This is a genomic window from Pandoraea iniqua (genome assembly GCF_902459685.1).
GTDB classification, from domain to species: Bacteria; Pseudomonadota; Gammaproteobacteria; order Burkholderiales; family Burkholderiaceae; genus Pandoraea; species Pandoraea iniqua.
Genome location: NZ_CABPSF010000010.1, coordinates 56,329 through 111,800, shown reverse-complemented (window position 1 = coordinate 111,800; position 55,472 = coordinate 56,329). Strand labels below are relative to the sequence as shown.

Sequence of the window (55,472 nt, the reverse complement as noted above, 5' to 3'; positions counted from 1 at the left end):
AATGCGATGCAGGACGCTTGCGGATTTACGAATCCGCGTCGTGCCGAGCAAGCGGAGATCGAGGAGATTTTCCGTCAGGCTTTCTGAAGATTGGATGTAGCGCGGCGATGCCGCGCCATGAGATAGCGACGCCGTTCAGTGATCTCACTGGACGGCATCACCCGCAGCCCCCACCGCTGCGAAGATCGAACTCAACGCGTATCGAACTCAACGCGTCGTGGCTTCTCCACGACCGCCCGCCCTCTCTGTCATTCCCCGCAAATCTCGCTGGTGCTGCTGATGCGCGCACGTCCCCAGGCACATCCCGAAGCACGTCCCCGCGCACTACGCACGCTAAGTACTAACGCTAATACACCTAGCCATAACACGCATATAGTATGGTCGTTATGGTGGCTGGCAAACCTGATACGACAGGCGAGCAAGCATACCCGATTCCCCTGAGCAGGATTGGCTCCGCAGTGCAGTGCCGGCGTGATGCATATTCGACCGGCCGCACGCCCCCAGGAGCGCGCAGTCGGCCGGCTCTGAGGGTAACGCTTCACGAGAAGACAAGAACCCGGCGTTACGACGGCGCAAGACCGTCGGGCTCGCCCCGGAATTCGCGCTTAAGGAGACATCATGCGGTCCTCTGGCCACTCGCCCTGAGCCTTCTCACTATCCCCCGTATTCGTTCGCCGAGGCGCTGCATGCGCTTGCCGGTTGCGCTCGTCCGCAAGGCCGTAGCGCGCCCTCGCACATCAGGCGCACGGCGTTGGCATTCGCGACAGGTTGCATCATCCAAGAGTGAGGAGAGTCATGTCAGACGCGCAACAAACCACGGGTAAGTCGTTCGGTTCGATGGATTCGATCGCAGGAGCAGGCGCACAGGGAGGCGGGAGCGGATTGCGGCGCCGGGATTTCCTGATGCGTACGCTGGCCATCGGCGGCAGTGGCCTCATGCTGGCCACGATGAAAGCATGGGGTGTCGATCTCGCCTCGGTGCGCACGTCGCCCCCGCGGCTGTCGGGCAGCGGGCGCGGCAAGCGCGTGGTCATTCTCGGCGCCGGCCTTGCCGGCATGACGGCCGCGTACGAGCTCTCGAAGCTCGGCTACCAGTGCGAGATCATCGAAGCACGTGGCTTTGCCGGCGGCCGTTGTCAGAGCGCACGCAGAGGGTTTGAGTTGACCGAACTGGGCGGCGAGCGTCAGGTCTGCAATTTCGACGAAGGCCAGTACATCAACCACGGCCCGTGGCGCATTCCGTTCTGCCAGCAGTCCACACTGCACTACACGCGCGAATTCGGCGTGGCGCTCGAGCTCTTCAACAATGACAACGACGCCGCCTACGTCTACAAGGAAAACATCGACGGCCCGCTCGCGGGCAAGCGCCTGCGCCAGTTCGAGATCAAGGCGGACATGCGCGGCTATACCGATGAACTCTTCGCCAAGACGCTGCGTGCGGGCAAGCTCAACGACCAGATCAGCGAAGGCGACAAGGCGCTGCTGCTCGACTACCTCGTGCACGAGGGCTATCTGAACAAGAAGGACCTCGACTACAAGGGCACGTCGGCGCGTGGCTACAAGACGTACCCCGGCGTGCAGGCCGGCGTGCTGACCGATCCGCTCCAGTTCGGCGATCTGCTCAAGTCGAAGCTCGGCAACATCTACCGCTCGGCCAACGACATCGAACAGCAAAAGACGATGCTGCAAGCGGTGGGCGGCATGGACCACGTGGCCAAGGCGTTCGAAGCCCGCACGAAGAAGATGATTCGCTACAACACCGAAGTCGTGAACCTGCGCAACACGGACGGCGGGGTGGTCTTGCAGTGCAAGGACACACGCACCGGCGCCGCACGCATGGTCAAGGGCGACTTCTGTCTGTGCACGATCCCGTTGTCGGTGCTCAAGCAGATCGACACCGACTTCTCCGACGACTTCAAAGACGCCATGCAAGTCGCCTACGAGCCGGTCGGCAAACTGGGCGTGCAGATGAAGCGCCGCTTCTGGGAAGAGGATCACTTCATCTACGGCGGCCACATTCAGACGGACATCAAGGGCGCCACGCTGATTTCGCTGCCATCGACCAACTGGCAGGGCAAGAAGGGCACGCTGCTGTCGTATTACAACTTCGGGGCAACCGCCGCGCAGATCAGCGCGATGTCGCTGAAGGAGCGTACGGACTTCGGTCTGGCAGCGGGCGAGAAAGTGTTCCCGGGGCAGTATCGCGACTCGGCCGAATCGTCGTTCTCGGTGGCGTGGCACCGCGTGAAGTACAACCTCGGCGGCTGGGCCGACTGGAGCGAAGCCGGACGCCGCACCGCGTATCCGCGTCTGCTCAAGGGCGAAGGCCGCACGTTACTTGCCGGTGAACACCTGAGCCATCTGAATGGCTGGCAGGCCGGCGCCATCGAATCGGCTTGGTATCAGATCGAGCAGTTGCATGCACGTCTGAGTGCATGAGCTCGATGCAGCAGCACTAAGGTTTCAGTAGCAACGTCAGTGGCAGTCAGAAGAAAAGGACAGGAGTGAGGCAATGAAAAAGTTGTGGTCGATCGCGTTGTTCGGTCTGGTGGCGGGTCAGGTAGCCGGTGTTTCCCACGCGCAGACACCGTCGGGCAAGACCCTCTTCGGTAACAACTGCGCAGCTTGTCATCAGGCAGGCGGGCAAGGCATTCCCGGCGCGTTTCCCGCCCTCAAGGGCGACAAGTTCGTGCTGGGCGATCCTTCCAAGGTCGTCGAGACCGTGATCGGCGGACGCGGCGGCATGCCGACGTTCAATTCGTCGCTCAACGATGTGCAGATCGCTGCGGTGGTGAGCTTCATTCGCGGTGAATGGGGCAACAACGCGGCCCCGGTCTCGGTCGAGCAGGTCGCGGCCGTGCGCAAGACCGTAGCGGCGAAAGAAGCGGAAGGCGGCACCAAGGGCAACTGATGTTCACGACGTGCTGCGCGATGGCGCAGCACGTCGTGCACAGAACGCAGACGCAGAACGCAGAAGCAGAACGCAGAAGCGACAGTCACGCGTCGGAAATTCCGGCGCGCGTGGGCACGCGCGCGCCATCGATTCAACAATCTTCAGGAACCAATATGACGATGTCAGCGAAAGGATGGTGGAAAGTCGCGGCGCTTGGCGCTGCCATGTGGTGGGCCCACGCGGCCGGTGCGCAGGAAGTCGTGCGCCACCTGCCGAAGACCCCCGGGCCGCTCGCGCTTGCGGTCGAGGTACCGGCCAGCGCCACCACCGTGTATCTGAGCGGTCAGGTGCCCGAAAAGCTCGAGGGTGGCGGTTACGGCAACACCGAGCAGCAGACGGTGAGCGTGCTCAAGCGGATTCAGGCACTGCTCGCTACCATGAATCTCGGCATGAAGGACGTGGTCAAGATGCAGGTGTTTCTCGTAGGCGATCCCGCGAAGAACAACGTCATGGACTTCGGTGGCTTCATGAACGGCTACTACCAGTTCTTCGACAAGAACGGCCCGAACCTGCCGGCGCGCTCCGTGCTGCAGGCGGCACGTCTGGTCGATCCGGGCTGGATGGTGGAAATCGAAGTGATTGCTGTGAAGCCGGTCGGCGCAAAGTGACCGGGCGCTAGCGGTATAGACGTTCGGAAAAATGCGACGCTCCGTGCAGGGAGCGTCGCGCCTCCGGACCACTTAAACGGCGTGTGCAACGCTTGCCATTCGGGAGGGTGATACAACGAAAAGCATACATTAAAATAATTAGGTATACAAATTTATTGTCGCGGCATGGGAGACCGCCGGCGCCGTATGCGCCGGGTGGTTCTGGAATCATCACTGTCCGGAAATGACGTCGCCATCGCTTTGGAGGCAGGCGACGAACAGGCGCATATTCAGGTACATGACAATTAGTTAGTTATACGAAATATATTGCCATTATCTGTGCGATCCGGCGACAGTGGCGACGCCGCGGCGGTGCTATCATGGCCGGCCGCTGCAGGGCGGTTGGCGCATTGGGGAAGGCATTAAATGAAAACATGGGCGTTTCCTCTGGCCGCCGGGGCGCTGATCGCCTCGCCGGCATTCGCGCAATCGAGCGTCACGATGTTCGGCGTGGCAGATGCGAGTCTTCGCTATCTGTCGGGCGCTACCAGTGACAACAAGAGCAGCTTCGCGCTCACCGACGGCGCCATTTCGCAAAGCCGTTGGGGCATCTACGGAAAAGAAGATCTCGGTCAGGGCATGAAGGCACTCTTCATGCTCGAGGGCGGCTATCACCTGAACAACGGCACGTCGCAGCGCAGCGGCAAGATCTTCAACCGCAAGGCCTACGTCGGCCTCGAAGGCGACTACGGCAAGGTCACCATCGGCACACAGGACAACCCGCTCTGGGAGCTCCTGATCGAAGGCTGGGACCCGCTCACCGTCGGCAACTACGACCAGAACGAGTGGATGCCGGTCGTATTCGGCACGAACGGCCCGAACGGTGGCAATAACGCGGTCAAATACACCAAGCGATATCAGGACATCCAAGTCGGTCTGGAGTACATCGTCGGCGGTGTGCCGGGCAGCACGGCGCGCAATTCCGGCTATGTCCTCTCGGTGGCGTACGTGGGCAAGCCGTTCGGCATTGCCGCGAACGTGTTGCAGAACCGGGACATCCAAGCCAACACGCAGATGATCTACAACTTGGATCTCAAGTACGAATGGGGTCCGGCGACGCTCACGCTCGGCTACTACAACAGCAACGACAAGACCGGCTTCGTCGACGGCTTCCTCTCGGGCCGTGGCGTGACGGGCGGCCCGAACCCGCGCAAGGACAACGCGTTCTTCGCGGGCGTGGCGTATCAGGTATCGAAGCCGCTGACGCTTTCCGCCGCCGTCTACTACGACCGTGCCACCAACGTGAACGGTGTGACGGGAGACGCAGGCGACGGATCGCGGGAAACCTACGTGTTGCTGGCGGAGTACGGCTTCTCGCGCCGCACCACGCTCTACGGCACGGTGGACTACAGCGTCGGTCACGGCGCGCAGCGCGCCGAGTTTCCGAATGGCCACGACCAGACCGGCGTAGGCGTCGGCCTGCGGCACCGGTTCTGATCGGCACTCCCGGAAGGCTTCATACGTCGTACCTTCACCGCTGATTCATTGACCGTTGATCGTTGACCCCTGACTTCTGGCCCTTCACCACCGCGATGGTTGCGGTGGTTTTTTTATGCCCGAGAGGTCTGTGCAATGCGGGCGCAAAAAAACGCGCCGTCGCCCGAAGGCTGACGGCGCGTTTTCTTTTTGAGGCCGCGGTCCGCGGCGGGCGCTTTACTCGAAGTTGCGGCGGCGGACTTGCGCGGCAACCAGCGCGTACATGACGGCGGCGATCGCCGTACAAACGCAGAAGGTCGTGATAATGGCGTACCCCATGGCCATCGGCCCGCTGAAGAACAGATGCGAGATCGCGGCAGCGACCGTCGGCCCTAAGGCAAGGCCGAGCAGGTTTTGCACGAGGAAGAACAGCGACGATAGCTTGCCCATCATTCGCCCCGGTGTGATCTGCGCCATCGTCGCGCCGGCCGACGACGGAATCGGGCTGGCAAAAAACGTGTGACACACGTACAGCACGACCGCGAGCGCGTGGTTGTCCGTGAAGGCGAGCAACAGCGTCGCGAGACAGGAGAGGAACGTCGAGACCATCGCCACTTCGAGGGGTGCAGCGCGGCGCCCGCGGCGCGATAACCTGTCCATGACCGCACCGAGCAGCACCAGCCCTGCCGGCACCGAGATCATCATCAGCGGCCCGAGCATGCGGCCGATGCTCGGCAGCGGCAATTGCCAGACACGCGAGATAACGGTGGGCAGCCAAGCGTTGAAGCCCGAGATCGCCATCGCGTAGAGCGTGGCGGCCGTCCACAACGGCACGTAAAGACGCCACTCGCTGCGAACGAAGCGCAGCGCGTCGCGATAGCCCGGTGCATCGCTGGGCTGCTGCTTCGCGGCGCGCTTGGGTTCACGCAGCGTCAGCATCAGCAACGCGAGCGGAATGCCGACCAGCCCCGGCACGACGATCACGAATTGCCACGGCCGCAGCGACCCGAGAATCGGCCAGTGCGCAACGTCGCCGCTCTGCGACAGGCTGAGCAGCGTGCCGCCGACGAACAGCGAGAAGCCAACGCCCAGCATCGGCCCCATGTGATAGATGCCAAACGCGCGGCCGCGCCGGTCCGGCGGAAACGTGTCCCGAATCATCGAATAAGCGGCAGGCTGCAACGCGCCCTCGCCGATGCCGATACCGGTGCGTCCGAGAAAGAGCTGGACGTAGTTCGACGCAAAGCCGCACAGCACCGTCATCGACGACCAGACGAACACCGCCCAACCGACGATACCGCGACGGCTGAACCGGTCGGCCAGATACCCGGCGGGAATACTGAACGTGCTGTAGAGCACCACGAACGAGAGCCCGAGCAGCAGGCTCATCTGGAAGTCGCTCACGCCCAGTTCCTGTTTGAGCGGGCCAACCACGAGCGAAAGCGACGAGCGGTCGACAAACGACAGCACAAAGATGGCCGTGAGCACGATCAGCATGTACCAGTCGCGCCAACCAACACGGCGAGTGTCGCTGCCGGATGGCTGCACCGCGGGTGCGGAAGAGGGTGTGGCAGGCGCAGGATCGTGCGGGGGCGCGTTCGCCGGGCTGGCGTCCATCGCGGATTGGGTCATGTCTGCCTCCAGTATCGTTATCGTAGTGAGTGCTGTGCGCGACTCGCGGCTTGCGGCTCGTGAAACGGTACCTGCCCGCAATTCGGCGCAGCCTAACACGCATACTATATGCCTGTTATGAGCAGTGTCAAACATGACGAAAAAAACGCTGCGGGCCGTTGACAACCGAAATACAACCCGCCTATTCTTTGCCAAAACACGCATACAGTAATACACATTCAGCGTGATTGGCATCGCGCTTTTCCTGTGCGTGCCGCCATCGAGGAGACACACATGAGACAAGCAAGCGTCGTTCGCCGGTGCGAGGCACCGGTGCCGTATCGGGAGGCGCACTGATGGCACGCATCGTTTTCGCGATGGGGTGTTCGCACGGGCCGATGCTCGCGACCCCGCCTGATATGTGGCACTTGCGCGCCGGGGCAGATCGCAAGAATGCACAACACTGGTTCCGGGGCGAGGCAATGCCCTACGACGCGCTGCTGATCGCCCGCGCCGCTGAGTCCCCGCAGTTTGCCGACGCCATCACGCCCGACGCAAAGCAGATGCGCTTCGACGCCTGTCAGCGTGCGCTCGATACGCTCGCCGACCGATTTGCCGTGGCGCGGCCCGACGTGGTGATTCTGCTGGGCAACGATCAGCGCGAAGTCTTCAAAGACGATCTGACGCCATCGATCACGGTCTATGCGGGCGAGCGCATCGAGAACATTCCCCTCACTGAAGCACAAGTCGCGCGCCTGCCACCGGGCGTCGCCGTGGCCGAAGCGGGGCACTGCCCGCCGCAAGGCGCCACGTATCCCGGATCGCCCGGGGTGGCCGATGCACTGATCCGGTCGCTGTGCGACGCGCACTTCGATGTCGCGCGATCGGTGCGCCTGCCCGGCGGAGAGGATCGCCAGCACGGCATTCCCCATGCCTTCGGATTTCTCTACCGGCGCATCATGCGCGACCTGCCACCGCCGAGCGTGCCGATTTTCCTGAACGTGGGCGTGGCGCCCAACCAGCCGCGCGCGGCGCGGTGTCTGGCGCTCGGTCATGCGCTACGCGCCGCCATCGAGCGTTTGCCCAGCGACATGCGCGTGGCGGTGCTCGCCTCCGGTGGCATGACGCATTTCGTCATCGACGAAGCCCTCGACAAACGCGTGCTGAATGCTTTCGCCGCGCGCGACGAGACCGCGCTGGCCGACATTCCCGAGTCGTACTTCAACGGCAACACCGCAGAGATCAAGAGCTGGTACCCGCTGGCTGCCGCGATGCACGACATCGACTGGCACATGACGCTCGTCGACTACGTGCCGTGCTATCGCACCGAGGCGGGGACGGGCAACGCGATGGCATTCGCTTACTGGGCACCGGCATGACACACGCTGCACGCCACATGCAGCAGGCCGCCCGACTTTCGACCCTCACACAATCTGGCAAGGACACGCCATGAACGCCACTTCAGACACCGTCTCACGACTGCGCAAACTCGATGCCTGCGCTGTCTCGGATGCCCTCGACAAGCTCGGGCTGCCCAGCACCGTCAGTCACCTGCCGCAACGATCGGGCGCGCGACGCATCGCCGGGCGTGCCGTCACCGTGAAACTCGTTGCCGCTGCCGATGCCCCCGCCACGACCGGCGCGCCGCGTCATCTCGGCACCACGGCCGTCATGCTGGCGGGCCCCGACGACGTGATCGTCGTCGAGCAACGCACGGGGATCGACGCAGGCAGTTGGGGCGGCATCCTCTCGCTCGCTGCCGTACAGCGCGGCATCGCGGGTGTCGTTGCCGATGGTCCCGTGCGCGATATCGACGAAGCCCGCGACTACGACCTGCCAGTGTTCTGCCGCGCGCTGACCGCACGCACTGCCCGCTCGCGCGTGGCGGAAGCCGGCACCAACATTCCGATCAATGTGGACGGTTTCGACGTCGCCGCCGGCGACTATGTGATCGCCGACAACAGCGCCGTGGTCTTCGTGAGCGCGGCCGAGATCGATCGCGTGCTCGACGTCGCAGAACAGATTGCGCTGCGCGAGGCGGCCATGGCCAAGGCACTGCTGGCCGGCCACCCCGTCACCGAAGTGATGGGGGCGAACTACGAACACATGCTGCGGGACACCGCGGCGTAAGTCGTCGCATTAGTCGTCGCATTAGTCAGCGCAAACGTTGTCGCATAAGTCACCGCATAAGCCGCCGGCCGCTCGCCGCACCCGATACCCCTTCAGGAGACACCACATGACGCAACCGCAAGACACCAACGTCGCACGCGCGGCGGCACTCGACACAGCAACACTGAGCGACGCGCTCGACCGGCTCGGCATCGCCGGTCAATGCCATCAGGTCAAAGCACGTGACAGCCGTTATCGCATGGCCGGCCGCGCGTACACATTGCAGTACGGTCCGGCCAGCACGCCCCCGGGCACCGTCGGCGACTACATCGACGACATCCCGGCGGGCACGGTGCTCGTGCTCGACAACGGCGGCCGCGAGGACTGCACCGTGTGGGGCGACATCCTCACGGAAATCGCCCATCGGCGCGGCATCGCGGGCACGGTCATCGACGGCATCTGCCGCGATGTCTCGCTCGCGTTCGAACTCGGTTATCCGATCTTCAGCCGGGGCAACTGGATGCGCACCGGCAAGGACCGCGTGCAGGTCGAAGCGGTGGGCGTCGCGGTCAATATCGGCAACGCGCGCGTGCATCCCGGCGACATCCTGCGCGGCGATGCCGACGGCGTGATTGTGATCCCGCAGGCGCATGAAGCGGCCGTACTCGATGCAGCAGAAGCGATCGACGCCGCGGAACGCCACATTCGCGAGGCGGTGCGTGGCGGCAAGCGTCTGGACGATGCCCGCAAGGAACTGGGCTATCACCAGTTGCAAACGCGCCAACGTTAAGGAGACGACGCATGGACACCACTTCGCGCGGGACGTCGCTAACTTCACTAACGTCACTAACGTCAACTACGCCACTCACGTCGCAATTTCCGTTCGCCCGTCTGTCGACGGTCAATCTCGATTTCGCGCGGCCGGATCCGGCGCTGGTGGCGAGTGTGGCCGCGTTGCCGGTCGCCACGCTTCACGAGGCGGCGGGCAAGATTGGCGCCCTGCCCGCCGCGATCAAACCGATGGCCCCATCGTTTCGGGTATGCGGCCCGGCACTGACCGTGGATGCCCCGCCCGCCGACAACCTCTGGCTGCATCGTGCGCTGGCCTTGGCCAGCCCCGGCGATGTGCTGGTGGTGCGTGTCGCCGGACATTACGACGCCGGCTATTGGGGGGAAGTGATGTCGACCATGGGCCGAGCACGCAAGCTCGGCGGCCTTGTGATCGACGGATGCGTGCGCGATGGCGCGATTCTGGAGCGCTTCGGCTTCCCCGTCTTTGCGCGCGGCTTATGCATACGCGGGACGGGCAAAGACTTCGATGCGCGGGGGTGGATCGGCTACCCGGTGCGCATCGAGGACATCGTCATTGCGCCGGGCGACGTCGTCGTGGGCGATGCCGACGGTGTCGTGGCGTTGCCGCAGGGCTCGCTCGAGGCGGTGGTGAGCCACGCCCATGAGCGCGAGGCGAAGGAGGCAGACATCATTCGCCGGCTAGAGGCCGGTGAAGCGTCGCTGGACATCTACGGCTGGAATCGTTGATACCGCTGATGCGGCTGATGCCGTAATGAAGGCAGCGGGCAGCGGTCTGTACTCGATGACTGCTGCGCCCGCTAACAGGCAGTGCTGGTCCGCTTGGGGGTGGGCCGGCTTTTTGCAAACCGCGTCGGGGGACGCGGTTTCTTTTTTGCCGGCGCCGCAAAATGTCAGCGCTTGGCAGCAGCCTTGGTGGCCGCATCGCGCGCGGCGAGATACTTCTCGCGCAGCACCGTGAGGTTCTGCGAGACGACCTGACGTGCGGCCTCATCGTTGCGCGCGCGAATCGCATTGAGCAGTTCGCGGTGGCGCTTGATCACGCCTTTGGCCACCGTCTCGGTGGTGTACGGCGTGAGCGAGCGATATAGCACGTGCACGATCGCCTGCATCATCGCTTCGAGAAAGTGGTTGTGCGACGCATGCGCCACCGCGTTACGAAACGCCATCGATGCCTGCGTGAACTCGTGTTGCGTGCCCACCAGCGCCTGCGCATTCTCCAGTGCCAGCTCCAGCGCTTCGATGTCTTCTGCCGTCGCTGCCTGAGCGGCCAGTGCGGCGACCGCGACCTCTATCGTGAACTGCGCATCGAAGATCTCTTCGGCCGACATGCCCACGAGCTTGAGCTGAATCGCCAGCGCTTCGGAGAAGAGCGACGGATTGCCTTGGGCGATACGTGCGCCGCCACCGGCCCCCGTGCGGATATCGACGACACCCAGCGCCTGCAAGCGGCCCAGCGCTTCGCGAATCGGCAGACGGCTCACGCCGAACTGCGTGGCGAGGTCGTTTTCGGAGCCGAGGAAATCACCCGGAGCGAAGTGCCCGTCGAGCAATGCCTCCTTGATCTGACGTTCGACGCGCATGGCGGTCGATTCGGCGCGGCCGAGTTTCCAGACGGGTGTTTCTGCTTTTTCGCGTGGCATGGGATTCCTGGTCGTTTTGTCGGCAACAAGATACTACATTGCGCATAGCCTAGGTCGGTACGCGCTGCGCTTCGGTCAGGTGCGCCAGCAGGGCCTCGCGCGGCACGTTGCGCATGATGAAGACGAAGCGTGAGCATCGTTCGGTATTAGCGGCTGCATAGGCAGCATGGGCAGCACGGCCACCATCGGCACCATCGGCACGCCCGGGCCACGCCGGCAGAGTCTCGGGAGGATGCAGGCAGTGCTGCACACCGTGTACGACCACGGGGCCGGCTTCACCCGCCACATCGACCAATCCCTTCAAACGCAGCAATTCATTGCCGTGATGAAAGACGACAGCGCCAAGCCAACTGCTCAACACGTCCCAATCGAGGGGCGTCTCCAGCGTGATGCAATGCGCGGTGACGTCGGCGCGATGCGGGGCGCCGACGCCCTCGCCGGGCAGCAACGTTAGCGGAACGCAGTCGGTGCACGCGGCGGTGCCGTGGGAATTACACACGGATCGATAGCGCGGCGACCGCGTGTGCGCAGGCGCGTCGTGCCAGCGCAGCGTCACGTCCGCGACGTTGTCTGCCGCATGCATGCCGAGGCCAAGCACGTCCGACGGTGCGATGCGGCCGTGCTCGCACAAATGCTGGGATGCCGCCGGATTTTGCCGGGCCAGCGCCGCACGAAGCGCGTCGAGTGCGTCGTCGTCGACAAGGTCGGCCTTGGTGATGAGCAACCGGTCGGCGAGCAGCACCTGACGCAGCGCTTCCGGTTGTTGTGCAAGCTGCGACATCGAATGCACAGCGTCCACCGTGACGATGACCGCATCGAGCACGAAGCGTCGTGACAGCGCGGGGTCACGCAGCAGTGTCGCCACCACGGCGCTCGGATCGGCCAGACCGCTGGTCTCGATCACGACGCGCGAAAACGGTGTGATCTCGCCACCGAGCAACTGCGTATGCAGCGACAGCAGCGTCTCGCTCAGATCGTCGCGAACGGCGCAGCACACGCAGCCACTATCCAACAGCACCGTGTGCGCATCGAGTGTCTCGACGAGCAGATGGTCCAGCCCCACTTCCCCGAACTCGTTGACGATCACGGCCGTGTCGCCCATGCCGGGGTGCGCGAGTAACGACCGCAACAGGGTGGTCTTGCCGCTGCCGAGAAAACCCGTGAGGAGCGTGACCGGCAAGCGGGCGTCGGTGGCTGACATGGTCGATTCGATGGGCAGTGGAGAGGACGGATCGGGCAGAAAATCGGCGGTTCGGAACATGGTCGTCGCAGCGTAGAGTACGTCCCGCCGAGAGACCTTGACGCTGATCAAGCGGTGTACGCATCGAAGTATAATGCGCATACAGTATGTTTGTAATCGTATCCCGTCAATAGGCGAAACCGCCTAAATTCGCGGGTTTCCACGACATTAGCGGGAAACCGCAGGGAAACTGCGGGGCGATTACACGGACATCGAAGGCCGCCAAGGGATGGCAAGTCGCACGACAAAGGGCGTTGACACGCCAAATAAACACGCATACAGTATGCGCAAATGCACTGTTGAAAGCGGTGCGCATCCCACAAAAAACGGACGGAGACATCCATGCTCAGCGAGGCAAAAAACCAGTTGTTGACGCAGGTCGGGCCCGGCACGCCGATGGGCGATTTGCTGCGGCGTTACTGGCATCCGATTGGGGCCGAGAGCGAGTTCGACGAGATTTCAGTGCGGCCGGCGCGTCTGTTCGGTGAAGACCTCGTGCTCTATAAGGATCTGTCGGGCAACTACGGGCTGGTGGATCGTCAATGTCCTCACCGTCGCGCCGATCTGGCCTATGGATTCGTGGAAAAGTGCGGTCTGCGCTGCAACTATCACGGCTGGCTGTACGACGAGAAAGGCCAGTGCACCGAGCAGCCGTATGAAGACATTGCCAATCCGCAGGTGCGCCTGAAAGACCGCATCAAGATCAAGTCGTATCCGGTGCAGGTCAAGGCCGGCATGATCTGGGCCTACATGGGGCCGCTGCCGGCGCCGCTCGTGCCGACGTGGGAGCCGTTCACGTGGGCGAATGGTTTCCGTCAGGTCGTCATTTCGGAAGTGCCCTGCAACTGGTTCCAGTGTCAGGAAAACTCCATCGACCCGGTGCACTTCGAGTGGATGCATTCAAACTGGAGCGTCCGGCTGCGCGGCGATACCGGCCCCTACTCCCCGACGCACACGAAGCTCGGCTTCGAGGAATTCGAGTACGGCCTGATCTACAAGCGCGTTCGCGAAGACACCGACGAGAAGCACCCGTTGTGGGCGGTGGGCCGTCTGGCGCTGTGGCCGAACGTGTTCTGTCTGGGCGATCACTTCGAATGGCGCGTGCCCATCGACGACGAGAACACACTGTCGATCACTTGGGCTTTCAACCGCGTGCCACGCGAGCGCGAGCCGTACGTGCAGGAGAAAATCCCCGCGTGGTACGGCCCGGTCAAAGACGAGGCTACCGGGCAGTGGATCTCCAGTCACGTGATGAATCAGGACTTCGTCGCGTGGGTCGGACAGGGACGCATCGCCGACCGCACGCAGGAGAATCTCGGGGCGAGCGACCGGGGTATCGCGATGTTGCGCCGACACTTTTTCGATGAACTCGACGCCGTTGCGCAGGGCCGCGATCCGAAAGGGCTGGTGCGCGACGACGCCAAGAACGCGTGCATCGAACTGCCGGTCGCCGCGCGCCGTCTGTTTGTCGATGGGCTGACGCGTGACGAGCTCAAGGCGCATCCGATCATCGGCAAACACCTCAAGGAATACGCCTTTCAGGCCGGGCAGCCCGAAGCCATCAAGCACGCGTTCCACGACGCGATGGGCGTACGCGTAGACGCGCAGGGCAACGTGGTCGATGCCGACCTGACAGACGCACCCAGCGAACCCAGCCAACGCAGCCAGACCGGCCAGACCCACATTTCACGCGAGTCAGTCCGGCAGTCGTACCCGATCCATCCGATTCGGGACGAGCGCCATGACTAAGATCGTGCTGGCCATGGGGACGTCTCACGGGCCAATGCTCTCCACGCCGCCCGCCGACTGGGATCTGCGCGTCCGCGCCGACCGCGCCGAGCCAGCCCATCCGTTTCGCGGGCAAACCCACAGCTTCGACGCACTGATGACGCTGCGGGCCAGCGAGGGCCTCGAAGCCCAAGTCACGCTCCCGGCGCGCGAGGCGCACGCGGCACGCTGTGCCGCGGCACTCGAAGTCCTCTCGCAGGCATTGGCAGACGCGGCCCCCGACATCGTCGTGATCGTCGGTAACGATCAGCGCGAAGTCTTCGGACCGGCAATCACGCCTGCATTGTGGCTCTACGGCGGCGAGTCGGTTTTCGACGAACCGGTGAGCGAGGCGCGTCTGGCGAAGATGCCGCCCGGCATCTCGATCTCCTCGGCGGCCATCAAGCCGGGGGCACGCACCGAATACCCAGCGCATGCCCCGCTCGCGCGGCATCTCGCGACGGCATTTACCGACCGGGGGCACGACATCACGCTCTCGACCGAAGTCCCGCAGCGCGGCAACGACGGTCCGACCGGCATGCCGCACGCCTTTGGCTTCGTCTATCAACGGGTGATGCAGGGCCGCGTGCCGCCGCACGTGCCGATCATGCTCAACACCTTCTATCCGCCCAACCAGCCGCGCGCCACCCGTTGCGTTGACCTCGGACTGGCCCTGCGCGATGCGCTGAACGCATGGCCGCACGACGTTCGCGTTGCATTGATCGCCTCCGGCGGGTTGAGTCACTTCGTCATCGACGAAGCATTCGACCGCGCCTTGCTCGACGCGATGGCGCGGGGCGATAACGCGTATCTGCGCGGGATCGACGAGGCGCTGCTTCAGTCGGGCACCTCGGAAGTGAAGAACTGGTTGCCGGTCATTGCAGCGGCCAATGCCGAAGCGATGACGATGCAACTGGTCGACTACGTACCGTGTTACCGCTCGGCGGCCGGCACGGGCAACGCCATGGGCTTCGTGCTCTGGCATCCGGCCGACTGAGGCCAGCCGCCGCGCACACCCCGCAGAGGGTGACGCGCCGGCCCCACCTGCAAGGAGGCAGGCATGCTTTCCACGCAAGACAACGAAACTCTCACCCGGGTGGGACCCGGTACGCCCATGGGCGAACTGTTCCGCCGCTTCTGGCTGCCCGCGCTGCTCTCTGCGGAGATCGGCGAGCGTGACGGCGCCCCCGTGCGTTTGCGCTTGTTGTGCGAAGACCTCGTCGCGTTTCGCGATACAGAAGGCCGCGTGGGCATTGTGGATGCCTACTGCGCGCACCGCCGCGCCGGACTCTTCTTCGGCCGTAACGAAGATTGCGGCTTGCGTTGCGTCTATCACGGCTGGAAGTTCGATGTGAACGGACAGTGTGTGGAGATGCCGTCCGAGCCGCATGAAAATCCGCAAACGCACAACGTTCGCATCAAGGCGTATCTCACGGCCGAGCGCAACGGGGTGGTGTGGGTGTACATGGGACCGCGCGAATCGGTGCCCGCGCTGCCGGACTTCGAATGGTCGCGGCTGCCCGAGCGTCAACACACGGCGACCAAGCGGTTGCAGTCGTGCAACTGGGCGCAGGCCGTCGAAGGCGGTATCGATTCGAGCCACATTTCGTTTCTGCACAGCCGCACCGAATCAGCCGCTGGCACGCCGGGCAATCGCTATCACGCGTCCGACCGGCACCCGGTCTTCGAAGTGAGCGACGCCGGGCACGGGCTCGTGATCGCTGCTCGCCGTCATGCGGAACCCGGCACGTACTACTGGCGTGTCACGCAATTCCTGCTGCCTTGCTACACGATGATTCCGCCCGTGGGCAACTTCGCTGAGTCGAGCCAAGAGCCGTACGACGGCCACGCGTGGGTGCCCATCGACGACGAAACCACGTGGACGTGGTCTTTCAGCGCAAGCCCCGCGCGTGCTTATCGCGACGAGGAGATTGCGTTTCGCGGCGGTCGCGAGGGCTTCTGGGGACCGGTCGACGAGGGCTATCAACCACTGCTGCATCGGAGCAACGACTACCGCATCGACCGGGCACGCCAGCGCACGTCCAACTTCACCGGCATCGAAGGCATTCCGAATCAGGATGCCGCCGTGCAGGAAAGCATGGGGCCCATCGTGGACCGGTCGCAGGAGCGTCTTGGGGCGTCCGATCGCGGCATCGTGCGCTTTCGCCGGTTGATGCTGGGTCTCGCACGCGATCTCTCACAAGGGCAGGTGCCTGCCTGTGCGAACGACGGGGCGCGCTACAACGTTCGGCCTGCGTCGATGCTGCTGCCGCAAGACATTCCCGTACTCGACGGCGCGGCAGCACTGCTGCGCGGCGCACCGGCGCAGGCGTCGTGACGGCGCACTGCGCAACACCTTCCCCTTTTTATCTCTGTTCCATCGCAACCCAGTCTCAAACCTGACACCGGAGTTCAGCATGATCATCGATTGCCACGCACACGTAAGCGCACCGACCGAATTGTGGGCCTACAAGGCCAGTCTGCTGGCGAGCCGCGGCTCGCATGGACGCGGACGCATCAACGTCTCCGACGACGAGATCCGCGCCGCCGCCAATCGTGCGGAGACGTGGCCGAAGGGTCACCTCGACTACATCCGCGACCACGGCACCGACCTGCAACTGGTCTCGCCGCGCCCGTTCCAACTGATGCAGTCGGAGAAGCCATCGAAGCTGGTGCACTGGTTCACCGAAGAGTGCAACAACATCATCTATCGCCAGACGCAACTGTTCCCGCAGACCTTCGCCGGCGTGGCGGGGCTGCCGCAAACGGCCGGCGATCCCATCGAACAGGCGCTGCCCGAGCTGGAACGTTGCATCAACGAACTGGGCTTTGCAGGCTGTCTGCTCAATCCCGATCCGTTTGAGAACGGTGTCGCCGAAGCGCCGCCGCTGGGCGATCGCTACTGGTATCCGCTGTACGAGAAGTTGTGCGAGCTCGATGTGCCTGCGCACATCCACGGTACCGGGTCGCGCTCCGAGCGCGTGCCGTATTCGCTGCACTTCATCAACGAAGAGACGATTGCGGTCTTCGGTCTCGTGAACTCCGACGTCTTCAAGGACTTCCCGAACCTGAAGATCGTGGTGAGCCATGGGGGGGGTGCGGTGCCGTACCAGATCGGCCGCTTCGATGCGCCGACGCTGCGCCGCCCGAACGGTCAGCGTTTTTCGGAGCGTCTGCGCAATCTGTACTTCGACACGGTGCTGTACACCGAAGAGGCACTGTCGTTGCTGATCAAGACGGTGGGTGTCGATCGTTGTCTGTTCGGCACGGAATGCCCGGGCGTCGGCTCGGCCGTCAATCCCGCCACCGGCCGCTCGATGGACGACGTGCGCTCGCTCATCGACAAGCTCGACTGGTTGAGCGCAGACGACCGCCGCAAGATCTATGAAGACAACGCGCGTCACGTCTTCCGTCTGCCCGCCAAGGTCGCGGCATAACCGGCTGCGCACGACGCTATGAACATGTCCGACTTCACCGACACGCTGATCGTCAACGTCGTGCGACGCGCGCAGGAGACGGCCGCCGTTGCCGTCTTCGAACTGCGGGCACCCGACGACAGTGCGCTGCCACCGTTCACCGCCGGGGCGCATATCGAGTTGTTTCTGCGCGACGGGCTGTCGCGATGCTATTCGCTGCTCAACGATCCGGGCGAACAGCATCGCTATGTCATCGGCGTGAACCGGGATGCGGCGAGCCGTGGCGGCTCTGCTTTCGTGCACGAGCACCTGCACGAAGGCGGGGCGCTCAGGATCAGTGCGCCGCGCAATCACTTCCCGCTCGACGAGACGGCGGCACGCACCGGGCACACCGTGCTCGTGGCGGGCGGCATCGGCGTCACGCCGTTGTTGTCGATGGCCGCCCGTCTCGAAGCGATGCAGCGCCCTTGGACGCTGCATTACTGTGCGCGCTCCCGCGAGACGGCAGCGTTCGCAGAACATCTGGAAAGCGCTGCTTTCGCACACGGGCGTGTCGAATGGCACTTTGATCGCGCGCCGGGACAAGGTTCGCTCGATCTCGGCCGGCTCATCAATGAAGTGTCTGCCGGCACGCACCTGTACTGCTGCGGGCCGTCGCCGATGTTGAAGGCGTTCGAGGCGGAAGTGGCACGTCGCAGGGATTGCCACGGACATGTGGAGTATTTCGCAGGCGTCGGTGCACCTGAAGGTTCCGCTGGCCAATACGACGTGGTGCTCGCGAAAAGCGGGAAGATCGTCGTGGTCAAGCCGGGACAAACGATGCTCGATGCGTTGCTCGACGCCGGCGTGGACGCCCCGTATTCTTGTCGCGAAGGCGTTTGCGGGACGTGCGAAGTTGCGGTACTCGAAGGCACGCCCGAGCATCGTGACCTCGTGTTGAGTCAGGACGAACGGGCCAGCGGCCGCACCGTCATGATCTGCTGCTCCGGTTGCCGAGGCGACCGGCTGGTGCTCGATCTGTAGCAACGCCTATCACTATCAATGCGTCCGGCACAGGACGCTGGAGGAGACGACATGCAAAGCGGTTTCACTCATACCATCGACGGTCGCGGCGAATCGAGCGACGCCTCGTTCGACGTCATCAATCCCGGGACCGGCGCGCCGTTCGCCGCGTGTCCCGATGCGTCTCGCGATCAACTGGATCGCGCGGTGGCTGCCGCGCGCCGCGCATTCGACACGTGGCGCGAGACAACTCCGGTTGAGCGCCGCGACATGCTGCGTGGTTTTGCCGAGGCGCTGCGCGCGCGCAGTACCGAAATCGCCACGCTGCTCACCCGCGAGCAAGGCAAGCCGTTCGCGCGGGCACAGGACGAACTGGGTCGCGCATTCGCCAATCTGGAAGGCCTGCTGGCGATCGAACTGAAGCCGGAGTTGTTGCGTGACAACGAGCGCGGTCACGTCGAGTTGCAGTACCACCCGCTCGGTGTGGTCGGCGCGATCACCCCGTGGAATGTGCCCGTGTTGCTCGCGCTGCCGAAGATCACGCAGTCGCTCTACACGGGCAACACCATCGTGCTGAAGCCCTCGCCGTACACGCCGCTCACGACACTGCTCATTGGAGAGATCGCACGCGAGCATTTCCCGCCCGGCGTGGTGAACGTCATCGCCGGGGGCAACGATCTGGGCGCGTGGATGACCGAGCATCCCGGCATCGACAAGATCTCTTTCACCGGGTCGGTCGCGACCGGCAAGCGGGTCATGGCGAGTGCGGCCAGCACGCTCAAGCGCGTGACGCTGGAGCTTGGCGGCAACGATGCGGCCATCGTGCTCGACGACGTCGATGTGAAGGCCCTCGCACCGCGCCTGTTCTGGGCATCGTTCGGCAACAGCGGTCAGATATGCATGGCCATCAAGCGTTTGTATGTCCACGAGAAGGTGTACGACGCTGTGTGCGATGCGCTGGTGGAGATCGCTCGCCGGGTGAAGGTTGGTGAAGGTTTTGAAGAAGGTGTGTTGATGGGGCCTGTGCAGAACCGCATGCAGTACGAGCGTGTGCTGGCGCTTATTGAGGACACGCGGCAGCAAAACGCGCGCATTTTGTGCGGCGGCGAAGCGTTGCCGCGCCCGGGGTATTTCATTGCACCGACCATCGTGGCCGATATCGCCGAGGGAACGCGGCTTGTGGATGAGGAGCCGTTCGGACCGGTGCTGCCGGTGATCCGGTTCAGCGATGTGGATGATGTGGTGCGGCGTGCCAACAACACGCGGTTCGGCTTGTCGGGCTCGGTCTGGAGTGCGGATCCTGCGCGGGCGCGAGAGATTGCACAACGGCTCGAAGTGGGGACGGCGTGGATCAATCACCACGTGGGCGTGGAATACGACGTGCCGTTCGGCGGCACCAAGGAGTCGGGCATCGGTCGCGAGTATGGTGCGCAGGGTCTGAAGAATTACACCGAGACGCGGGCAGTGAGTGTGCCGATCCTGCCGCCGATGGCACCGATGGCTCCCAAGACACCTGCCTCCGCCGCGCAGGCAGCAGCGCCGATCAACGCTATGCAGCGCTGAGTGCGCCAACGAATCGTTCAGGAGAGACGACATGTCCACCACGAATACGCCGGGTCACACCGGCATGAGTCTGTCGGCGCGCGCCGATGCGCTGGAACATCGGATGATCGAGGAGCTGGACTGCAAGATCGTTCGCTCGGTGATTTTCACCTCGGGCGATCGTGACCCGACGGCACCGATCATGCCGCCGCCCGGCGGCAAGCCCGATCCGCGGCATTTTCTGATGGGCGACGATCCGCGCCTTCAGCCAATGCCGGAGCGGCCCACGTTGCTCGACTTCTTCCGTCACCGCTTTGCACCGGCGAACCACCTGCTGCAAAGCGCAACGCACGCGCTCAAGGCCGGGCACGACGAGAAGACGATTCTCGCGTGTTTGTTGCATGACATCAGCGTGTCGGGTTTCATTCGCGCCGATCACGGGTACTGGGGGGCGCAGTTGCTTGCCCCTTACGTCGACGAGGAAGTCAGTTGGGCCATTCGCTACCATCAGGCGCTGCGCTTCTTCCCCGATGCGTCGGTGGGTTACGACTACCCCGAGGCCTATATCCGGTACTTTGGCGGGGATTATGAGCCGGAGGACTACGTCAAGGCCGACTGGGAGTACGCCCGCAATCACAAGTGGTACATGACGAGCCGGCTGATCACGCTGAACGATATCTACTCGTTCGACCCGAACGCGCAGGTAAGCTGGGATCCGTTTATCGACATCATCGGGCGGCATTTCAAGCAGCCGAAGGAAGGACTTGGTTTTGACGGTTCACCGTCCGCGCATATGTGGCGGACTATTATCTGGCCGACGAAGTTTTTGTGATGGCTGACGGGGGCGGTACGGTCTCAGAGAAGGTGCCGCCCGCAGCCCCGATCCACCGTCGGCTGTGAAAATACAAAAGGGGGATGCGTGAAGATCGCTTCCCCCTTTTTCGACCAGCGTGCGTTACCAGCTCAGACGCACTCCGGCATTGCCTTCCGCCGTGCTCCGGTGCGAGCCGCCCAGATTGAACCAGTAACCGCCCGTCAGGTAGAGACTGACGCGTTGATTCAGCTTCGCGTAGACGCCAGCGCCCACGTGCCCTTGCGTCGATCCGACCGACGAATCGATCTTGGTGGTGTCGGAGAAGTTCACAGTGTCGGTGCCGCCGAAGTAGCGCAACACGTCCAGACGCAAATACGGCTTCCAGTTGATGCCGTTCGCCTGAAACTGCGTCTGAAGTCGCAAACCGAGCCGCCCGATCAGTTCGTTCGCGCTCTTGAACGACACCGTTGCTGCGGGGTCGGTCAGATCGTTGATGTGCGTGTACTGATAGATCAACTGGGCTTGCGGTTCAAGCGACAAGCCGTACGGCAGCGGCAACGGCACCCCGCCTTCCAGCGACGCCGTGAACGCATTCGCCCGCGTCGTAGCGGTATTGCCTTGCAGCGACGACGGATTCACCGACATGGTCGAGCCCATCAACACGGTATCGACATACCAACCGCTCGGTGCGATACGTGTCCAGTAGGCGCCAAGGCTGTACGAGTTGATGGCGAGGCTGCCGGCGGCCAGATCCTGCGTGGCCAATGCGAAACCCTTCACGTCGCCACTGCCTCGGGCGAAACCGAAGAAGAGACCGGCGTGATCGCGGTAGCCGCTATCGGTCGTGTTCGAATAGACGTCCTGCCCGACTTGCAACCCGAAGATCGTGCCACTGAACGACTGATTGACCGTGCCGGTGTGGTCTTGAGACATGTGATCGCCCCACACGCGGCCCCAGCCGCCGCCCCACTTGCCGTTTTCATCGAGCAGGTCTTGCCCGCCCATGCGATCGTGGAACGTGCCGATCTGCTGCACGGCGATCTCGCGCGCCAACGCCGAAATCTGCGAGTAGACCGGGACTTCGGTTCGATACAGCGGAGTTTCGGGATCGACGGGCGGGACGGGCACGATCGGGTCGATCGGCGGGCGCGTCGGGTCGAGCGTGGTCGAGCGCAGGTACCAGTTGTCTTGCGTACCGGGGGTAATGCCACCGCGGTACAGGTAGTAGGTATAAGCGCCTGCATTCGCCGTGCCGCCAGTAAATGCCGAGCCCGCTGTTGACGCCCCGTTCACCGTCTGCACGACCTGAATACCGTCACCGGTGGTTTGCCCACCCGTGCCACCCGCGTTGGCGATCTTCAGCGTGGTGCTGCCGGTCGCCGTTCCGCCATTGATGATGATCTTGTCAGTCGGCGAATTGTCGGTGCCCAGTTGCGTGCGAAGCGATGCGGTCGCTTGCTGGCCGACGTAGTTGCCTGCCACGGTCAACGTGTTGCCGACACCCGGGCCTGCCAACTGAAGCAGTGCGGCGTTGGTGAACGTGCCGTTGACCGTCAGGTTGCCCGTGGCACCGGAGGCGAAGCCCGGCGTGGCGTTGGCGACCGCGACGGTGCCCGTGTTCTGCACGGCACCGGTGACGCTGCCGTAGCCGCCCAGCGTTGCGCCACTGGCCACCGTAACAGCGCCGCCACCGGACAGCGCTGCCCCCGAGGACGCGGGATCGCCCACGGCCAGCACCCCGGCGTTGATGTTTGTTGCGCCCGTGTAGGTGCTGTTGCCGTTGAGCACGAGCGACCCGGCGCCGATCTTGGTCAGTGCGCCAGTGCCGGTGATACCCTGCGTGATCGTCGAGTTGAACCCGTTGGTATCGATCGTGCCGCCCGCGGTATCGAGTGCGACGGCGCGGCCGGCAGCGAGATTGAAACTGGCCCCGAGTTGCAACGTACCGCCGTTGAACGTGAGCGCGCCGCCGGGGGCACCTAGGCTGCTGTCTTGGCTGACGACCAGTGTCCCGGCGTAGAGCGTCCACGGCGTGAGTGCGGTGGTACTGCCGGTGAGTGTCCAGACACTGGTGCCCGTCTTGTGGAAGGCCGAAAAACCTTGATATTGGGCTGTCGGACCGATCAACGACGTATTGAAACTGCTGTTGGCCGTCCCGCCAAGGATGAAGGTGTTGGTACCGACATTCGCATCGACGGTGCCGGTGATGGCAGATCCGGCGCGCAGTTCGAGCGAATTGGTGCCGGCATTGAATTGGATCGCGTCGGCGACGGTGCCATCTGCGCCGGTGCCGCCCGCGATAGCGCCGCTATTGATCACAGCGACGTTCTGGCCCTGAATACCGATACCGCCTGCGCCTGCTGCACCCGCCGTACCGCCGGTTCCGCCTGCCCCACCGGCGCCGCCGCTGATCGAGCCCGTGTTCGTGATGGTGCCGCCGTTGTTGGTCACCAAGACCCCTGCGCCGCCTGCGCCGCCCGCACCGCCGACACTATTGGCGCCGCCGCCACCGCCCCGGTTGCCGATACCGCCGGTAATCGTGCCGGCGTTATTCATGGAGCCGCCGGCGGTAACCACCACCCCGGCACCGCCGCCACCGCCTGCGCCGCCCGCCGACGTGGCGTTTCCGCCGCCGCCGCCGGTACCGCCATCGCCACCGGTAATCTTGCCGGTGCTGGCGTTGGTCACCGTCCCGGTCCCGGCGACGCGCACCCCCGCACCGCCCACGTCGCCATGGCCACCGGTCGTGTTGGCGCCGTTCCCGCCATTGCCGCCGTCGCCACCGGTGACGACACCGGAATTGCCGACAGTTCCATTGCCGCTGAGGGAAATGCCGTCGCCGCCCACGCCACCGCCGCCGCCACCGCCCGCACTGTCGTCACCGCCTTGACCGCCCTTGATGACACCGGTCGACGCGTTGGTGACCGTTCCGGCGCCCACGAGGCTGACCCCGTTGCCGCCGGCCGCCGCCTCACCGCCCACACCGGTCCCGGTACTGTTGCCAGCGCCGCCGCCGCGATTGCCCACGCCACCGAGAATGGTGCCGGCGTTCGTCACGACGCCGCCGCCGTTGAGCCGGACACCGTCGCCGCCCTGCCCGCCGTCGGCGCCGACACCACCGGTAACGGTGCCGGTGCCGGTACCACCGACGAAGGTCGCGCTTTGTGCGCTCCCGCCGCCGCCCGTGCCGCCGTTACCGCCGACAATCGTGCCGGTCGTCTGGTTGTTGAGTCTGCCGCTACCGTCGATGAGCACGCCGACGCCGCCCGCGCCACCGAGCCCGCCGTTGCCGGAAACCGCTAGTGCACCCGCAGCGAGTGCGGAGCCGCCGTTTTCCCCGTTGCCACCGTTGCCGCCGGTAATCATGCCGCTGTTGGTTACGGTACTGCCGCCGGAAAGGGTTGCCCCATTGCCGCCCACGCCCGCGTCGCCACCCCGTCCGCCGTAGGGGACGACTGCGCCGCTGGCACTGACGGATCCGCTGCCGCCACCGTTGCCACCGGCACCGCCAGTGACAACGCCTGAGGTACCGTTCACGAACGTGCCGCCTTGTGCCGAAACGACGGCATCGCCCCCTGAGCCGCCTGCGCCGCCGTTACCTGCAATGAAATTGGTGCCGTTGCCGGTGCCTGCAGAGGTCGTGTTGCCAAAGCTGCCGCCGCCACCGCCGTTACCGCCCTGACCGCCGACCACCGTGCCGGTGTTGGTGGACTGTTGGCTGGTGGTGAGTTGCACCCCGACGCCGCCTGCACCGCCGCCGCCGCCATTGCCGCCGCCACCGGTACCCGTGCTGTCGGTGCCGCCACCGCCGCCGCCGTTACCGCCGCGTCCGCCCGCGATCGCGCCGCTGTTGGTTTGTCCGCCGGGGAGCTCGATACCGACCCCGCCCGCGCCGCCACCACCGCCGCCAGCGCCATTGCCGAGTGCGCCGGTGACGTTTGTCGCTCCGCCGGTGCCACCGGTACCGCCGGTGCCACCCGAAAGCCCGGGTACGCCGGAGCCCGCCTGACCTGCGTCACCATTGCCACCACCGCCACCACCGGTGCCACCCGCGCCGCCATTGCCGCCACTGCCTGCGGCGCCCGTGCCATCCACACTGCCGCCGCCGCCGCCGTTGCCGCCGGTGCCGTTGGTATTGCTGGCGTCAGTGCCGGCGCCACCGTTGGGTGCTCCGGCGCTACCGCCTGCGCAAGTGACACCCGGCGCAGCGGTGCAACCACCGGTGCCGCCGGCGGCAAACGCTTGCGACATCGGGAAGGTGACCAGCGCAGCGGCGCTGAGCGCGGCCGCCATTGCGGTGCGTACTGGGGACGCGGGGGATGCGAGCCATGCGGAAGGAGAGGATTGATGCGAGAGGGATTTGCCGGGTGCCACACTCATCCGCATTCGGACCGCGCGTGCGATAGCAGTGGGGGAATCTTTACGTTCGGTGCGGTCAATGCGATACGACATATCGGTTCGGCCTCCAACGTAGTTTGGAGAAAAAAGTCTACCAAATTTCATTCCCTTACCGATACGTCATTTCATTCATATACAAACACTCGGATGTAGTCCGAATTTGTTTTTCGCTTTGAACGATTCCCTTAATATTCCAGTGATTGGAAGGCTTTAATTCCAATACTCTGAGGTAAAAGTAGCGGCCGATATTCGATCTGAATCATCAGGGCATTGAGATGATCGCGGGCATGTAGGACGATGCCTACAGGGCCCTCCCTCTCAAAACTGGCGGGTTGGCATATGGGTCGCTCTGTAGTCCGAACAGTTATTCATCACAACAATTTCGAATGTCGTTCGGAATTAAATGGCGGTGAAAATATTTCGAACGATGCCTCATCATCATTCGATGCGAATGAGAGATGCAGGATCGATGTAGGGAATGGAGATCGGCGAAGCGCACCCAGCGATCGATTAATCGCGGTTTAAGCCACGCGATGTTGACGAACCAATTTTCGATGACCGCAAAAGCAAAAGGCCCACATGCGAACATGTGGGCCTTGCTTGTTTGGTGCCGGCTGCAGGACTCGAACCCGCCACCTGATGATTACAAATCAACTGCTCTACCAGATGAGCTAAGCCGGCGAAGTCGCACATTGTAACCGATTCATTGGCTATTGCGACTACCTGTCAGTGCAAAATTCCTCACAACTGCGCCCGTTTGGGGAACCGCTCAAGGAGCCGCCCCCATCCGCACACGACGCTGCGAATTACTTCACGACCTTCAGGTGTCCACGCGGGGCATTGCTGCCAGCCGCGCCGTTACCGCCCGGACGCGGCGGTTCCGGATCGTCTTCGTCAGACTCCGGCGACGACGGTACCGACTCCAACTCCGGTCCCGCATCCGCCTGTGCCTGCTTGTCGACCGGGAAGGCCATTCCCTGACCATTCTCGCGGGCATAAATCGCCAGCACGTTCGGGACCTGCACCTCAACCTTCTGCGAGATGCCGCCGAAGCGGGCGCTGAATTCAATCCAGTCGTTGCCCATCTGGAGCCCGCTCGTGGCATCGAAGCTGATGTTCAGCACGATCTCGCCATCTTTCACAAACTCGCGCGGAACTCGTGTCTTGGCATCGACATGCACGGCCAGATACGGCGTGTACCCGTTATCGGTACACCACTCGTACAGCGCGCGCAGTAAATAGGGCTTGGTAGACGTTTCAGGAGGCATAAGACATTTCGTCCCCCTTGGCCAGCCAGCCCGCCAACTTCGACAGGCCGGCCCGCGCCAGCGGGGTATCGACGCATTCGCGACGTAATAACGCCGTATTAACGACGCATGACCTTTTCGGACGGCGTCAGCGCTTCAATGTACGCCGGACGGCTGAAAATACGCTCGGCATACTTCATCAACGGGGCAGCATTCTTCGACAACTCAATGCCGTAGTGGTCCAGACGCCACAGCAGCGGCGCAATCGCCACGTCGAGCATCGAGAATTCTTCGCCCAGCATGTACTTGTTCTTCAAGAAGATCGGTGCAAGCTGCGTCAGACGATCACGAATCGATTGGCGAGCGGCCTGATGGGCCTTCTCGGCCGCACGGCCCTTGTCGTTCTCAAGCGTGCTCACATGCACGAACAACTCTTTCTCGAAGTTGAACAGGAACAGGCGCGCACGCGCACGCTGCACCGGGTCCGCCGGCATCAACTGCGGATGCGGGAAACGCTCGTCAATGTACTCATTGATGATGTTCGATTCGTACAGAATCAGGTCGCGTTCAACAAGAATCGGCACCTGACCGTACGGGTTCATCACCGCAATGTCTTCCGGCTTGTTGAACAGGTCGACGTCACGGATCTCAAAATCCATGCCTTTTTCGAACAGAACCAGCCGGCAACGCTGGGAGAAGGGGCAGGTCGTGCCCGAGTACAAAACCATCATAGCGCGTCTTCCTTAAAAACCAACGGGGCCGGGGTGGGAAACCGACGCTTCCCTGACCCTGGCCCCGTCGTACAGACGTTATTTTACTTCACGTCCTTCCAATAGGCCGCATTCAGGCGCCAGGCAAGCACCGTAAAGAGTCCCAAGAACAACAAAACCCAGACGCCAAGCTGCCTACGCGTACGCTGCGCCGGCTCCGACATCCAATCCAGATAAGATACCAGATCAGCCATGGCAGAATCGAATTCCACCGGTTTCATCAATCCTTGAGTGATCTGCACGAACTGTGCCGGGCCATGCTCCGCGCCCTCCACATGCTTCAATCCACGCTGTCCCTGCAACTGCCAGAACGGGTTCGGCATGCCCACATTCGGGAACGCCACGTTGTTCCAGCCCGTCGGGCGCGCATCGTCACGATAGAACGTGCGCAGGTACGTATACAACCAGTCCGTCCCCCGCGCACGCGCCTCCACCGACAAATCCGGCGGCGCCGAACCGAACCAGTCCTTCGCATCCGCCGCACGCATCGCCACGGTCATCGTCTCGCCAATCTTGTCGGTCGTGAAAAGCAGATTGTTCTTGATCTCCGCTTCCGATAACCCAAGATCCTTGAGACGCGAATACCGCATCGATGCCGCCGAGTGGCAATTCAGACAGTAATTCACGAAAAGCTTGGCCCCGCGTTGCAGCGACGCCAGATCGTCCACGCGGTTGGGCGCCGTGTCGAGCGGCCCGCCCTCTTCCGCCATGGCCGGCGCCACAAAACCGCTGAGGAGCGCCAGGATGAGCAACAGTTTTTTCATCTTGATATCCCTAGTCGACTTGAGTGCGCTCAATGCGCCGCGAAGGTGACGCGCTCGGGCACCGGCTTGAACGTGCCGCGTTTGCTCCAGATCGGCATCAGCCAGAAGAATCCGAAGTAATACAGCGCGCCGATTTGCGAGACCGCAGTCTTCACGGGCGTCGGCTCCTGGATACCCAGGTAACCCAGCACAGCAAAGATGACGACGAGGATACCCAACAACACCTTATGAAATCCCGGACGGTACCGGATCGACTTCACCGGGCTCTGGTCCAGCCACGGCAGGAAGAACAGCGTCACCACCGCGCCGCCCATCACCACCACGCCCCAGAACTTGGCTTCGATCAGGAACATCGCCAGCAACAGCAACACCACGCCACCGGAACCCGCCACCTTGGTGGTTGCCGCTGCGCGACCCTTGATCCACCACACGGCCGCGACGATCACCGTCAACGCCATCAGCACGTGCTTGAAGTCATCGGTCGTGGCCCGCAGCATCGAGTAGAACGGCGTGAAGTACCAGACCGGTGCGATGTGCGGCGGCGTCTTGAGCGAGTCGGACGGGATGAAGTTGTTCGCTTCGAGGAAGTACCCGCCCATCGTCGGCGCAAAGAACACGATCGCCGAGAACACCATCAGGAACACGCCCACACCCATGATGTCGTGCACGGTGTAGTACGGATGGAACGGAATGCCGTCGAGCGGGCGGCCGTTGGCGTCCTTCTTGTCCTTGATCTCGATGCCGTCGGGGTTGTTCGAACCCACTTCGTGCAACGCAATGATGTGCGCCACGATCAGCCCGATCAGCACCAGCGGAATCGCGATCACGTGGAAGGCGAAGAAGCGGTTGAGCGTTGCGTCCGACACCACGTAGTCGCCGCGAATCCACAGCGACAGATCCGGGCCGATGAACGGAATTGCCGAGAAGAGGTTCACGATCACCTGTGCGCCCCAGTACGACATCTGGCCCCACGGCAGCAGATACCCGAAGAACGCCTCGGCCATCAGGCACAGGAAGATCAGACACCCGAACACCCACACCAGCTCACGCGGCTTGCGGTACGAACCGTACAACAGCCCGCGGAACATATGCAGATACACCACCACGAAGAACATCGACGCGCCCGTGGAGTGCATGTAGCGGATGAGCCATCCCCACGGCACCTCGCGCATGATGTATTCGACCGACGCAAACGCAAGGTTGGCGTCCGGCTTGTAGTTCATCACCAAAAAAATGCCGGTGACGATCTGAATCACCAGCACCAACATCGCCAGCGATCCGAAGAAATACCAGAAGTTAAAGTTTTTAGGGGCGTAGTACTCGGAAGCGTGATCTTTCCAAAGCTGTGTCAGCGGGAAGCGACGATCGATCCAGCCCAGCAAGCCCGTCGTGTCGACCTGTTTGTCGGCGGCCATGGTTACGCTTCTCCTTTTTCGTCTTTACCGATCACGAGCCGGGTGTCGTTCACGAACATGAAACGAGGAACGTCGAGATTCTTCGGTGCCGGCTTGTTCTTGAACACGCGGCCCGACATGTCGTACGTAGAACCATGGCACGGGCACAGGAAGCCCGGGTCGTGCCCCAATGCTGGGATGGTATTGGCGTCGTAAGGACCCGATGGGATGCACCCCAGATGGGTACAGATGCCGACCACAACGAGCAGATCCTTATGCTCGGCACGCGCCCGGAACGCGTTCTTGCAGTACTCGGGCATCGGGTAGGAGAACGTCTCCTTGGAGTCCGGATCAGCGAGTTCGCCCGTCACTTTGGACAGCGAATCCATTTCCGCCGGCGTGCGGCGCACGATCCACACCGGCAGACCACGCCACGCCACGGTCATTTTTTCACCGGGCTTGAGATTACTGATATCGGCCTCGACCGGCGCACCGCCCGCCTTGGCTCGCTCAGAGGGTTCCAGAGAACTGACGAAAGGAACAAGTGTTGCAACGCCGCCCACGCCTCCAGCTACGGACGTTGCAATCAGCAGATTCCGGCGGCTACTGTCGACGGCCTTTTCTTGATTGTCACTCATCACAAGCCCCACACGGTTGATTTGGTATTTCCGTCAACCTTAAATCATACGCGAGCGTAAATGCCTGAAACAACGGCTAAACGCCCCAGTCTCCTAGTGGTTTTCGCGTATTTTCAAAGGATTAACGTACCCTGCGGGCGGCTGATGCTCACCCGGGGTTTCGCTTCTGGGATGCTGCACGAGAGTCGCTATGATCGCCGCTTTCGTTGACGCGTGCACGACATTTAGTCATCATTTTCCCTGTCTCACCCCGGTGACAGCTACTGTGCGCGCCCCCGGCCCTCATTAAAACAGCGGAGGAATGGCATGAGCTTCATGTCGGAATTCAAGGAATTTGCCGTCAAAGGCAATGTGGTCGATCTGGCCGTCGGTGTGATCATCGGCGCGGCATTCGGCAAGATCGTCGACTCGGTCGTCAAAGACCTCATCATGCCGATTGTCGGCGCCATCTTCGGTGGCCTCGACTTCTCGAGCAAATTTATTCTGCTCGGCGCCATCCCGCCCGACTTCAAGGGCAACCCCACGTCGTACGCCGATCTGACCAAAGCCGGCGTTGCCGTCTTCGGTTACGGCAACTTCATCACGGTCGCCATCAACTTCATCATTCTGGCGTTCATCATCTTCGTGATGGTCAAGCAGATCAACCGCCTGAAGCGCCCGGCCCCGGAAGCCCCGGCGGCACCGGCCCCGACGCCGGAAGACATCGTTCTGCTGCGCGAAATCCGCGACAGCCTCAAGAAGCAGAACGGCTGAGTTTTCTTCGCAGCCTGCCAGCCACCCGCGTTGCGCGGTGGCTGGCCTTCGACACTGGCCCAACCCCGCCGCCCCGATTCAGACAGACTCAGACAGACTCAGACAGACTCAGACCGGGTTAGGCATGTCGAAAAATTTGTGTTCGAGACCGAAGCGTTCGGCGACGTGTTCGCCAACCGCCCTCGCCCCGCCGCGCTCCGTGGCGTGGTGCCCTGCCGCCAGATACCCGACGCCGCTCTCGTGCGCGAGGTGGGTGGTCGGCTCGGACACCTCACCGCTGATGTAGACGTCCGCCCCTGCTGCAATGGCGGCGTCGAAGAAGCCCTGCGCGCCTCCCGTGCACCACGCGACTCGCCGGACGGCGCGATCGGGCTCACCCAGCATGAGCGGCGTGCGGCCCAGTGTCGCTTCGACATGGGCGGCGAGTTCGGCCAAGGTCGTGGGCTGCACGGGCTTGCCGAGCCATCCGAGCTGATCAGGGCCGAAACGGCCGCCATCGTCGGCGAATTCCAGCAGTTTGCCGAGTTGCGCGTTGTTGCCCAACTCAGGGTGTGCGTCGAGTGGCAAATGGAAGGCGAACAAGTTGATGTCGTTGTCGATCAGCAAGCCGAGGCGACGGCGTTTCATCCCCACAACACGGGCATCTTCGTTCTTCCAGAAATAGCCGTGATGGACGATGACCGCGTCGGCGCCCCAGTCACGCGCCGCTTCGAGAAACGCCAGACTGGCGGTCACGCCGCTGGCGATTTTGCGGATCTCATTGCGCCCTTCAACCTGTAGGCCGTTGGGGCAGTAATCGCGAAATTGCGCGATTTGCAGGGTATCGTTCAGATACAATTCGAGTTCAACACGATTCATATAAGGTCTCGCTCTTTCATGCTCAGACGCTTCTGGCTACTGTTCGCGCAAGCGGTCACCGTGCTGCTTGCGTTGCTCTTCATCATTGCCACGCTCAAGCCGCAGTGGTTGCAACGCCAGGGTTCGTTCGGCAAACAGTTGGCCAACCCGATCATCGCCCTTCAGGAAGTCGCTCCCAGCCTGTCGGACAAGCCGGCTACCGGCTCCTACGCCGACGGCGCGCAAAAGGCCATGCCCGCGGTCGTCAGCATTTTTTCCAGCAAGGAACAAAAGCAGAATCGCGACCCGCGCCTTGATGATCCGCTGTTCCGTTACTTCTTCGGCGACGGCGGCGGCACGGTGCGGCAAGACCCGGTCTCGAGCCTCGGCTCGGGCGTGATCGTCAGCAGTGAAGGCTATATTCTCACGAATCATCACGTGGTGGACGGCGCCGACGAGATCGAAGTCGCCCTCGCGGATGGCCGAAAAGCCCGCGCGAAGCTCGTCGGCAGCGACCCCGAGACCGATCTGGCCGTGCTCAAGATCACGCTGGACAACCTGCCTGCCATCACGCTCGGCCGCATGGATCAGGTACGCGTCGGCGACGTGGTGCTCGCCATCGGGAACCCGTTCGGTGTTGGCCAGACGGTGACGATGGGCATCATCAGCGCGCTCGGCCGCAATCACCTCGACATCAGCACCTTCGAGAACTTCATCCAGACGGATGCGGCGATCAACCCCGGTAACTCGGGCGGCGCGCTGGTCGACGTGAACGGCAACCTGCTCGGTATCAACACGGCGATCTACTCGCGCAGCGGCGGCAACATGGGGATCGGCTTCGCCATTCCGGTGTCGACGGCACGTACGGTACTCGAGAGCATCATCACCAGCGGCACGGTCACGCGCGGCTGGGTCGGTGTCGAGCCGCAGGACATCACGTCAGATATCGCCGAATCGTTCGGCTTGCAGCAAGACTCGGGCGTGATCATCGCCGGTGTTGTGCAAGGCGGGCCGGCGGATAAGGCGGGCGTGCAGCCGGGCGATATCCTGACCAAGGTCAACGACGAGTCGATCCGCGACACGACCGAGTTGCTCAACGTGATCGCGCAGATCAAGCCGGGTACGCAGGCGAAGATCCACGTCACGCGCAAGAAGAAGGAGCTGGACCTGACGGTGACCATCGGCAAGCGTCCGCCGCCGCCCAAGCGCCCTGCGCAGGACGACGACGACAGCAACGACGAGAACGGCGCCGACTGACGGCAAGCTGGGGTTCACACCCCGGTGTCGGAACGACAGAACGGCTGCGCTTCGGCGCGGCCGTTTTTGTTTGGCCGGCCGCGTTTGGCCGCTGCGTTTGTCCACCGCGTTTGTCCACCGCGTCTGGCATCGCCACCGGCTTCGCACCGGATTGCCATGGGCAATAAAAAAGCACGGGACGCAGCCCGTGCTTTCTTTATTACTCGTGGGGACTCACACCTTCATCACGTCGTTATGTCGTCACGTCGTTACGGCGTTGCCTGCCCGTTCTCTTTCTCTTCGTTCGTGTGCCCTTGCTTGACGAAGATCCGTGCGGCGATCAGGCCCAGCTCGTAAAGGATACAGAGCGGAATGGCCAGCATCAGCTGCGAGAGCATGTCCGGCGGCGTCACCACGGCGGCGAGCACGAAGGCACCGACGATCACGTAAGGGCGAATCTGCTTGAGCTTCTCGATGCTCACAACACCCATGCGCGCCAGCACCACCACGACCACCGGCACTTCGAAGGTCACCCCGAAGCATAGGAACATGGTCAGGACAAAACTCACGTAATTGTCGATATCGGTGTTCATCTCCGCGCCCAACGGCGCGTTGTAGTGCGCCATGAAGTGGAACACGGTCGGGAACACCAGAAAGTACGCGAACGCCATGCCGATCAAGAACAGCGAGTAACTGCTCACTACCAGCGGAAACACCAGCTTCTTCTCGTGCTGATACAGCCCCGGCGCGACAAACGCCCATGCCTGATACAGCACGATGGGCAGTGCGATCACGAACGCGACCATCATCGTGACTTTCATCGGGACGAAGAACGACCCGGTGATGTCGGTGACGATCATCTTGCCGCCAGCGGGCAGCGATTGCGTCAGCGGGCGCGAGAGCAGGCGGAAGATGTCCGGTGCCCAATACACCAGCGAGAGGAACACCACGATCACCGCGGCACCCGCGCGAATGATGCGGTTGCGCAGCTCGATCAGGTGCGAGATGAAAGTCTCTTCGGTGCCCCCGTCAGGGGTTTGCTTGTCGTCGCTCACGTCGACTTATCCAGGAATGAGGCCGGTACGGCGCAAGGTGGCGGGAAGTAAGGTGCGCACGCGCCTCAGAAGAACTTGACGGGCCGGCGCAGCTTGGCCGGCGTGTGCCGCGCGACCCGCGCCGCGCCTGACTGCACTTTCGTGCGCGTGGCGCTGGCCTGCTTGAACCACACCGGCGTTGCATTGCGGCGCACGCGCCAGTTGCGGCGCTTGGTCGACGCACGAATGCCGGACGTGACGACCGGCTCGGCGAGGTAGCTGTCGGAGTATCCGGTCGCGGCATCGGTGCCGCCCCCGGCGATCTCGCTGGTCGACGTACCCGTGGCGCTTGCCCAGGCCTCGTTGAGCGAGGACTCCTGCTCATTCAGATGTTTCTGAACCGTGCTCTGGGCGCTGCGTGCCGCGTTCTCGAACTCGCTTCGCATGTTGCGAAGTTCGTCGAGCTCCATCTCGCGGCCCACCTCGGCCTTCACATCGTTGATGTAACGCTGGGCGCGGCCAAACAGCGCGCCCGCCGTGCGTGCCACCTTCGGCAGACGCTCGGGACCGATCACGACCAGCGCCACAACGCCGATCAACATCAGTTTGGAAAGGCCGAGATCGATCATGTCGACGCCGACTTAGCCTTGCTTGTTGTTGCTCGCGTCCTTGGCCTGCACGTCGATGGTCGTCGAGTCGCGCAGTTCCTTGGCCGTCATCGGGTCTTCCTTGGCGGCCGGGGCGCTTTCGCCTTCCTTCATGCCGTCTTTGAAGCCCTTGACCGCACCGCCCAGATCGCTGCCCATGTTACGCAGCTTCTTGGTGCCAAAAACCATCATCACGATCACCAGCACGATCAGCCAGTGCCAAATACTCAACGAACCCATGACCACTCTCCTTGCGTGATTCGCCCCGGCCGCCTGGCGGCGAGGGTCTTATCGGACAACCCCGTCCGATGCATTGTATTTGCCCGTGTGAGCCCTGCAATGTGCCCCATTGTGGCACATCGGGCGTCACGTCCAGCATCGTAACCGCGTCGGACGCCGGGTAGAAATAAATGTTTCGTGAAACCTTTCCCGATGCGGCACTAGCGCACCGTGAACCGGCGATCTGCGGCAATCTTCCGCATCCCGCCGGTGCTTCACATCATTTGCCTCACATGCGCTTCCACGGCCGCGGGCCGGCAAGAATATGCATGTGAAGATGATAAACCTCTTGTCCGCCGCCCGGGCCGTTGTTCACGACCACCCGGAAGCCGTTGCCGTCGACGTTCTCAGGGTCGCCGTCATAGGCGTAACCCTGCTCGGCAGCAAGCTTCGGCGCGAGCAGCAGCATCTTGCCGAGCAATGCCTGATCTTCCGGCTGGGCGTCCTGCAACGTGGCGATGTGCTTGCGCGGCACCATGAGCAGGTGCAGGTCGGCCGCCGGATTGATGTCTTTGAACACAATCACGTCGTCATCGGCATACACCTGCGTGCTCGGGATCTGCCCGGCGACGATTTTGCAGAAGATACAGTTGTCGTGCGTCATGCGGATGTCTTCCTCTCCAATACCTCAAATCGACGAACCCATCGACGAACCCAAATCGACGGCCTCGATCAAACCGGGCCGTCTGCGTCAGCGATCAGGTGCGTGCCGCGTACATCGGCTTGTTGTCGTTCAGATAGAGCCAGCCCTTCACGATCCGGTACAGCGTCCAGATGCCGAGCACCCAGAGAATCGCGAAGCCGACCATCACCACCGCCAACGCCACGCCCAGCACACCCCACAGCACCGACCACCAGAAGGTGCGGATCTGCCACGTGAAATGCGACGCGTACAGCGTGCCGACCGTGTCGTCACGCTTGATGTAGTTGATGATGATCGCCACGATGGCCGTCACGCCGCCGGTCAGCCAGAACAGGGCGTACAGCGCGTAGAGCACGTGCGTGAGCTTGCGCAGCGCGCGCTCCTGCTCGGTCGTGGGCGCATTGACGACGTAAGGGTTGCCGGCGTTGCCGGTGCTGCCGGAAGGATGGGTCGTACCGGGGGTCTGCGGATCGTTCATGGATGGTCTCCCTCGCGTCTGCCGGCGTGATGCGCCGGCATGTCGAATCGGTACAGTGTGTGCGGCGCCGGCTTACCGGCATTCCGGCATAACGGCATTCCGGCGTGCCGACAATCGATGCCGGCGCGCCAGATTACCGTTGCGTCAGTCCGCGTGTTCGCCGCGCGTGCCCCGCTGGGCCTTTTCCGTCAGCCCCGAGAGGCCTTCACGGCGTGCCAGTTCGGCGAGCACTTCGTCCGGGCTCAGGTCGTGGTGGGCGAGCAGCACCATGCAGTGGAACCACAGGTCCGCCGTCTCGTTGACCAGCTTCTGGCGCAGATTGTCTGCACCGCCGATGCGGATGTCCTTGGCGGCGAGCACCACTTCGGTGGCTTCTTCGCCGATCTTCTTGCAAATCGCATCGTCACCCTTGTGAAACAGGCGCGCGACGTACGATTTGTCCGGATCGCCGCCACGACGCGAGGCGATCACTTCGGCAACACGCGCAAGCGTATCGTTCATGGTGCTCACTTATAGATCTTGTGCGGGTCTTTGAGCACCGGCTCGACGGTGGCCCACTGGCCATCCTCGACAGTGCCCTCGAACTTCTGGAAGAAACAGGAATGGCGGCCGGTATGGCACGCAATGCCGTCGATCTGCTCGACCTTCAGCAGCACCACGTCTTCGTCGCAATCGAGGCGAATCTCGTGCACTTTCTGCACGTGGCCCGACTCTTCGCCCTTGTGCCACAGGCGTTTGCGTGAGCGCGAGTAGTAGACGGCCTCGCGGGTCTCGACCGTGCGCGCAAGCGCTTCACGGTTCATCCACGCGAACATCAGCACGTCGTTGCTGCCGACTTCCTGCGCGATCACGGGCACGAGGCCCGCCGCGTCCCAACTTACCTTGTCCAGCCAGTCTTGCGTCATGATCCGTCGATTCCCGTTCAGAGCCGCACCGAAATGCCCTTGTCGGCCATAAAGCGCTTGGCCTCGCCGACAGTGTGCTCGCCGTAATGGAAGATGCTGGCGGCGAGGACGGCGTCGGCATGCCCCTGCGTCACGCCATTGGCCAGATCGGCCAGCGAGCCCACGCCGCCCGAGGCGATCACGGGGATGCTCACGGCGTCCGACACGGCGCGCGTGAGCGCCAGATCGAAGCCGCTCTTGGTGCCGTCGCGGTCCATGCTGGTGAGCAGGATCTCGCCCGCGCCCAGCTCGGCGATCTTCTTCGCCCAAGCCACGACGTCGAGCCCGGTGGCCTTGCGCCCGCCATGGGTGAAGACTTCCCAGCGCGGCGTTTCGCCGTCCGCCGAGACACGCTTGGCGTCGATCGCCACGACGATGCACTGCGCACCGTGCTTGGCCGATGCGTCGGCGATCAGTTGCGGATTCGCGACAGCCGACGAGTTCATGCTGACCTTGTCGGCACCGGCGTTGAGCAGCCGGCGCACGTCGGCGACTTCGCGCACGCCGCCACCGACCGTCAACGGAATGAACACCTGCGCCGCCACCGATTCAATGATCGGCAGAATCAGGTCGCGCCCGTCGGAGGTGGCCGTGATGTCGAGAAACGTCAGTTCGTCGGCGCCCTGCTCGTCATAGCGGCGGGCAATTTCGACGGGGTCGCCCGCGTCGCGCAATTCAACGAAATTGACACCCTTGACCACTCGGCCAGCCGTCACGTCCAGGCACGGGATGATGCGTTTAGCGAGAGCCATGATGTTGGCACACGAGACGGCCGCAGCCGTGAGCTCGCTTATGCCGCTCCTTGGGAAAGCTCATCCGCACGCGTTTGCGCCGACGAGAAATTCAGGTCGCCCGAGTAGATCGCGCGACCGCAGATGACGCCTTCAACGCCTTCGTTCTGCACATCGCACAACGCGTCGATGTCACCCAGGTTCGACAGGCCGCCGCTGGCGATCACCGGCACCGTCACGGCCTGCGCGAGACGCACGGTCGCTTCGATGTTGATGCCTTGCAGCATGCCGTCACGGCCGATGTCGGTGTAGATGATCGACTCGATGCCGTAGTCTTCGAACTTGCGCGCGAGATCCACGACCTCGTGACCGCTCAGCTTGCTCCAGCCATCGGTCGCCACTTTGCCGTCCTTGGCATCGAGACCCACGATGATGTGGCCGCCGAAGGCGCTGCAAGCGTCCTTCAGGAAGCCCGGGTCCTTCACCGCCGCCGTGCCGATGATCACGTACGACAGGCCGTCGTCGAGATAGCGCTCGATGGTGTTGAGGTCGCGAATACCACCGCCCAGCTGCACGGGGATGTCTGCGCCCACTTCCTGAATGATGGAGCGGATGGCAGCCTCGTTACGCGGCTTGCCAACGAATGCGCCGTTCAAGTCCACCAGATGGAGGCGGCGTGCACCCTGCTCGACCCAATGTCGGGCCATCGCAGCGGGGTCCTCCGAGAAAACAGTGGCTTGATCCATGTCGCCTTGTTTAAGGCGTACACATTGACCGTCTTTAAGGTCGATGGCCGGGATGAGCAGCATAGGCAATCGTGAAACGTCGCTAGTGGGAAGTAAAAGGAATTCGCGTAAAACGCGGACAACGCAAAACCGATCCCTGCCCTGCAAGGCGCCGGCACGTCGGGATCGGAATATTCAACATGACACAGTATAAGCTGGCTCAGCCGGCAGGCCCGGGCACCAAAGCGCCGCACGGGTCCCGCTTGGGCGGGTTAAGGTTTCCACTGTGCAAAATTTCGGTAAAGCGCGAGCCCTGCCTGGGCGCTCTTTTCCGGGTGGAACTGGGTGGCAAAGATATTATCTTGGGCCACTGCACAGGTAAAGGGCACCCCATAGACCGTCTCGCCCGCCGTCAGTTCGGCCTTGGCGGGGACGACGTAATAACTGTGCACGAAATAAAAGTAGCTGTCGTCGGGCACACCGGCCCAGATCGGGTGAGCGCGCGACTGACGCACGCGGTTCCAGCCCATCTGCGGCACCTTGAAGCGCGAACCGTCGTCCTGCAACTGGCCTTCCAGATCGAAGCGCACCACGCGGCCCGGCAACAGGCCCAGCGCAGGCGTGTTGCCCTCGTCGGAAATGTCGAACAGCATCTGCTCGCCCACGCACACGCCGAACATCGGCTTGGTGGCGGCGGCCTCGACAACGGCTTCACGCAGGCCCGACTCGTTCAGGCAGCCCATGCAGTCGCGCATGGCGCCCTGCCCCGGCAGCACCACGCGGTCGGCGGCGCGAATCTCGGCGGCGTCGCTGCTGATGCTCACGTCGGCCTCCGGCGCAGCGGCACGCAGCGCCTGATAGACCGAGCGCAGGTTGCCCATTCCGTAGTCGACAATCGCAATCTTATTCATCTCAAACCCGGCAGCAGTATTTTCAAACCATCGATAATGAATTCCACGGCCAGCGCCGAGAGGATCAACCCCATCAGACGCGTGCCGATGTTGATACCGGTGCGGCCCAGCCAGCCTTCGATCCGCCCGGCACTGCGCAGCGCCACCCAGCACACCGCGCCCACGCCCACACCAATCGCCATCAACGCCAGAATCTGCGTCCACCCGGTAGCACGGCCCGAGTAGATGATCACGGTACTGATCGTGCCCGGCCCCGTGAGCAGCGGAATGGCCAGCGGCACCACGGCGATGTTCGGCCGCTCTTCCGCTTCATGACGCTCTTCGGCGGTCGCGCGCGTGTTGCTGGTCTGCGCGTTGATCATGTTCACTGCCATGAGCAGCATGATCACCCCGCCGCCGACTTCGAGCGACGCAATCGAAATACCGAAAAAGCGGATGATGTGCTCGCCGAACAAGCCCGAGCCCGCCACCACCAGCGCCACCGCAATCGCCGCCACATTGATCGTATGGCGTTTCTCTTCGCGCGTCTGCGTGGACGTCAGGCTGATGAACAGCGGGATCGCCCCCAGCGGGTTGATCAGGGCCAGCAGCGAAATGAAAAACTTGAAGGCGTCGAGCGTCATCGTGGGCACGCGGCGCCGGCATTCCGCCGGGGCAAAGAATCGTCGCAGGGGCCGCCAGCCATCAAAGCCGGCGGGCTATCTCGCTAGCTCGCTTACAGGCTGCCCTTCGTGGACGGCACGACACCCGCCGCACGCGGATCGATTTCGACCGCCATGCGCAGCGCGCGTCCGAACGCCTTGAACACCGTTTCACACTGGTGGTGGGCGTTGATGCCGCGCAGGTTGTCGATATGCAGCGTCACGCCGGCATGATTGACGAAGCCACGGAAGAATTCGATGGTCAGGTCGACGTCGAAGTTGCCCACGCGCGCACGCGTGAACGGCACATGAAATTCGAGACCCGGACGTCCGGAGAAGTCGATCACCACGCGCGAGAGCGCTTCGTCGAGGGGCACATAGCTGTGGCCATAGCGCACGAGGCCCTTCTTGTCGCCCACGGCCTTGGCCACGGCCATGCCCAGCGTGATGCCGACGTCTTCCACCGTGTGGTGGTCGTCGATGAAGGTGTCGCCCTTGGCCTCGACTTCCATGTCGATGAGGCCATGACGCGCGATCTGGTCGAGCATGTGGTCCAGAAACGGTACGCCGGTGTCGAGCGTCTTCCGGCCGGTGCCGTCCAGATCGATCTTGACGCGTATTTGCGTTTCGCTGGTATCGCGAACGACTTCCGCAATGCGCATGATGGTGAGTTCTCGTCTTGTAGCTTGTTAGAGTGATGCGGCCAAGGCTTCGACCATCGCCGCATTCTCCGTGGGGGTGCCGACCGTCAAGCGCAGGCAATTGGCCAGCAATACGTGCATTTTACCCACGTTTTTGATCAGCACCTTACGGGCGAGCAGGCCCGCGAAGGTTTTGTCGGCATCCGGCACCCGCACGAGCAGGAAATTTGCGTCGCTCGGGTACACGCTCACCCCGGGCAGCGCCGCCACGGCGGCCGCCAGCCGGCTGCGTTCGGCCCGCAATTCGGCCGCCTGCGCGTCGAGTACGTCGAGGTGATCGAGCATGAATTCGCCGCAGGCCTGCGTGAGCACGTTCACGTTGTACGGCGGACGCACTTTGTCGAACTGATCCAGCCATTCGGCACTGCCGGCCAGATAACCCAGCCGGATGCCCGCCAGCCCGAGCTTCGAGACCGTGCGCATGACCACGACGTTCGGGAAGTCCACCAGACGCGGCATCCACGTCTTGCCCGCAAACGGCTGGTAAGCCTCGTCGATGACCACGAGGCCACCGCTGGCGGCGCGCACCAGCGTCTCGATCTCATCGTCGGCAAACAGGTTGCCGGTCGGGTTGTTCGGGTACGCCAGATACACCACCGCGCCCGGGCGCGCCGCAATGGCGTTCAGCATGGCCGGCATATCGAGCGAAAAATCGGCCTTCAGCGGCACGCCCACGAACTCGATGCCCGCAAAACGCGACGACATCTCGTACATCACGAAGCCCGGCATCGGCGCGATCACTGCCGCGCCCGGACGCGCCGTGGCCGCCGCGATCATGCTGATGATTTCGTCCGATCCGTTGCCCAGCAACAGCTTCGCCCCGGCCGGCACCCCCATCGCATGCGAAAGCTTGGCGAGCAGCGCTGCGGGGCGCGGCGCCGGGTAGCGATTGAGGGCTACCTCGGCCAGACGATGACCCAGCGCGGTGCGCAGGGCCTCGGGCAGGCCGTAGGGGTTCTCCATCGCGTCGAGCTTCAGCAGGCCGCTGGCATCGGGCACGGGATAGGTGCTCATGGCGAGCACGTCGGGGCGAATCACTTGATCGACAGACATGAGGGTCGGACCACCTGAACGGATAACGCGCGAATCGGTTTGAAGGACTGAAGGGTGAATCTACAAGGTTGATGACGTCGGCAACGGCAAATCAGTTGAAAGCGAACGTCAGCAGGCCGGCATCGGCCCCGTCGATCTTGACGGTGCAGCGGCGCCCGGTCTCCACGCTGCCGAGCGCATCGGTGATGCGCTGCACGCGCACGCCGGTCTGCCACGACAGCGCCTGCGCCACCGCCGGGCTCACCCGCGCGGGCGACTCCTCGGCTTCGCAACGCATGGCGACCAGCCGGTTGCCCACGCGGCCGAACACGCCGTGTGCGACTTCGTCGTCGGTGCCGCGCAGCGCCGTCTTGCCATCCAGACGCAGCACATAGACGTCGTTATCGAACGCCTGCCGGCGCACGCACACAGTCATGCGCTCGACGGACGTGCCTTCGAATGTCGCGTGCTGGCAGTAATTACCGGCGGCGTGGGCCGCCGAGCTTGCCGCCGCGCCAAGCGCGAACAGCGCGGCAACACGCATGACCAAACGTGCGACAAAGCGCGTGACGAAAAGGACGGCAGCACGCTGCCCGGTCCGCGCAGGGCGGACAGGCAGCATGACTGACGATATTGGGGATTGGGCGAGCCATGCGCGAGCCCGACGCCGGGACGTAGCCGGCGCCGAAGCGAGTTGCGCGGCGGGCCACAGGGCGTCGTCGCGCATGTCAGGACTCGTGATGCAGACGGAATTCGGCGCTGCGCGCGTGCGCTTGCAGGCCTTCGCCGTAGGCCAGTTCGGCAGCGATTTCGCCGAGCATGCGGGCACCGCCTTCGCTCACTTCGATCAGGCTCGAACGCTTGAGGAAGTCGTACACGCCCAGCGGCGACGAGAAGCGTGCCGTGCGCGAGGTCGGCAGCACGTGGTTCGGCCCGGCGCAGTAATCGCCCAGACTTTCGCTCGTGAACTTGCCGAGGAAAATCGCACCGGCGTGGCGAATCTTATCGCCCCACTGCTGCGCGTTTTCCGTCGAGATCTCAAGGTGTTCCGGCGCGATCACGTTAGCGATCTCGCAGGCTTCGTTCATGTCGCGCACCTTGACCAGTGCGCCACGGCCTTGCAGCGAAGCCGCAATCACGTCGCGGCGCGGCATGTCGTCGATCTGACGCTCCATCGACTGGTGCACGCGGGCGAGATACGCGGCGTCCGGGCACAGCAGAATCGACTGCGCGAGTTCGTCATGCTCGGCTTGCGAGAACAGGTCCATCGCCACCCAGTCGGGATCGGTCGTGCCGTCGCAGATCACGAGGATTTCCGACGGACCGGCGATCATGTCGATACCGACGGTACCGAACACACGGCGCTTGGCCGCGGCCACGAACGCGTTGCCCGGGCCAACGATCTTGTCGACCGCCGGCACGGTCTCGGTGCCATAAGCCAGTGCGCCCACAGCTTGCGCGCCGCCGATGGTGAACACGCGGTCCACGCCGGCGATATGCGCAGCGGCCAGCACCAGCGGGTTCTGTACGCCATCGGGCGTGGGCACCACCATGATGATTTCCTTCACGCCAGCCACACGCGCGGGAATCGCATTCATCAGCACCGACGACGGATACGCCGCCTTGCCACCCGGCACGTAGATGCCCACGCGATCGAGCGGCGTGACCTTCTGGCCGAGCACCGTGCCGTCCGACTCGGTGTACTGCCAGCTATGGCTGCCGCATTCGATGCGTTGCTTCTCGTGATAGGCGCGCACACGCGCAGCGGCCGCTTCCAGCGCTGCACGGCGCTTCGGCTCCAGACTCTCCAGCGCCGCTTCGAGTGCCGTGGCCGGCAACTCCAGCGCGGTCATGTCGGCAGCACTCAGGCGGTCGAACCGGTTGGTGTATTCAATGACGGCTGCATCGCCGCGCGTCTTCACGTCGGCGAGGATCTCGGCAGCCGCGCGGTCGATGGCGGCGTCTTCGCTCGCCTCGAACGCCAGCACGTCGCGAAGCTGCTTCGCGAAGCCGTCGGCAGAGGAATCGAGTTTGCGAATATCGAGTTTCATGCTGTTTGGCGGGAGGCCTGCTCGAAGGCATCCAGAATAGGCTGCAACGACTCGCGCTTCAGCTTGAGCGCAGCCTGGTTGATCACGAGGCGGGACGAGATTTCCATGATCTCCTCCACTTCCACCAGATTATTGGCCCGCAGCGTGCCGCCGGTGCTCACCAGATCGACAATCGCGTCGGCCAGGCCCACCAGCGGGCCCAGTTCCATCGAACCGTACAGCTTGATCAGGTCGACGTGCACACCCTTCGCCGCAAAGTGCTCGCGCGCGGTCTGCACGTACTTGGTGGCCACCCGCAGGCGGGCGCCCTGACGCACAGCGTTCGCGTAATCGAAGCCCTTCGGTACAGCAACAGACATGCGGCAACGGGCAATGTTCAAATCGATCGGCTGATACAGGCCGCCACCGCCGTGTTCGATGAGCACATCTTTGCCGGCCACGCCGAAGTCGGCTGCACCGTACTGCACATACGTCGGCACATCGGTCGCGCGCACGATGATCACGCGCAGGTTCGGGTCAGTGGTCGGCAGAATCAGCTTGCGCGAGGTCTCGGGATCTTCCGTGACTTCGATACCGGCAGCAGCGAGCAGCGGCAGCGTTTCCGTAAAGATACGCCCTTTCGAAAGCGCCAGCGTCAGCGGTTGGCTGAGCGGCTGGGCAGACTTGGCGGAACTCATGCAATCTCTCCCTGGCGTGCTTGCACACGACGGATTCGCGCGCCCACGGCGCACAACTTAGCCTCGATACGATGATAGCCGCGATCGAGGTGATGAATACGGTCGACGAGCGTGCGCCCATCGGCTGTCAGGCCCGCCACGATCAGGCTGGCGGAGGCGCGCAAGTCGGTTGCCATCACATGCGCACCCGACAGGCGTTCCACGCCCGCAATGCGCGCGGTATTGCCTTCGATGCCGATATTCGCGCCCAGACGCAGCAATTCCTGCACGTGCATGAAGCGGTTCTCGAAGATCGTCTCGACGACCTGCGACGCGCCTTGCGCAATGCAGTTCAGCGCCATGAACTGCGCCTGCATGTCGGTCGGGAACGCCGGATATTCCGAAGTCTCAAAACTCACGGCTTGTGCGCGTCGATCCATCGACACACGCAACCAATCCGCACCGGCGGTCACATTCGCGCCGGTCTCGCGCAACTTCGCGATCACGGCATCCAGCGTGCCCGGCACCACGCGACGCAGCGTGATGTCGCCGCGCGTGGCCACGGCCGCGCACAGGAACGTGCCAGCCTCGATACGATCGGGCACGACGTCGTGCGTTGCACCATGCAAGCGCGCCACGCCGGTCACCACCAGACGCTCGGTGCCGATGCCCTCGATCTTCGCGCCCATCTTCACGAGCAGGTTCGCCAGGTCGGTCACTTCCGGCTCGCGGGCGGCATTGGCCAGCACGGTCACGCCGTCGGCCAGCGTGGCCGCCATGAGCAGGTTCTCGGTGCCGGTCACGGTGATCATGTCGGTCACGAGCGTCTCGCCGCGCAGGCGCGACGCCTTCGCCACGATGTCACCGTGCGTGAGCGTGATCTCGGCGCCCATCTTTTGCAGGCCCTTGATGTGCTGATCGACCGGACGCGCCCCAATAGCGCACCCGCCCGGCAGCGACACGCGCGCTTCGCCACAACGGGCGAGCAACGGCCCGAGCACGAGAATCGACGCCCGCATGGTCTTCACCAGCTCGTACGGGGCGGCCGCCTCGGTGATCTGCGACGCGTCGAGCGTCACCGACTCACCCTCGCGCTCGACCTTCACGCCCATGCGCGCGAGCAGCGTCAGCATGGTGCGCACGTCGTGCAGATCGGGGACGTTGCCAAGCACCAGCGGCTCGGCCGTCAGCAGGCTTGCACACAGAATCGGCAGCGCAGCATTCTTCGCGCCCGATACGGTAATTTCTCCCGCCAGCCGCTCGCCACCTTCGATTTCCAGATGGTCTGCGGCCACACGCTCGCCGGCGGCGGACTCGCCGTTGCCGGCTGCGCCGGCGCTTTCTTGCGTAATCCTCATTGCGCCTGATACTCCGCCGGCGTCAGGGTCTTCATCGACAACGCGTGAATTTCTGCCTTCATGCGATCGCCCAGGGCGGCGTACACCAGTTGATGGCGCGCGATGAGGCGTTTGCCTTCGAACTGCGCGCTCACGATGGTCGCGTAGAAGTGCTGGCCATCGCCTTCGACGGCGACGTGCTCACAAGCCAGTCCGGCTTCGATGTACTGTTTGATTTGTTCTGGGGTGGGCAGCATTTTGCCGATCCTAAGAAAGTTCAGTGACGCAGTTTGTAGCCGCGGCGCAGCAGATTCAGCGCCACGGTTGCGAGTATCAGGAACGTCGCACCGACGACCGCGAGGCTCGTGGCCGGCGAGACGTCGGAGACGCCGAAGAAGCCGTAGCGGAACCCGTCGATCATGTAGAAGAACGGGTTGAAGTGCGACACGGCTTGCCACAGCGGCGGCAACGAATGAATCGAATAGAACACGCCTGCGAGGAACGTCGCCGGCATGATCAGGAAGTTCTGGAAGGCCGCGAGCTGGTCGAATTTCTCGGCCCAGATGCCCGCAATCAGCCCGAGCGTGCCGAGAATCGCCGCCCCGAGGAACGCGAAGCCGAGAATCCACAGCGGCGCCGCGAAGGTCAGATGCGTGAACGTCACCGTCACGAGGAACACGCCGAAGCCGACGCACAACCCGCGCACCACGGCGGCCAGCACGTACGCACCGAACATCTCCCAATGCGAGAGCGGCGGCAGCAGCACGAACACCAGATTGCCGGTGATCTTCGACTGAATGAGCGACGAGGAACTGTTCGCGAACGCGTTCTGCAACACGCTCATCATCACCAGACCCGGCACCAGAAACGACGTGTAAGTGATCTGGTCGTAGACCTTCACACGGTCTTCGAGCACGTGGCCGAAGATCATCAGATACAGCAGCGCGGTGAGCACCGGTGCCGCCACCGTCTGGAAGCTCACCTTCCAGAAGCGCAGCACTTCCTTATAGAACAGCGTACGAAAACCGATCATGCTGCCGCCTCCTGCGCGCGCGCACCGGACATGATCTGCACGAAAACGTCTTCGAGATCTGCCTTCTGAATTTCAATGTCCTCGACGATGCCGCCGGCCGCACGGCAAGTGGCGAGAATCGACTCGACTTCGTCGCAGCCCGCCAGACGCAGCGCAAACTGACGCCCGCCGGTGTCCTGTCCGTCCACGAGAAGCGGACGCAGCGAATCGGGCAGCGTGCCCTGACGGAAGCGCAGCACCAGCCGCGTGCCCGCAAAACGCTGCAACAGCGATGCCGTGCGCTCAAGCGCAACGACTTCGCCGCGCTTGAGCATGGCGATGCGGTCGCACAGCGCTTCGGCTTCTTCGAGATAGTGCGTGGTGAGGACGATGGTGTGGCCCTCGCGGTTCAGGCGCGAGATGAACTTCCAGAGCGTCTGGCGCAGCTCGACGTCGACCCCGGCGGTGGGCTCGTCGAGCACGATCACCGGCGGACGATGCACGAGCGCCTGCGCCACCAGCACGCGGCGCTTCATGCCGCCCGAGAGCTGGCGCATATTGGCGTCGGCCTTATCGGTCAGATCGAGATTGGCCATCACTTCGTCGATCCAGTCGTCGTTGCGTGTGAGGCCGAAGTAGCCCGACTGAATGCGCAACGTCTCACGCACCGAGAAGAACGGGTCGAAGACGAGTTCCTGCGGCACCACGCCGAGCTTGCGGCGGGCGTTGCGGTAGTCGCGCACGACGTCGTGACCGAGCACGCTGATGTTGCCGGTGTCGGCACGGGCCAGACCTGCGAGGATACTGATGAGCGTCGTCTTGCCGGCGCCGTTGGGGCCGAGCAGACCGAAGAATTCACCCTCTTCGATCGAGAAGCTGACGCCCTTGAGCGCCTGCAACGCCTGATAGCGTTTTTTGACGTTACGGATTTCGATGGCGGCCATGGGCTGCACGCGCCCGTCTTGGCGGACGCGCCATTTTTTGTAACTCCGGACACGGCGCGCCGAGCGCGCAAACCGGGAGGATGGCGGCAATGACGGCGTCGGTGCCCCGAATGAGGGGGTTACCGCTCAATAGACGGCGGAAAACCCCTGATTATAAAGGAAGCGGGAGTCCGCCGTGGTTTTGGCCGGTCGACCGGCCCGCAAGGCCCCGCCCTGCTGGATTCGACAGGCACCGGCGCCCCCTGCCGGGGCCAGCCCCGGAACAAAAAAAGCGCCGTCGTGAGACGGCGCTTTTCTGAATGCTGCGGGCTTCGTGGGCGGGTCACCCCGCCGACAGGGCACCGGCCGATCAGCTCGAGAGCAGATGGTCGACGCCGTACACCAGCGCGAGGCTGGCCAATCCTGTCGGCAAGTTAGTGAACGCCAACGTCAACCCACGTCGGCCGGCATGGCGGCGCAAGGCCAGCAGCACAGCCAGTGCCGATGAGTCGAAGCGCGTGAGCCCCGCGCAATCGACGTGGGTTTCACCCGCGTCGATGCGGTCGATGGCCTGTGCGAGCACCTCGCCGGCGGTGTCGTGCGTGAGATCGGTTTGCAAAGCGAGCATGCGCTTACTTGCCGCCCGAGAGCTGTTTGTTACGCTCCGTCAGGAACTTGATCAGACCGTCGACACCCGACTGATTGATCTTTTCGCTGAACTGCGTCTTGTACGTCTGGATCAGCCACGCACCCAGCACGTTCAGGTCATACAGCTTCCATTCGCCGCTGGCCGTCTTGTACAGACGGTAGTCGAGCTCGATGGGCTGACCGTTATTGAGCACGCTGGTGTTGACCGCGACATCGGTATCGCCCGGTTGCGCGCGGAACGGCTTGTACTCGACCTGCTGGTCGCGAATCTGCGCGATGGCGCCGGCATACGTGTACAGCAGCAGCTTCTTGAACTCGGTCGTGAGTTGTTCGCGCTGTTGCGGCGTGGCGTTACGCCATGCCGGACCGGTAGCCAATTGCGTGGTCTTCGCGAAATCGGCGTGCGGCATGATCTTGGTTTCGATCAGCTTGGTAATGCTGTTCAGGTCGCCGCGCTGAATGTTCGGGTCGGTCTTGGCAGCCGCCATGACCTCGGACACCGTCTGCTTGACCAGCGCGTCAGGCGCTTGGGCCTGTGCCATCGCCGAGCCCGCAGCGGTAAGCGTCATGAACGCCATGACGGGAATAAGCCAGAACTTCTTCATTGTGGACTTCCTCTTTCGAGTGACGAGTGTTGCGGGTTTTGATACCCGCGTTACGTGTTGAGTTCGCAGATTACCGGCGGCGCGTTGTAACAAACTGTTGCCTGACGGGTCTGCCGGCCGCATCCCGCATGGCGCAACGCGGCGAGGAGGTAGTGCGACGGGACACGCGCGAACGCGTGTCCCTCATAAGATCAACGACGGAACGGCAGACCACCCGGCACCATCGTGCCCGGCAGCGGCGAGCCTTGCGGCGACCCCGGTTCGGCCGATGCACCCGACGCCGGTGCCGGCATCGGCTGCGCACCCGCGCCAGCCGCCGCGCCTGCGGCACCCGTACCGGCGGCACCAGCAGCACCGGCGGCACCGTCTTCCTCTTCGTAGTTCGGCAGCGGGGCACTCCCCGATGCGCCGCCGCTGATCAAATACTTGCGGCGTGCCAGATAGGCATCACGCGTGAACGAATACGGATCGAGCGCTGCGGCTTCGAGCAGGTTCGACGCGTCGAGCAGGTTGGCCCGCGTGTTCACCAGACGTACGCCATACAGCGAATAGCTCACCCAATCCGGCTTGATATAGGACGTCGGATCAAGGTACAGATTGGCCGCCATCCCGGCCGTATCGCGCACCGTGCTCGGGCCGAGCAGCGGCAGCACCAGATACGGGCCGTCAGGCACGCCCCACTTGCCGAGCGTCACGCCAAAGTCTTGGCTGTGCTTGGGCAAGCCGGCCGGCGTTGCAAAGTCGAACAGACCACCCACGCCCCACAACGTATTGATCGTGAGGCGCATCAGATCCTGTACGGCCGCCGTGATCTGCAATTGCAGCAGGTTGTTGGCGAAGTTGTACACGTCGCCCACGTTCGAGAAGAAGTTCGTGACCATGTCGCGCCCGGGCTGCGGCACGATAAATTGGTAGCCCTTGGCCACCGGGGTCATGACAGCCTTGTCGAGCTTGTCGTTGAACGTGAACATCGAACGGTTGAACCCTTCGATGGGGTCGGTCGGCGTGGGGTTCGTTACAGTGGCGCAACCGGCCAGCGTCAAGGCGCCGACGGCCAGCACTGCCGAAGTACGGAAGCGGGTCATTTCTCTTATTTTCCTTGGTTAGCCGTTGCCCCTTGTCCCGGCGCGGCAGCCGGTGCAGGCGCTGCCGACGCGCCGCCCGGTTGGGCTCCGCCAGCATCCGCCGCCTTGTTATACAGGAACTGGCCGATCAGGTTTTCCAACACAATTGCGGACTGCGTGAGCGTGATCGTATCACCGGCTTTCAACATTTGATCGTCACCCCCGGGTTCGAGCCCGATGTACTGCTCGCCGAGCAGGCCGGAGGTCAGGATCTTCGCCGACGAATCTTTCGGGAACTGGTACTGCGAATCGATGTTGAGCGTGACGCTGGCCAGATAGCGTTTGTCGTCGAACTGAATCGACGACACGCGCCCGACCACCACGCCCGCGCTCTTGACGGCGGCGCGCGGCTTGAGCCCGCCGATATTGTCGAAGCGCACGGTCACCGGGTACGTACTCGAGAACGACAGCGAGCTCATGTTACCCGCCTTGAGTGCGAGAAACAGCAGTGCCACGAAGCCGAGAACCACGAACAGGCCGACCCAGAAGTCGAGAGGGTGTTTTTTCATTGTGTCAGTGTGCGCAATCTGTCTGTAGTTGTCTTAGGCGGGATCGCCTGACGGTTAGCTGAACATCAGGGCCGTGAGCAGGAAGTCGAGCGCCAGCACGGCCAGCGACGCCTGCACCACCGTGCGTGTCGTCGCGCGCGAAACGCCCTCGGGCGTCGGCTGCGCTTCGAACCCCTGATACAGCGCGATAAAAGTTACGGCAATGCCGAACACGACGCTCTTGACCACGCCGTTGGCGACATCCGCCCAGACGTCGACGCCGCCCTGCATTTGCGACCAGAACGCGCCGCTGTCGACACCGATCATCTGCACGCCGACCAGATAGCCGCCGAAGATGCCGACCGCCGAGAAGATCGCCGCCAGAATCGGCATGGCGATCACGCCCGCCCAGAACCGCGGCGCAACGACGCGCGCGATCGGATCGATCGCCATCATCTCCATCGCCGTCAGTTGCTCGCCGGCTTTCATCAGGCCGATTTCGGCGGTGAGCGACGTGCCCGCACGCCCGGCAAACAGCAGCGCCGTGACGACCGGGCCAAGCTCACGCACGAGCGACAGCGCGACGAGCAGGCCGAGGGCCTGCTCCGAACCATACTTGTTTAGCGTGTAATAGCCTTGCAGACCCAGCACAAAGCCGACGAACAGGCCCGAGACCGCAATGATCACGAACGAGTAGTTGCCGACGAAGTGGATCTGATCGGTCACCAAACGCGGGCGGCGCAGCAGCGCACCGCTGGAGCTCAGCATACGCAGGAACAGACGCGCGCCGTAACCCAGACGCTCGACATGCCCGCGGACAAAACTGCCGATTGCCGTGATCATGCGCGGCCTCCGATGCCGAAATCTTCCGCGAGCGGCAATGCGGGGTACTGAAACTTCACCGGGCCGTCCGGCTGCGCGTCGATGAACTGGCGCACGGTCGGGTCCTGCGAAGCCCGCAACTCGTCGGGCGTTCCCTCCGCGCCGATGCGGCCGTCGGTAATGAAATAAATGTAGTCGGCGATAGCGAAAGTCTCGGAAACATCGTGCGACACAATGATCGACGTGGCGCCCAAGGCATCGTTGAGCTTGCGAATCAGGTTCGCCGTGATGCCCATCGAGATCGGGTCGAGACCGGTGAACGGCTCGTCGTACATGACGAGGTCCGGATCGAGCGCAATCGTACGCGCCAGCGCCACACGGCGCGCCATGCCGCCCGAAATCTCGGCCGGTTTCATGTCGCGCGCCCCGCGCAGCCCCACCGCGTTGAGCTTCATGAGGACCAGATCGCGAATCATCTCTTCATCGAGACGCGTATGTTCACGCAGCGGAAACGCCACATTGTCGAACACCGTCATGTCAGTAAAGAGCGCGCCAAACTGGAACAGCATGCCCATGCGGCGCCGCAACTTGTACCAACCGTCACGGTCCAGCGATGCCACATCGGTGCCATCGAAATCGACAACGCCACGGCTGGCATGCACGAGGCCGCCGATCAGGCGCAGGACCGTGGTCTTCCCACAGCCGGAGCCGCCCATGACCGCAATGACCTTGCCGCGCGGAAACCGCATGTTCAGCCCAGAAAGGACGAGACGTTCGCCATAACCGAAGCTAACGTCGCGCAATTCGAGCAGATTTTCCGTATTCGGGATAGGCACGTTTCGGGTCTTATAGTGCGGCGCAAAACGCCAATTATAGGGGGGAATGCTGATCGATGCCGTCCACGGGGAGGCTGTGACAGGCAGCATTGGCACTTGCCCGCGGGATTTTACAGGCGGGCGGCCGGCACCGCAGAACCCCGTTCCGACGTGCGTAACGAGGAAAAACGTAACCCGGGCAAGGACTTAGGGCGGGTTTGACCGGCGCGACTGTTGCGCCGTTGCTACAATATGCCGTTTTGGGCAATAAACCATTGATTGTTATGCAGTCTTCACCGGTCAACCCTGACGCCAGCGTGCTCGTTCCGCCGACGCGATTTCAGACGCGTCCGATGCGCCGTGCCGACCTTCCCGAGGTGTTGGTGGTGCAGGCACAGGCCTATGGCGACGTGATGCTGGAATCGGAAGCCACGCTGGGCTCGCGGCTGGCGCTGTCGCCCGCTACCTGCTGGGTTGCCGTGGATGAGGCAGCTGTGGTGGCCGGCTATCTGTTCACGCACCCGTGGCAACTCGCGGCCCCGCCACCGCTCGATACGGTACTGGACGCCCTGCCCGACGCGCCCGACTGCTGGTACGTCCACGATATGGCGCTCGCCCCTCGCACACGGGGCGCGGGCGTAGCCGCCCGCTTGTACGACGCCGCGCTGACCTCGGCACAGACACTGGGTCTTGCCGCCTCCGCACTCGTTGCAGTGCAGCAATCGCAAGGCTTTTGGGCGCGTTTCGGCTATGTGGCGGCCGCCGAGGTCTCACCGCTGATCGCGGCGAAGCTGGCCGGTTACGGCGACGGCGCGGTGTTCATGACGCGCACGCTGTAATTCAGAGGCGTGGCAGTGCAAGGCGCGTCGTCACGACCCTCACTGCCCTCACTACCCGCCTCCCCGGCATCATCCCCGCTTCGCAAATTCCGCTTGCATGCCCTTAACCGCGGCGGCCACGTCGGCGGCCTCGGTCACAGCACGCACGACGGCCGTACATCCCACCCCGGTCTCGAGGACCTGCGGCAGGTTCTGCGCGTCGATGCCGCCGATGGCAACCAGCGGATAGTGCGGCGAAATCAGCGCCACGTAGCGCGCGAGCTTGGCCAAGCCTTGCGGCGCGGTGGCAATGACCTTGGTCGTCGTCGGGAACACCGCCCCCACGGCCAGATAGCTCGGGCGGAAATGGTGAGCCGCGAGAATCTCGTAATAGCCGTGCGTGCTGATGCCCAGTCGCATGCCGCTCGCGTGCAGCGTTTCGACTTCATCGGCGGAAAGCGCCGCCATGTCCTCCTGCCCCAGATGCACCCCGTAAGCGTTTGCCTGCGCCGCTTCGCGCCAATGGTCATTGATGAACCATGCGCTGTCGTGTGTCACACGCTTGCCGGCGGCGACCGTGCGGGCGATCTCCGACGTCAGCGCGGGGTGGGCCGGGTCCTTGACACGAAGCTGCACGGTGCCGACCTGAAGGTCAGCCATGCGCTCGCACCAACTGGCATCGGGGAGTACCGGGTACAGCCCCAGCCGTGCGGGACACGCGGGAAATTCCCCGGGACTCGGCACCTGCCCCACCACTTCAGGGAACGTCGCCAGCACCGTCGGCCAGTCACCCAGCGCACCGGCGTCTTCCGCGCGTGCGTGGCTACCGTCGGTACGCCACGCGCGGCCTAGCACGAGCGCATCGTGCGGCGCAAAGCCACAGTCGAGAAACGCAGCGAACGCGGGGAAAAACGCGGGATCGTCCACACCGGCCACGCGATAGATTTCGCCGTCCGCATACAACGTGTCTTCGACGCCGCCACGCGGCAACGCACGTGAACACAGCACGACGGCACCGGCCGCACGCCACACGTCGATCTGCACCGAAGTGCCGGTATCCAGTGCACCCTGCGGCGTCAGCGGCCACCAGAACACGTCACCCTTGGCGAAACCGCCCGGCGGCACCTGCGCGTGCAGGCGCCATTGCGCGGTGGTGCGCGCATCGGGCCACGGCGCGAGACGGGCGCGAATCGCGGCTGCGGCCTGTTGCCAAGCCTGCGCGAGCGGCGCGTCGGCCGGCAGGCACTGCACGTGAAACAAGGCATCGACATGCCCTGAACCGCCGGACATCGGTACCGCCGCGCGGGCAGACATCGTCATGAGTAATCCTTGCTGTGCCAGAACGGCACACCGACCACCGGCGTGCTGGCCTCGGCACTCTCGCGCTCGGCCATCGGCCCGGCAAGCCACGCGCTGCGACCGGCCTTGATGGCGGAAGCAAACGCACCGGCCATTTCCACCGGTTGTGCCGCCAGCGCCACGGCGGTGTTGAGCAGCACGCCGTCGAAACCCCATTCCATCACCTGACACGCATGCGACGGCAAACCGAGGCCCGCATCGACGATGAGCGGCGTGTCGGGCAGGCGATCGCGCAGCAGACGCAGGCCATACGGATTGATTACACCCTTGCCGGTGCCGATCGGCGCGCCCCACGGCATCAGCGCCTGACAACCCACGTCGAGCAGGCGGCGGCACAGCACCAGATCTTCGGTGCAATACGGCAGCACCTTGAAGCCGTCGCGAATCAGTTGTTCAGCCGCCGTGACGAGACCGAACGGGTCGGGCTGCAACGTGTAATCGTCACCGATGAGTTCGAGCTTGATCCAGTCGGTCTCGAACACTTCACGCGCCATTTGCGCCGTGGTCACGGCTTCCTGCACGGAATGGCAGCCTGCCGTATTGGGCAGCACGGGCACGGCGAGACGCCGCAGCGTGTCCCAGAAATGGCTTTCGGACACCTGAGCGCCGGTGCCCGAGAGCTGGCGGCGCAACGCCACGGTCACCATGCCGGGGCGCGCGGTATCGATGGAATCGTTCAGCGCCTGCAACGACGGGTAGCGCGCGGTGCCGAGCAAAAAGCGGCTGCCGAAGCGGGTGTCATAGAGGGTCAGCGCGTCGCGCGCGCTGCCTGCGGCCACGTTGGCCGATTCGGTAATTGCGTTCATTTCAGCCTCCGGCGACCGGTTGCACCACATCGACTTTGTCGCCCTGCACGAGTTGGCGCGCGGCGTATTGCGTCTTGGGCACGAACTGCCCGTTCACGGCGGCCGCAAAGGGCGGCTTCGCACCGTAAGCGGCGAGTGCTTCGGCGAGCGTTGCGGCATCGGCCACGCTCAGCGTCTGTTGATTGATCTGGATATCCATTGCGTACCGTTCCCTCTCAAGCCCGGCGGAACAGGT

At 63.4% G+C, this 55,472-nt stretch carries 59 protein-coding genes and 1 tRNA gene (2 of these 60 only partly in view); 19 read left to right on the top strand and 41 right to left on the bottom strand.

Going from position 1 to position 55,472, the window contains the following annotated elements:
* The 5 genes from yiaY to PIN31009_RS25485 all read left to right on the top strand — a co-directional run.
* Positions 1-87 carry the end of an L-threonine dehydrogenase gene (gene yiaY / locus PIN31009_RS25505; RefSeq protein ID WP_150791941.1) on the top strand. 1,062 nt of this gene lie to the left of the window's left edge, so 87 of the gene's 1,149 nt are visible here — the last part of the coding sequence; the start codon falls outside the window, past its left edge; its stop codon occupies positions 85-87.
* Positions 88-795: 708 nt separating this feature from the next.
* The gene (locus PIN31009_RS25500; protein ID WP_246185855.1) at positions 796-2,439 is read left to right on the top strand and encodes a flavin monoamine oxidase family protein; all 1,644 of its coding nucleotides are present in this window, start codon (positions 796-798) and stop codon (positions 2,437-2,439) included.
* A gap of 73 nt (positions 2,440-2,512) precedes the next feature.
* On the top strand, positions 2,513-2,911 hold the full coding sequence (locus tag PIN31009_RS25495; protein ID WP_150791940.1) for a c-type cytochrome: 399 nt from the start codon (positions 2,513-2,515) through the stop codon (positions 2,909-2,911).
* Between the two features lie 161 nt (positions 2,912-3,072).
* Complete coding sequence (locus tag PIN31009_RS25490; RefSeq protein ID WP_150791939.1) at positions 3,073-3,561, top strand: RidA family protein; 489 nt, start codon at positions 3,073-3,075, stop codon at positions 3,559-3,561.
* A 405-nt stretch (positions 3,562-3,966) separates the two neighbouring features.
* Positions 3,967-5,037 carry a porin gene (locus PIN31009_RS25485; RefSeq protein WP_150791938.1) on the top strand — a complete coding sequence of 357 codons (1,071 nt, stop codon included), beginning with the start codon at positions 3,967-3,969 and terminating at the stop codon, positions 5,035-5,037.
* Between the two features lie 216 nt (positions 5,038-5,253).
* On the opposite strand, the gene PIN31009_RS25480 is transcribed toward PIN31009_RS25485, so the two are convergent.
* Positions 5,254-6,648, bottom strand: coding sequence for an MFS transporter (locus tag PIN31009_RS25480; RefSeq protein ID WP_174996281.1), 1,395 nt, complete (start codon positions 6,646-6,648; stop codon positions 5,254-5,256).
* Positions 6,649-6,983: 335 nt separating this feature from the next.
* Here PIN31009_RS25480 and PIN31009_RS25475 point away from each other — a divergent pair, with 335 nt between their 5' ends.
* From PIN31009_RS25475 to PIN31009_RS25460, 4 genes are all read left to right on the top strand, one after another.
* The gene (locus PIN31009_RS25475) at positions 6,984-8,006 is read left to right on the top strand and encodes a DODA-type extradiol aromatic ring-opening family dioxygenase (protein WP_150791936.1); all 1,023 of its coding nucleotides are present in this window, start codon (positions 6,984-6,986) and stop codon (positions 8,004-8,006) included.
* Between the two features lie 70 nt (positions 8,007-8,076).
* A complete protein-coding gene (locus PIN31009_RS25470; RefSeq protein WP_150791935.1) occupies positions 8,077-8,757 on the top strand; it encodes an RraA family protein in 681 nt (226 codons plus the stop codon).
* Between the two features lie 106 nt (positions 8,758-8,863).
* Complete coding sequence (locus PIN31009_RS25465; protein ID WP_150791934.1) at positions 8,864-9,526, top strand: RraA family protein; 663 nt, start codon at positions 8,864-8,866, stop codon at positions 9,524-9,526.
* A gap of 11 nt (positions 9,527-9,537) precedes the next feature.
* Positions 9,538-10,275: an RraA family protein gene (locus tag PIN31009_RS25460; RefSeq protein ID WP_150791933.1), complete on the top strand. Its 738-nt coding sequence runs from the start codon at positions 9,538-9,540 to the stop codon at positions 10,273-10,275.
* Between the two features lie 164 nt (positions 10,276-10,439).
* Here PIN31009_RS25460 and PIN31009_RS25455 read toward each other — a convergent pair whose 3' ends face one another.
* Both PIN31009_RS25455 and PIN31009_RS25450 read right to left on the bottom strand, forming a co-directional pair.
* Complete coding sequence (locus PIN31009_RS25455) at positions 10,440-11,189, bottom strand: FadR/GntR family transcriptional regulator (RefSeq protein WP_058376300.1); 750 nt, start codon at positions 11,187-11,189, stop codon at positions 10,440-10,442.
* Between the two features lie 49 nt (positions 11,190-11,238).
* Complete coding sequence (locus tag PIN31009_RS25450) at positions 11,239-12,390, bottom strand: CobW family GTP-binding protein (RefSeq protein WP_174997392.1); 1,152 nt, start codon at positions 12,388-12,390, stop codon at positions 11,239-11,241.
* Positions 12,391-12,771: 381 nt separating this feature from the next.
* Between PIN31009_RS25450 and PIN31009_RS25445 the strand changes: the two genes are divergently transcribed.
* The 7 genes from PIN31009_RS25445 to PIN31009_RS25415 all read left to right on the top strand — a co-directional run bounded on the left by PIN31009_RS25445 (position 12,772) and on the right by PIN31009_RS25415 (position 20,988).
* The gene (locus PIN31009_RS25445; protein WP_150791931.1) at positions 12,772-14,178 is read left to right on the top strand and encodes an aromatic ring-hydroxylating oxygenase subunit alpha; all 1,407 of its coding nucleotides are present in this window, start codon (positions 12,772-12,774) and stop codon (positions 14,176-14,178) included.
* Positions 14,171-15,193 carry a DODA-type extradiol aromatic ring-opening family dioxygenase gene (locus PIN31009_RS25440; RefSeq protein WP_150686643.1) on the top strand — a complete coding sequence of 341 codons (1,023 nt, stop codon included), beginning with the start codon at positions 14,171-14,173 and terminating at the stop codon, positions 15,191-15,193. Before PIN31009_RS25445 ends, PIN31009_RS25440 begins: the two co-directional genes overlap by 8 nt.
* A 63-nt stretch (positions 15,194-15,256) precedes the next feature.
* Positions 15,257-16,534 carry a Rieske 2Fe-2S domain-containing protein gene (locus PIN31009_RS25435; RefSeq protein ID WP_150686644.1) on the top strand — a complete coding sequence of 426 codons (1,278 nt, stop codon included), beginning with the start codon at positions 15,257-15,259 and terminating at the stop codon, positions 16,532-16,534.
* A gap of 79 nt (positions 16,535-16,613) precedes the next feature.
* Complete coding sequence (locus PIN31009_RS25430; protein WP_150791930.1) at positions 16,614-17,633, top strand: amidohydrolase family protein; 1,020 nt, start codon at positions 16,614-16,616, stop codon at positions 17,631-17,633.
* A 24-nt stretch (positions 17,634-17,657) separates the two neighbouring features.
* The gene (locus PIN31009_RS25425; RefSeq protein WP_150791929.1) at positions 17,658-18,635 is read left to right on the top strand and encodes a PDR/VanB family oxidoreductase; all 978 of its coding nucleotides are present in this window, start codon (positions 17,658-17,660) and stop codon (positions 18,633-18,635) included.
* A 51-nt stretch (positions 18,636-18,686) separates the two neighbouring features.
* The gene (locus PIN31009_RS25420; protein ID WP_150791928.1) at positions 18,687-20,177 is read left to right on the top strand and encodes an aldehyde dehydrogenase family protein; all 1,491 of its coding nucleotides are present in this window, start codon (positions 18,687-18,689) and stop codon (positions 20,175-20,177) included.
* Between the two features lie 31 nt (positions 20,178-20,208).
* On the top strand, positions 20,209-20,988 hold the full coding sequence (locus PIN31009_RS25415) for an HD domain-containing protein (protein WP_217426840.1): 780 nt from the start codon (positions 20,209-20,211) through the stop codon (positions 20,986-20,988).
* A gap of 123 nt (positions 20,989-21,111) precedes the next feature.
* Here PIN31009_RS25415 and PIN31009_RS28410 read toward each other — a convergent pair whose 3' ends face one another.
* The 7 genes from PIN31009_RS28410 to petA form a co-directional block, all read right to left on the bottom strand.
* A complete protein-coding gene (locus tag PIN31009_RS28410) occupies positions 21,112-25,263 on the bottom strand; it encodes an autotransporter outer membrane beta-barrel domain-containing protein (protein WP_174997390.1) in 4,152 nt (1,383 codons plus the stop codon).
* Between the two features lie 710 nt (positions 25,264-25,973).
* Positions 25,974-26,049: transfer RNA gene (locus PIN31009_RS25395), tRNA-Thr, on the bottom strand.
* 125 nt (positions 26,050-26,174) lie between these two features.
* On the bottom strand, positions 26,175-26,636 hold the full coding sequence (locus PIN31009_RS25390; RefSeq protein WP_058376311.1) for a ClpXP protease specificity-enhancing factor: 462 nt from the start codon (positions 26,634-26,636) through the stop codon (positions 26,175-26,177).
* A gap of 98 nt (positions 26,637-26,734) precedes the next feature.
* Positions 26,735-27,346, bottom strand: a complete 612-nt coding sequence (locus PIN31009_RS25385; RefSeq protein ID WP_058376312.1) for a glutathione S-transferase N-terminal domain-containing protein — start codon at positions 27,344-27,346, stop codon at positions 26,735-26,737.
* 83 nt (positions 27,347-27,429) lie between these two features.
* A complete protein-coding gene (locus PIN31009_RS25380; RefSeq protein ID WP_150686647.1) occupies positions 27,430-28,149 on the bottom strand; it encodes a cytochrome c1 in 720 nt (239 codons plus the stop codon).
* A gap of 29 nt (positions 28,150-28,178) precedes the next feature.
* Entirely contained in the window at positions 28,179-29,564 is a 1,386-nt protein-coding gene (locus PIN31009_RS25375) for a cytochrome b (RefSeq protein WP_058376314.1), read from the bottom strand.
* Positions 29,565-29,566: 2 nt separating this feature from the next.
* Complete coding sequence (gene petA, locus PIN31009_RS25370) at positions 29,567-30,181, bottom strand: ubiquinol-cytochrome c reductase iron-sulfur subunit (protein ID WP_087686267.1); 615 nt, start codon at positions 30,179-30,181, stop codon at positions 29,567-29,569.
* Between the two features lie 306 nt (positions 30,182-30,487).
* On the opposite strand from petA, the gene mscL reads away from it, so the two are divergent.
* Positions 30,488-30,934, top strand: coding sequence for a large conductance mechanosensitive channel protein MscL (mscL, locus tag PIN31009_RS25365; protein ID WP_150686648.1), 447 nt, complete (start codon positions 30,488-30,490; stop codon positions 30,932-30,934).
* A 108-nt stretch (positions 30,935-31,042) separates the two neighbouring features.
* On the opposite strand, the gene PIN31009_RS25360 is transcribed toward mscL, so the two are convergent.
* Positions 31,043-31,792: a Nif3-like dinuclear metal center hexameric protein gene (locus PIN31009_RS25360; protein WP_150791927.1), complete on the bottom strand. Its 750-nt coding sequence runs from the start codon at positions 31,790-31,792 to the stop codon at positions 31,043-31,045.
* 18 nt (positions 31,793-31,810) lie between these two features.
* Between PIN31009_RS25360 and PIN31009_RS25355 the strand changes: the two genes are divergently transcribed.
* Entirely contained in the window at positions 31,811-33,028 is a 1,218-nt protein-coding gene (locus tag PIN31009_RS25355; RefSeq protein ID WP_150686650.1) for a Do family serine endopeptidase, read from the top strand.
* Between the two features lie 248 nt (positions 33,029-33,276).
* Here PIN31009_RS25355 and tatC read toward each other — a convergent pair whose 3' ends face one another.
* From tatC to PIN31009_RS25225, 26 genes are all read right to left on the bottom strand, one after another.
* Positions 33,277-34,062 (bottom strand): twin-arginine translocase subunit TatC, encoded by a 786-nt coding sequence (gene tatC / locus PIN31009_RS25350; RefSeq protein WP_058376319.1) that lies wholly within the window; start codon positions 34,060-34,062, stop codon positions 33,277-33,279.
* Positions 34,063-34,127: 65 nt separating this feature from the next.
* Positions 34,128-34,670 carry a Sec-independent protein translocase protein TatB gene (gene tatB, locus PIN31009_RS25345; RefSeq protein WP_150791926.1) on the bottom strand — a complete coding sequence of 181 codons (543 nt, stop codon included), beginning with the start codon at positions 34,668-34,670 and terminating at the stop codon, positions 34,128-34,130.
* A 12-nt stretch (positions 34,671-34,682) separates the two neighbouring features.
* Positions 34,683-34,928 carry a Sec-independent protein translocase subunit TatA gene (tatA, locus tag PIN31009_RS25340; protein WP_058376321.1) on the bottom strand — a complete coding sequence of 82 codons (246 nt, stop codon included), beginning with the start codon at positions 34,926-34,928 and terminating at the stop codon, positions 34,683-34,685.
* Positions 34,929-35,196: 268 nt separating this feature from the next.
* The gene (locus tag PIN31009_RS25335) at positions 35,197-35,571 is read right to left on the bottom strand and encodes a histidine triad nucleotide-binding protein (protein ID WP_058376322.1); all 375 of its coding nucleotides are present in this window, start codon (positions 35,569-35,571) and stop codon (positions 35,197-35,199) included.
* 94 nt (positions 35,572-35,665) lie between these two features.
* Positions 35,666-36,088: a DUF4870 family protein gene (locus tag PIN31009_RS25330; RefSeq protein ID WP_246185853.1), complete on the bottom strand. Its 423-nt coding sequence runs from the start codon at positions 36,086-36,088 to the stop codon at positions 35,666-35,668.
* A gap of 144 nt (positions 36,089-36,232) precedes the next feature.
* Complete coding sequence (locus tag PIN31009_RS25325) at positions 36,233-36,589, bottom strand: phosphoribosyl-ATP diphosphatase (protein WP_058379937.1); 357 nt, start codon at positions 36,587-36,589, stop codon at positions 36,233-36,235.
* Between the two features lie 5 nt (positions 36,590-36,594).
* Positions 36,595-36,993 (bottom strand): phosphoribosyl-AMP cyclohydrolase, encoded by a 399-nt coding sequence (hisI, locus tag PIN31009_RS25320; RefSeq protein WP_150686651.1) that lies wholly within the window; start codon positions 36,991-36,993, stop codon positions 36,595-36,597.
* 17 nt (positions 36,994-37,010) lie between these two features.
* The gene (gene hisF, locus PIN31009_RS25315) at positions 37,011-37,784 is read right to left on the bottom strand and encodes an imidazole glycerol phosphate synthase subunit HisF (protein ID WP_058376324.1); all 774 of its coding nucleotides are present in this window, start codon (positions 37,782-37,784) and stop codon (positions 37,011-37,013) included.
* A 38-nt stretch (positions 37,785-37,822) separates the two neighbouring features.
* Positions 37,823-38,572, bottom strand: coding sequence for a 1-(5-phosphoribosyl)-5-[(5-phosphoribosylamino)methylideneamino]imidazole-4-carboxamide isomerase (hisA, locus tag PIN31009_RS25310; protein ID WP_058376325.1), 750 nt, complete (start codon positions 38,570-38,572; stop codon positions 37,823-37,825).
* Positions 38,573-38,760: 188 nt separating this feature from the next.
* Positions 38,761-39,399, bottom strand: coding sequence for an imidazole glycerol phosphate synthase subunit HisH (gene hisH / locus PIN31009_RS25305; protein ID WP_150686652.1), 639 nt, complete (start codon positions 39,397-39,399; stop codon positions 38,761-38,763).
* Positions 39,396-40,022: a MarC family protein gene (locus PIN31009_RS25300; RefSeq protein ID WP_150791992.1), complete on the bottom strand. Its 627-nt coding sequence runs from the start codon at positions 40,020-40,022 to the stop codon at positions 39,396-39,398. Before PIN31009_RS25300 ends, hisH begins: the two co-directional genes overlap by 4 nt.
* 92 nt (positions 40,023-40,114) lie before the next feature.
* A complete protein-coding gene (gene hisB / locus PIN31009_RS25295; RefSeq protein ID WP_150682317.1) occupies positions 40,115-40,702 on the bottom strand; it encodes an imidazoleglycerol-phosphate dehydratase HisB in 588 nt (195 codons plus the stop codon).
* Between the two features lie 27 nt (positions 40,703-40,729).
* Complete coding sequence (gene hisC / locus PIN31009_RS25290; protein ID WP_150791925.1) at positions 40,730-41,794, bottom strand: histidinol-phosphate transaminase; 1,065 nt, start codon at positions 41,792-41,794, stop codon at positions 40,730-40,732.
* A 91-nt stretch (positions 41,795-41,885) separates the two neighbouring features.
* The gene (locus PIN31009_RS25285) at positions 41,886-42,395 is read right to left on the bottom strand and encodes a hypothetical protein (RefSeq protein WP_150791924.1); all 510 of its coding nucleotides are present in this window, start codon (positions 42,393-42,395) and stop codon (positions 41,886-41,888) included.
* A 106-nt stretch (positions 42,396-42,501) separates the two neighbouring features.
* Positions 42,502-43,824, bottom strand: coding sequence for a histidinol dehydrogenase (hisD, locus tag PIN31009_RS25280; RefSeq protein ID WP_150686656.1), 1,323 nt, complete (start codon positions 43,822-43,824; stop codon positions 42,502-42,504).
* The gene (gene hisG, locus PIN31009_RS25275; RefSeq protein WP_058376332.1) at positions 43,821-44,501 is read right to left on the bottom strand and encodes an ATP phosphoribosyltransferase; all 681 of its coding nucleotides are present in this window, start codon (positions 44,499-44,501) and stop codon (positions 43,821-43,823) included. Before hisG ends, hisD begins: the two co-directional genes overlap by 4 nt.
* A complete protein-coding gene (murA, locus tag PIN31009_RS25270; protein ID WP_246185852.1) occupies positions 44,498-45,838 on the bottom strand; it encodes a UDP-N-acetylglucosamine 1-carboxyvinyltransferase in 1,341 nt (446 codons plus the stop codon). Before murA ends, hisG begins: the two co-directional genes overlap by 4 nt.
* The gene (locus PIN31009_RS25265) at positions 45,835-46,074 is read right to left on the bottom strand and encodes a BolA family protein (protein WP_058376333.1); all 240 of its coding nucleotides are present in this window, start codon (positions 46,072-46,074) and stop codon (positions 45,835-45,837) included. The genes murA and PIN31009_RS25265 overlap by 4 nt, the downstream gene beginning before the upstream one ends.
* 20 nt (positions 46,075-46,094) lie before the next feature.
* A complete protein-coding gene (locus tag PIN31009_RS25260; RefSeq protein ID WP_058376334.1) occupies positions 46,095-46,850 on the bottom strand; it encodes an ABC transporter permease in 756 nt (251 codons plus the stop codon).
* Positions 46,847-47,773: an ABC transporter ATP-binding protein gene (locus PIN31009_RS25255; RefSeq protein WP_150686657.1), complete on the bottom strand. Its 927-nt coding sequence runs from the start codon at positions 47,771-47,773 to the stop codon at positions 46,847-46,849. The genes PIN31009_RS25260 and PIN31009_RS25255 overlap by 4 nt, the downstream gene beginning before the upstream one ends.
* 349 nt (positions 47,774-48,122) lie before the next feature.
* Positions 48,123-48,380 carry an STAS domain-containing protein gene (locus tag PIN31009_RS25250; RefSeq protein ID WP_058376336.1) on the bottom strand — a complete coding sequence of 86 codons (258 nt, stop codon included), beginning with the start codon at positions 48,378-48,380 and terminating at the stop codon, positions 48,123-48,125.
* Between the two features lie 4 nt (positions 48,381-48,384).
* Positions 48,385-49,005: an MlaC/ttg2D family ABC transporter substrate-binding protein gene (locus tag PIN31009_RS25245; RefSeq protein WP_150686658.1), complete on the bottom strand. Its 621-nt coding sequence runs from the start codon at positions 49,003-49,005 to the stop codon at positions 48,385-48,387.
* Positions 49,006-49,196: 191 nt separating this feature from the next.
* A complete protein-coding gene (locus tag PIN31009_RS25240; RefSeq protein WP_150791923.1) occupies positions 49,197-50,090 on the bottom strand; it encodes an MlaA family lipoprotein in 894 nt (297 codons plus the stop codon).
* 5 nt (positions 50,091-50,095) lie between these two features.
* Positions 50,096-50,638, bottom strand: coding sequence for an outer membrane lipid asymmetry maintenance protein MlaD (gene mlaD, locus PIN31009_RS25235; RefSeq protein WP_150686660.1), 543 nt, complete (start codon positions 50,636-50,638; stop codon positions 50,096-50,098).
* Between the two features lie 54 nt (positions 50,639-50,692).
* Positions 50,693-51,460 (bottom strand): lipid asymmetry maintenance ABC transporter permease subunit MlaE, encoded by a 768-nt coding sequence (mlaE, locus tag PIN31009_RS25230; protein WP_150686661.1) that lies wholly within the window; start codon positions 51,458-51,460, stop codon positions 50,693-50,695.
* Complete coding sequence (locus PIN31009_RS25225) at positions 51,457-52,269, bottom strand: ABC transporter ATP-binding protein (RefSeq protein ID WP_150686702.1); 813 nt, start codon at positions 52,267-52,269, stop codon at positions 51,457-51,459. The genes mlaE and PIN31009_RS25225 overlap by 4 nt, the downstream gene beginning before the upstream one ends.
* A 269-nt stretch (positions 52,270-52,538) precedes the next feature.
* Here PIN31009_RS25225 and PIN31009_RS25220 point away from each other — a divergent pair, with 269 nt between their 5' ends.
* Positions 52,539-53,093: a GNAT family N-acetyltransferase gene (locus PIN31009_RS25220; RefSeq protein WP_343039046.1), complete on the top strand. Its 555-nt coding sequence runs from the start codon at positions 52,539-52,541 to the stop codon at positions 53,091-53,093.
* Between the two features lie 69 nt (positions 53,094-53,162).
* On the opposite strand, the gene PIN31009_RS25215 is transcribed toward PIN31009_RS25220, so the two are convergent.
* The 4 genes in view from PIN31009_RS25215 to PIN31009_RS25200 are tightly spaced (at most 16 nt apart) and all read right to left on the bottom strand, a layout consistent with a single transcriptional unit that may run on beyond the window.
* Positions 53,163-54,392 carry a thiamine phosphate synthase gene (locus PIN31009_RS25215; protein ID WP_246185851.1) on the bottom strand — a complete coding sequence of 410 codons (1,230 nt, stop codon included), beginning with the start codon at positions 54,390-54,392 and terminating at the stop codon, positions 53,163-53,165.
* Positions 54,389-55,237 (bottom strand): thiazole synthase, encoded by an 849-nt coding sequence (locus PIN31009_RS25210; protein WP_150686662.1) that lies wholly within the window; start codon positions 55,235-55,237, stop codon positions 54,389-54,391. The genes PIN31009_RS25215 and PIN31009_RS25210 overlap by 4 nt, the downstream gene beginning before the upstream one ends.
* 1 nt (position 55,238) lies before the next feature.
* A complete protein-coding gene (gene thiS, locus PIN31009_RS25205; protein ID WP_058376343.1) occupies positions 55,239-55,436 on the bottom strand; it encodes a sulfur carrier protein ThiS in 198 nt (65 codons plus the stop codon).
* 16 nt (positions 55,437-55,452) lie between these two features.
* Positions 55,453-55,472: the 3' portion of an FAD-dependent oxidoreductase gene (locus PIN31009_RS25200; protein ID WP_150791922.1), read on the bottom strand. 1,120 nt of this gene lie beyond the right edge of the window; 20 of the gene's 1,140 nt are visible here — the last part of the coding sequence; its start codon lies off the right edge, out of view; its stop codon occupies positions 55,453-55,455.

Bases quoted from the DNA above. Each gene is read 5' to 3' on its own strand.
- PIN31009_RS25500 (WP_246185855.1), top strand. From the start codon at position 796: ATGTCAGACGCGCAACAAACCACGGGTAAGTCGTTCGGTTCGATGGAT.
- PIN31009_RS25495 (WP_150791940.1), top strand. From the start codon at position 2,513: ATGAAAAAGTTGTGGTCGATCGCGTTGTTCGGTCTGGTGGCGGGTCAG.
- PIN31009_RS25490 (WP_150791939.1), top strand. From the start codon at position 3,073: ATGTCAGCGAAAGGATGGTGGAAAGTCGCGGCGCTTGGCGCTGCCATG.
- PIN31009_RS25485 (WP_150791938.1), top strand. From the start codon at position 3,967: ATGAAAACATGGGCGTTTCCTCTGGCCGCCGGGGCGCTGATCGCCTCG.
- PIN31009_RS25480 (WP_174996281.1), bottom strand. From the start codon at position 6,648: ATGACCCAATCCGCGATGGACGCCAGCCCGGCGAACGCGCCCCCGCAC.
- PIN31009_RS25475 (WP_150791936.1), top strand. From the start codon at position 6,984: ATGGCACGCATCGTTTTCGCGATGGGGTGTTCGCACGGGCCGATGCTC.
- PIN31009_RS25470 (WP_150791935.1), top strand. From the start codon at position 8,077: ATGAACGCCACTTCAGACACCGTCTCACGACTGCGCAAACTCGATGCC.
- PIN31009_RS25465 (WP_150791934.1), top strand. From the start codon at position 8,864: ATGACGCAACCGCAAGACACCAACGTCGCACGCGCGGCGGCACTCGAC.
- PIN31009_RS25460 (WP_150791933.1), top strand. From the start codon at position 9,538: ATGGACACCACTTCGCGCGGGACGTCGCTAACTTCACTAACGTCACTA.
- PIN31009_RS25455 (WP_058376300.1), bottom strand. From the start codon at position 11,189: ATGCCACGCGAAAAAGCAGAAACACCCGTCTGGAAACTCGGCCGCGCC.
- PIN31009_RS25450 (WP_174997392.1), bottom strand. From the start codon at position 12,390: ATGTCAGCCACCGACGCCCGCTTGCCGGTCACGCTCCTCACGGGTTTT.
- PIN31009_RS25445 (WP_150791931.1), top strand. From the start codon at position 12,772: ATGCTCAGCGAGGCAAAAAACCAGTTGTTGACGCAGGTCGGGCCCGGC.
- PIN31009_RS25440 (WP_150686643.1), top strand. From the start codon at position 14,171: ATGACTAAGATCGTGCTGGCCATGGGGACGTCTCACGGGCCAATGCTC.
- PIN31009_RS25435 (WP_150686644.1), top strand. From the start codon at position 15,257: ATGCTTTCCACGCAAGACAACGAAACTCTCACCCGGGTGGGACCCGGT.
- PIN31009_RS25430 (WP_150791930.1), top strand. From the start codon at position 16,614: ATGATCATCGATTGCCACGCACACGTAAGCGCACCGACCGAATTGTGG.
- PIN31009_RS25425 (WP_150791929.1), top strand. From the start codon at position 17,658: ATGTCCGACTTCACCGACACGCTGATCGTCAACGTCGTGCGACGCGCG.
- PIN31009_RS25420 (WP_150791928.1), top strand. From the start codon at position 18,687: ATGCAAAGCGGTTTCACTCATACCATCGACGGTCGCGGCGAATCGAGC.
- PIN31009_RS25415 (WP_217426840.1), top strand. From the start codon at position 20,209: ATGTCCACCACGAATACGCCGGGTCACACCGGCATGAGTCTGTCGGCG.
- PIN31009_RS28410 (WP_174997390.1), bottom strand. From the start codon at position 25,263: ATGGCGGCCGCGCTCAGCGCCGCTGCGCTGGTCACCTTCCCGATGTCG.
- PIN31009_RS25390 (WP_058376311.1), bottom strand. From the start codon at position 26,636: ATGCCTCCTGAAACGTCTACCAAGCCCTATTTACTGCGCGCGCTGTAC.
- PIN31009_RS25385 (WP_058376312.1), bottom strand. From the start codon at position 27,346: ATGATGGTTTTGTACTCGGGCACGACCTGCCCCTTCTCCCAGCGTTGC.
- PIN31009_RS25380 (WP_150686647.1), bottom strand. From the start codon at position 28,149: ATGAAAAAACTGTTGCTCATCCTGGCGCTCCTCAGCGGTTTTGTGGCG.
- PIN31009_RS25375 (WP_058376314.1), bottom strand. From the start codon at position 29,564: ATGGCCGCCGACAAACAGGTCGACACGACGGGCTTGCTGGGCTGGATC.
- petA (WP_087686267.1), bottom strand. From the start codon at position 30,181: ATGAGTGACAATCAAGAAAAGGCCGTCGACAGTAGCCGCCGGAATCTG.
- mscL (WP_150686648.1), top strand. From the start codon at position 30,488: ATGAGCTTCATGTCGGAATTCAAGGAATTTGCCGTCAAAGGCAATGTG.
- PIN31009_RS25360 (WP_150791927.1), bottom strand. From the start codon at position 31,792: ATGAATCGTGTTGAACTCGAATTGTATCTGAACGATACCCTGCAAATC.
- PIN31009_RS25355 (WP_150686650.1), top strand. From the start codon at position 31,811: ATGCTCAGACGCTTCTGGCTACTGTTCGCGCAAGCGGTCACCGTGCTG.
- tatB (WP_150791926.1), bottom strand. From the start codon at position 34,670: ATGATCGATCTCGGCCTTTCCAAACTGATGTTGATCGGCGTTGTGGCG.
- tatA (WP_058376321.1), bottom strand. From the start codon at position 34,928: ATGGGTTCGTTGAGTATTTGGCACTGGCTGATCGTGCTGGTGATCGTG.
- PIN31009_RS25335 (WP_058376322.1), bottom strand. From the start codon at position 35,571: ATGACGCACGACAACTGTATCTTCTGCAAAATCGTCGCCGGGCAGATC.
- PIN31009_RS25330 (WP_246185853.1), bottom strand. From the start codon at position 36,088: ATGAACGATCCGCAGACCCCCGGTACGACCCATCCTTCCGGCAGCACC.
- PIN31009_RS25325 (WP_058379937.1), bottom strand. From the start codon at position 36,589: ATGAACGATACGCTTGCGCGTGTTGCCGAAGTGATCGCCTCGCGTCGT.
- hisI (WP_150686651.1), bottom strand. From the start codon at position 36,993: ATGACGCAAGACTGGCTGGACAAGGTAAGTTGGGACGCGGCGGGCCTC.
- hisF (WP_058376324.1), bottom strand. From the start codon at position 37,784: ATGGCTCTCGCTAAACGCATCATCCCGTGCCTGGACGTGACGGCTGGC.
- hisA (WP_058376325.1), bottom strand. From the start codon at position 38,572: ATGCTGCTCATCCCGGCCATCGACCTTAAAGACGGTCAATGTGTACGC.
- hisH (WP_150686652.1), bottom strand. From the start codon at position 39,399: ATGAATAAGATTGCGATTGTCGACTACGGAATGGGCAACCTGCGCTCG.
- PIN31009_RS25300 (WP_150791992.1), bottom strand. From the start codon at position 40,022: ATGACGCTCGACGCCTTCAAGTTTTTCATTTCGCTGCTGGCCCTGATC.
- hisB (WP_150682317.1), bottom strand. From the start codon at position 40,702: ATGCGCATTGCGGAAGTCGTTCGCGATACCAGCGAAACGCAAATACGC.
- hisC (WP_150791925.1), bottom strand. From the start codon at position 41,794: ATGTCTGTCGATCAAGTGATTCGCCCCGACGTGCTCGCCATGAGCACC.
- PIN31009_RS25285 (WP_150791924.1), bottom strand. From the start codon at position 42,395: ATGCTGCCTGTCCGCCCTGCGCGGACCGGGCAGCGTGCTGCCGTCCTT.
- hisD (WP_150686656.1), bottom strand. From the start codon at position 43,824: ATGAAACTCGATATTCGCAAACTCGATTCCTCTGCCGACGGCTTCGCG.
- hisG (WP_058376332.1), bottom strand. From the start codon at position 44,501: ATGAGTTCCGCCAAGTCTGCCCAGCCGCTCAGCCAACCGCTGACGCTG.
- murA (WP_246185852.1), bottom strand. From the start codon at position 45,838: ATGAGGATTACGCAAGAAAGCGCCGGCGCAGCCGGCAACGGCGAGTCC.
- PIN31009_RS25265 (WP_058376333.1), bottom strand. From the start codon at position 46,074: ATGCTGCCCACCCCAGAACAAATCAAACAGTACATCGAAGCCGGACTG.
- PIN31009_RS25260 (WP_058376334.1), bottom strand. From the start codon at position 46,850: ATGATCGGTTTTCGTACGCTGTTCTATAAGGAAGTGCTGCGCTTCTGG.
- PIN31009_RS25255 (WP_150686657.1), bottom strand. From the start codon at position 47,773: ATGGCCGCCATCGAAATCCGTAACGTCAAAAAACGCTATCAGGCGTTG.
- PIN31009_RS25250 (WP_058376336.1), bottom strand. From the start codon at position 48,380: ATGCTCGCTTTGCAAACCGATCTCACGCACGACACCGCCGGCGAGGTG.
- PIN31009_RS25245 (WP_150686658.1), bottom strand. From the start codon at position 49,005: ATGAAGAAGTTCTGGCTTATTCCCGTCATGGCGTTCATGACGCTTACC.
- PIN31009_RS25240 (WP_150791923.1), bottom strand. From the start codon at position 50,090: ATGACCCGCTTCCGTACTTCGGCAGTGCTGGCCGTCGGCGCCTTGACG.
- mlaD (WP_150686660.1), bottom strand. From the start codon at position 50,638: ATGAAAAAACACCCTCTCGACTTCTGGGTCGGCCTGTTCGTGGTTCTC.
- mlaE (WP_150686661.1), bottom strand. From the start codon at position 51,460: ATGATCACGGCAATCGGCAGTTTTGTCCGCGGGCATGTCGAGCGTCTG.
- PIN31009_RS25220 (WP_343039046.1), top strand. From the start codon at position 52,539: ATGCAGTCTTCACCGGTCAACCCTGACGCCAGCGTGCTCGTTCCGCCG.
- PIN31009_RS25215 (WP_246185851.1), bottom strand. From the start codon at position 54,392: ATGACGATGTCTGCCCGCGCGGCGGTACCGATGTCCGGCGGTTCAGGG.
- PIN31009_RS25210 (WP_150686662.1), bottom strand. From the start codon at position 55,237: ATGAACGCAATTACCGAATCGGCCAACGTGGCCGCAGGCAGCGCGCGC.
- thiS (WP_058376343.1), bottom strand. From the start codon at position 55,436: ATGGATATCCAGATCAATCAACAGACGCTGAGCGTGGCCGATGCCGCA.